Below are 57671 nucleotides of genomic sequence, written 5' to 3' on the forward strand. Positions count from 1 at the left end.
GCGATAATAAGATCAACAAGGATCAAAAAACGATAAAGGTGCCATCTATACAGCTTCCTGGTTTTAAGCGAAGCATGATGCCTTCAACCGCCAATTATACTTTTAAAAAGAACTCGCGCAGCGGGGGGCATCTAAACTTATGGGAAACCACAGCCCTAACAGGCACCGGCTTTACAGATAAGTTTAACACAATGCGTACGGCGGAGTTACCCAATAACGGTGCCTCGCCAGCGGGTAATAACACTTATTTCATGGTATCTAAAACAGCGGCGTCTGAAGGGTTGATTTTTGGTAACCCGCAGGAAATAAGGCAACGATCCACACGGCCTACCTGGCGAAAGGGAGGGCAAACCAATGTGTTTCAAGTAGATCACAAGGTAGAATTGCAAATTGGTGGTGCCGATGTAAATATCGGTAACCTCTGGCTGCTTTCAGAGTCAATAAATACATCATCAGGTGGAACTATACAAGGGGCTATCCGTACGGCAGTGCAGGCGGTTATAACCGAAAATCCCGACCAGGCTGATGGATTGGCAGCGCAAACTGCTATGGACACCTACAGTATTACCGCCGAATCGTTAACGGCTGCAGGGACCGATAATGTAAGCGATGAAGACTATTATACCATTGGTGATATTCAGTCGGGCGCACATCTTGATGGATTGCGGTTTTTAGCGCCTGGCCGGGATGATGCCCTGCTCCATTCGTATGTCGATACTTCAAAGCTTCACATATTTTTTTCTGAAAGGCGAAGTAAACTTTTTGAGTTTCCGAAAGCGGGACCTTATTTTATGCCAGGCTCACGTAACTATGGTCTTCATATAAACTCTATAGATTACAATCCCACCACTGATATTATGCAGGCCGGCGGGGCCGGCACCATGAATGTAAGCCTGTTCAGGCAAAGTAATGTGGCGCAAAGCGTTAACGAAACCTTTCCTATTAATCCAATTCCAGGTATTTACGGTGGATATATATCCCGTCAGTCAATTTTAAGTACCCTGCATCCCGAGTTGAAAAAACTTAGCCCGGTTGAATTACTGGATGCCGGTATCAATGATAATGGGGCACTTGAGGCGCGGGGAAAAGTGCATACCAATATACCTTTGATTGATAATGCTGATATCGATATCGTATTTGATTCAAATGGTATAAGTGTACGTAAGGTATTTAACGGCGGTGAGATAAAGGTTCCTCCTCCCTTCAGGATCAAGGATACGTCATTGGGTATTACCCTTGGCGATTCGGGGCTCACCATAAACGGTAACCTTAATTTTGAGATCAACAGACTTGGAAGGGGGGAAATTCACGGCCAGGCCGGGTCATCCGGCGATTTCGCACTTGGTGGTTCATTTGATTTTGATAGTAACACATTTAATCCTGCCCGGATAACCGTTAACTATACCAAACCGGGTGAAGGGCCTGGAGGGGGCGGGTTTAGTGCTACAGGGGATATTGGTATCCCCGAAGGAAAAATAAGAGGTTTAAAAACAGCTCATATCAATGTAAGCTATGCTAATAATGTATTAACAGCAACAGGTACAGCCGAGCCGGATATTAAAGGTGTTAAAAGTGCCGATATTCATATATCATATGGCGGGGATGAACTCATAATTGGTGGTGGCTTTGCACTTGACGAAAATATCCCCGGTATACAAAGCGGCAGCGGTACGGTTGAGGTTAAAAAAGGTGCCGACGAGGTGTATCATGTAAAGGCCAGCGGAACGGCTGTTCCTAAAATTCCAAAGATAAATACTTCGTTAACTATTAATTATGATGATGGGGCTTTAACTATTGAAGGTACCGCGGCCTATACTGCCGACAGGGTATCGGGCGATGTAAGGGTGGGTGCTACTAACAGGGCTATTGGTGCCGATGGTACCCCTTCCGGCCCGGGCGGCGAGCATTTTACAGCTTACGGGTCGGGCTCTTTAACTTTAAAAGTGACCGATTGGTTACAGGCAACTGCTACAGTTAGGGTAACACCCGCGGGCGAAATAGAGGTTGTTGGCCGGTTAGAGTTACCGTCTGCGGTTGACGTTTTTCCCCGCAAGTCTATCAACAAAAATCTATTCACTGCTCCAACTATTGAAATTCCGCTTTTTGCAATACCGCTTGGGCCCCGCAGCATCGGGTTGGTAGCAACAATAAACGGTGGCCTTGATTTTGAAGCAGGAGTAGGGCCGGGTCAGTTGCGTAATGTTTTTGGGCAAATAGAGTTTAACCCTTCTCATCCCGAAAATACCCGCATATCGGGAGGCGCCCAGTTTGTTATACCCGCAAACGCGGGCATAAAGTTGCATGCCGACCTTGGTATAGGGCTTAGTGTTGGCTTAGCCAGCGTAACTGGTGGTATTGAAGTACGTGGTGGTTTAGGAATTGAGGGCGAAGCGAGTGCCAGCGCCGACCTTGCGTGGTCGCCAACTACCGGTTTTGAATTTAATGCCCTTGGTGAAATCGAAGTACATCCCAAATTTACCTTTGATGTAAATGCGCTGCTTCGGGCATCGCTTGACTTGGGTATCACCAGTATCTCAAAAGAGTGGAGGCATAACCTTGCCGCGTTTAGTTTTGGGCCCGACCTCCAGGTTAAAGTTTCGCTTCCTATTCATTATAAAGATGGTGAGCCATTTGACGTGAAAACTGATGATATTCAAGTTACTTATCCAGATATCAATATCCCTGAAATAGCCGGCGGCTTGGCCGACAGGGTTAAAAATGCAATATTATGAGCAACCGAAGCCAACTGACCGAACTGATAAACCTTGGTGCTATACAGCAGCTTAACGGCAACTTTGAAGATGCCGAGGCTTATTATACAAAAGCGGCTGATTTAAATGAGCCCAATGTTACCCTGCTCAATAACCGGGGAATGTTGTTTTACCAGCAAAATAAATTTGCCGAAGCAAAGCCGCTTTTTGAACGTGCTTTAGAAATTGACAGCCAAAATGCTTCGGCGTGGCTCAACCTGGCTAATACCGAGGTTTTGATGGGGCAGTATGATAAGGCTTTAAACGCTTTCAGGCAAACTATTGCAATTAAGGCCGATCAGTTTGAAGCCTGGGAAGGATTAGCTAAATTATATATGCTGTCGGCAGATATGGAAAGCGCCGAAACATGCTGGCTAAAAGCGGTTGAGCTTAATCCCACCAATTTAAATTTATTGATGGGGCTGGCGCAGGTTTACCTCTCAACCGGCAGGTATGACGATGCCTTTGAAATGGCAGATTATGTTTTATCAGAGAACCCGCAAAATGGCCGTGCTTTACAAACCGCGGGGTTAGCCCAATTAATGATAAAAAACTATGCATTGGCCACCGGGTACCTGATCAGGTATTTGATGCTGTTTCCTGGCGACATAGCTGTTCGTAATCACCTGGCAGTTGCCTATTTGCAAAGTGGTCAGTTAAATGAAGGGGCCGCAGAATATGAGCGGGTCCTGGAATATGATCCCGAAAATGAAGAAATAAGATTAAATACCGGGGTACTTTGCCTCGGGCTTAACCGTTTTGATGATGCGTTTTTACATCTGAAGCTATTGCTTGAACAGTATCCGGAAAACAAAAAGGGAAAACTATACTTCGGTATAGCCTTGGCTAACTTAAATCAAAAAGATAAAGCCAGACAAGTTTTTGAGGAACTGTTGCAGGAGCCCGGCGAGTGGGCCGCCCATGCCAAAAAACAATTGGACCTGTTAAATAATTTAAACTAATCACCGATGAAATATGTTCACACACGCCAGCCGCTTAGTCAGAAACAGGCGGATAAAGCCGAAAAACCTTTTTTTAATGGCAGCCGGGAGAAAAGCAATCAGGATAGTGATGCCTTTTTCCAGGCGAGAAAAATTGACGGTAACCAGGACAGTGCCCTTGAACAGGAGGCCGATGCCGTAGCACATAAAGTAACTACGGCACAACAGGCAACTGCTAATTCATCGCAGCGGATGGGGCAAATGAGTGTTCAGAAAAAAGGGGCCGACGAAGAGAAAGATGCGAAAGCCGGCCAAAAGAAAGAACAAAAGGACGAGAAGGAAGGTAAGCCGCAGAAAAAAGACGAAAAGAAAGAAGAAGAAAAGCCAACCCAAAAGAAAGAGGAGGATAAGAAAGACAAGGAACCGCAGAAAAAGGAAGAGGATAAAAAGGATAAGGAAGGCATTCAGAAAAAAGAGGAAGAGAAGAAGGATAAAGAACCACAGAAGAAGGAAGAAGATAAGAAAGACAAGGAGCCACAGAAAAAAGGCGAAGAAGATAAAAAGGATGAAGGTAAGCCGCAGAAAAAAGAAAAAGGCGAAGAGAAAGATGATAAAGCTGCGGCACAAAAAAAGGAAGAAAAGGGTGGCAGCGTAGAGAAAACAGAAGGTAAGCCCGAAGCTCCCGAAGCAAAGTTCGACAGGTTACTGAACGAAAGTAAAGGTGGCGGCAGCCCTCTGCCGGCAAAAGTGCGTGCGCAGTTGGAACACCAGATGAACGCTAATTTTGAGCAGGTAAAGATCCACACCGGGCAGCAGGCTGTTGAGCTTTGCAACCTTTCAAAGGCACAGGCGTTTACACATGGTAACGATATTTATTTTAATGCCGCCAAGTTTGACCCCGAAAGCACCGCCGGTATGAACCTGCTGGCGCACGAGTTAACACATGTTGTACAGCAAAACGGTCCGCGTAAATAAAATGGATACTAATATTAAGCAATTAAAAGCGCTGATGCAGTATACAGCCGGTTGTGTTGAGGCCAGGCTGCAAACTGTATTTGGAAATGGCACAACTTATTTGCCTCCGCTGCTGCCCCAGTTGGAGCGAAATGGCAGCGTACTCGAGAAATTAATTGATGATCATGGCCTGAGCAGTAATGAGATCATTATATTGATGATGGCCCTGGCGCCGCATTTGCAGGTTGAGTTTTTTGATGAGATCATTCAGCCATACATGCGTGAATCGGGCGACTTTCAGCAGATTGGTGGCGTTAGGAGCCGCAATGGGCGCAGCTTTTTACCAACTGGCCAAACAGCAGTTTTTGTTTTGGCGGGCGATGATCTTGAAAAACGGCTGGAGATCGCAGATCTTTTCCATCATCATAGCAATTTGGCGAAACAGCATATTTTACATCTGGAGGATGTGCCCGAAGGAGAACCTGCTTTGTCCGGAAGACTGATATTGCAGTCTGAGTATGTTGAACTTTTGATCAGCGGTACCGAATCTATCCCTAAACTGAGCATGAACTTCCCTGCCCAGCACCTCGAAACTACGTATAACTGGGATGACCTGGTACTTAACGATACTACAAGAAAACAAATTGCCGAATTGGAAAACTGGGTAAACTATCAGCAAGTACTCATGACCGACTGGGGCATGGAGCGAAAACTGAAGCCCGGCTATCGCGCCTTATTCCATGGCCCGCCGGGAACCGGTAAAACGCTTACTGCATCACTACTTGGTAAGTACACCGGCAAACCGGTTTTCAGGATCGATCTGTCAATGATCGTATCCAAGTTCATCGGCGAAACGGAAAAAAATCTCTCCAAACTATTTGAAAAGGCCGATAATAAAAACTGGATCCTGTTTTTTGATGAGGCAGATGCACTTTTTGGTAAGCGTACTAATGTAAAAGATGCGCATGATAAATATGCCAACCAGGAAGCATCATACCTGCTGCAGCGTGTGGAGCAACACAACGGCCTGGTAATACTCGCTACCAATTTTAAAAATAACATTGATGAGGCCTTTATGCGCCGGTTTCAATCAGTTATAAATTTCCCGCTGCCTAATGCCGATGAACGGTATACCATCTGGCAAAAATCATTCCCACCAAAAGCTAACCTTAACGGGCATATTAACCTCGAACAAATCTCGCGTAAATATGAACTTAGCGGCTCTGGTATACTCAATGTTGTACAATTTGCCTGTTTACAGATGCTGGCCCGTAAGGAAAGCCGCATTTCATCCGAACTGATACTGGAAGGAATAGAAAGAGAATACACCAAGGAGAACCGCGTTTGGTAGCAGCCGTCCGGCACATGAAGCTCTCATTGTAAATATCGGCTATCTGTAATTTGTACAACTGAATCCATGATCCGTGCATTGATTGGTTCGATCGGGTTAAGCATTTTTATGTTGGCCTGGATCCTATTTAAACTTCAGCGATAAAGGAAATTTAGCTTCGTACTTATTCGTGCGGTTTGCATAAAATTGAATAAATTTAGCAAGTCATCGCCTATCGCAATTCCGTGACTTTCACAGGAGATGATTTTGTTATGGTTTTGTTTGTAATTATCTCTGGGGCAATAAAATACTAAGTGTATGTTTAAATATATAGCGACATGTTTTATTGTTTTAATTTTTGCCTTAAGCGCGTCAGGGCAAAAAAAGATGGACATTGCTACCATTAAGCTAAACCTCGATAATCAAAAAAACAAAGCCGACACCAATACCATAAAGCTGCAAATACAATTAGGCAACTACTATCTCAACAAACAGGGCGATCACAAAGACGTGCTGGATAGCGGAATCACCGCCTTCAATAAAGCCATACAAATGAGTGTGACTATCCATTCGGCAAAATGGCTTAATGAAGCTATGATGCTTAAGGGGGCAGCATACCTCAAGCAAGATAACCTGAAGCAGGGCAAAGCGGTTTTTATGGAAGTGGTTGATTATTACCGTAAAATGGCTGATAAATACCAGGAAGGTAAAACTTTGGCCCGTTTAAGCGATAATATATCTATAGACAATGCTGCTGCCATTCCTGATAAAATAAATAGTTATGAGCAGGCGAGGGCTTTATTTCAGCAAACAGGCCATAAACTGGATGAGGCTGACATGAACAAGAACATAGCCGACATCCATCTTAATCAAAAAAAACTTGACCTGGCCGAAACGGAACTGCTGCAGGTGCTGGCACAATACAAAGCAATAGGATATAAAAAGCTTCACTATACTTACCATTCCCTTGCCGAGTTAAGCAAACAAAAGGTTGATCTTCATAAAGAGCTTTTATATCGTCATGAGGTAATAAAAAGCATGACCGCTACGGCCGATACCGCCCTCGCCGATTTTTACTACGCCAAACTTGCATTGGTGTATGCCGACCTTAATAAATATGATCAAAGCCTTGTTTACATCCTTAAATCGGCCGAGATATTAAAGCGAAGAAAGCAGTACGAAGATTTTTACGGGTACCTGAGCCTCATTATTTATGATTTCATAACAGCTAAAAGGCCTAAAGAGGCCCTGGCCTATTTAAAACAGGCCGTAATTGACGTACCGCCAAAGATCCTTGCACAACAGGTAGATATGTATGAAGCGTTTGGCAATATCTACGTTGCCCTGAAGGATTACCCTAAAGCCGAGCAATATTATCTGAAAATGATGGAGGTATATAAAGTAACAAACTTTAGTAAAGACTTTTATACCACCAACGAGCAAATGGTTACCGATTTTGTGCATTACAACGAAACCATGGCCGGTTTTTATCTGCTAACCCGGCAATTTAAAAAAGCAGGGATCTATACCCAGCAGATCTTATCGTTACCATCAAATAAAATAAGGCCTATTACGCTTACCAAGATCCATCGCATGCAGTTTAGGGTTGATTCGGCGTCGGGTAACTATATAACTGCGATAAAACATTTCGAGATCCATAAGCGCCTTGACGACTCGCTGTTTAACGCCATTAAGAACAAGCAGATTGAAGAGCTTGAGATCAGTTATAAAACCAAGGAGAACAAACAGTCGATAAGGTTTTTGCAGGAGCAGAGCAAGAGCCAAAAAAATGAGATCCAAAAGGCAAACATGCAGCGCAATATAACCTTTGCCGGGATAGCCATGCTCATTATCATAGCTGGGCTGGCATTTAATGGTTACCGGCATAAGCAAAGGAGCAATCAGCAATTGCAGTTAAAACAAATGGAGATCAATAACCAGAATCTATCCCTGCAAAAATTACTTAACGAAAAGGATAACCTGCTTGACGAAAAGGACTGGTTATTAAAGGAGGTGCACCACAGGGTAAAAAACAACCTGCAAATTGTAATGAGCCTGCTTAATACGCAATCGGCATTTTTAAAAAATAATGCTGCGCTTGCCGCCATTCGCGAAAGTCAGAACCGGGTGCAGGCCATAGCACTTATTCATCAAAAGCTGTACAGTAATTCGGATGTATCATACATCGATATGTCGGTTTATATTAATGAACTGATCAGCTACCTGGCCGATTGTTATAATCCCGGCGACAGGGGGATCCGTTTTGAACAGATCGTACAACCTGTAAAACTTGATGTTGCCCAGGCAGTGCCGGTGGGCCTTATATTGAATGAAGCTATTACGAATGCTATTAAATACGCTTTCCCGATGCAACGGGGCGAAATTAAAATAGCCCTGCAATTGGCCGAAGAAACCATTATACTCACTATAGCAGATAACGGGATAGGCCTGCCTCTTGATTTTGATATCCAAAAAGCAAGCTCGCTGGGAATGGAAATGATGAAAGCCCTAAGTAAGCAACTGGGAGGCTATTTTAAAATGGAAAATTGCGGTGGCGCTGTGATCACGGTCGAATTTAGGGCCGAGAAGCAATTAAATAATATTGAACAAAAAACTTTTGCAGCTAATTAATTATATGAACAAAAAGATATTAATAGTTGAGGACGAATCGCTGGTAGCGTACGACCTGAAATTAATATTAACCCGTGCCGGTTATAAAGTTTGCGGCATTGCCGATTCGGTACCGGAAGCATTGGAGATCATTGAAGAGCAAAAACCGGAAATGGTACTGCTTGATATATTTTTAAAGGGAAACCAAACCGGTATTGATCTGGCCAGGATCCTTACTTCAAAAAATATTGCATTTGTATACCTGTCGGCCAATTTTCAGGAAAGCATTTTAGAACGGGCTAAGGCTACACAGCCTTATGGTTTTTTGGTAAAGCCATTTCGTGAAAAGGAGCTTTTGATAACCCTTGATGTTGCTTTTTACCGGCATCAAAACAGTATCGAATCCAAATTGCGCCAGGAGCAGGCATTGGAACAGGTATTTAAAAATATTGTTGCCGAACCTATAAACTGGAAACAGAAATTGTTGAAAATAGCAATGAGTATCCAGCCGCATGTGCCGTTTGATTATTTAACTGTTACCATGAAAAATGGTGCGGGTTTTCCCGACAATGCCATTTCATTTTTGCGTACAGGATTTGATGAATACCAGGTTATAGGCCCGGATGAATTTGTAAACATCACAAAAACTAATAAAAAACAGCTGAACCAGATGCAGGATGACAGTCCGCGGATAACCAAGGCTGATTTTTATAATGCGGCCAATTTTGTTAAGATCTGGCCGCAGTTTCCTGTTAAAAAGCTTATTGCCCAGGTTTTTAATATACAATCATTTTTGGGGGTACCTTTGCTGTCCTCAAATGGCGATATTATTAATTTTTCGTTTTACAGCCGTAAAACAGATTGTTATACCAATGATCACCTGATTTTGTTAGACCGCCTGCACAGGTCGTTATTGAGAACGATTGAAGAGGTTATCCCATTTGATGCTCCCGAGCCCACAGCAGCCAGAGTTGATAAATTAGCCCCAAATGAATTAAGCGAAAAAAATAAAGCTGCAGGCTTTAAAGATATCATAGGCAAAAGCCATCAGATGCTTACCGTACTTGACCATATTGGCATCGTAGCTCCGCTTGATACTTCTGTATTAGTGCTGGGCGAAAGTGGAACAGGGAAAGAACGGATAGCCAAAAGCATCCATTACCTGTCGCCTCGTAAAAATAAGCCATTGGTGGTAGTGAATTGTGCCTCTATGCCGGCTACCCTGATCGAGTCGGAGTTGTTTGGCCATGAAAAAGGAGCTTTTACAGGAGCTGTTGAAAAACGTACGGGCAAATTTGAGCTGGCCGATGGCGGCACCATCTTCCTGGATGAGATAGGCGAAATGCCCGCCGAGCTGCAGGTGAAACTGTTACGCGTATTACAGGAGCAGGAAATTGAACGAATAGGGGGTAAAGGCCCGGTTAAAATCAATGTACGCATAGTTGCGGCTACTAACAGGAATCTCGAGAAGGAAGTTGAAGAAGGCCGTTTCAGGCTCGATTTATATTACAGGCTATTTGTTTTTCCGATCACAATTCCTCCATTAAGGGAACGTAAAGATGATATTCCTGTATTGGCCAATTATTTTTTAGGAAGATATGCGCAAAAAACTGGTAAAACAATAACAGGTATATCGCCCGGTGTAATGAACCAATTGCTTGATTATCATTGGCCCGGTAACGTGCGCGAGCTTGAGCATTTTATTGAACGCAGCATCCTGTTAACTGATGGGCCGGTGATAAAAGATGCATATCTGCCCAAATTGCAGGGTAAAAAAGAAAGCCCTGCATTTGCTGAAATAGCAACCGACAGACTGAAAACCATTGATGAGCATGCCCGCGACCATATTTTAGAAGTACTGAAACGTTGTAATGGCAAAATAAGCGGCAAGGATGGGGCCGCATCTAAATTAGGATTGCCGCCGTCAACCCTGCACTCAAAAATGCAAAAGTTGGGGATCAAGAAGTGGGAGTAGGGTTGCTGTATTTTATGGTAACTTGCTGGTTTAGAGTGTGTTTTTTGTTGGAATGTGCTTGAGGTAAGCGCCCTTTAGTGACGGCTTTTGGGGGTTAACACTGTTTTTTGTTTAATTTGCTGGTTATCAGCGGTATGTGTGTGAATAAGACGATTTTCTGTTAACCCTGTTAACCCCCCGGTGCAGGCCTAAGTTAGCGGCATTTTATTGTGCCGGAGGTAACAATTTCTTAATAATATAGGCTTGGTCTCAATACTTTATCATTTTGATAATTTATATCTCCCAAAATGATATGGGGTAGTTGCGGGTAATGCCTGCTTTAATGCAGTGTGTGTATTTTGAGGCGTTTTATAGCCTTTTGGCATACGTTTGGTTTACTACCGGCTTTTAAATAAAGTTAAAAGCCATGGCAACATTTTATATCATACTTAAAATAACCGCTTTAATAGCAGTCATTATTGTTTCTATCACCGGCCCCAAAAAGAAAAAAGCATTAACCAAAAAGGAGATGAGCAAGCTTGCTGTAAACGCCGACGGCTATCTGGAGCATTTCGAAAACAGCCCTGAATACCATCAGCCGGTTCAATAATTATCAAAATAACTTGTTTTGAAAATAGAAGCCTTTCATTTTGATAGGCTTTTTTTATGCTGCAACCATTTGCCAAAAACTAAAATCTTCATTTACACAGCCTAAACCTATAAATGGTATATACGTGCCACAACGGGCATTCTTTTGGCATTGGGGTATGTACAGTTATTCAACAAATCCGTGCTGATAGCTGAAATAAACATATAAAATGGAAGATGAACGAATTATTGTGAGGCCGGCTATCCCGACCGATGTGGTGTTCGCCGATCAGATTATCAAAGAGATGGAGAGTTCGGCCATAACAAGGGGCTCAGGTATTTCCAAAAGATCGGCTGCCTCAGTAATAGAAAAGATTGACAGCGGAAAGGCTATAGTTGCAGTGACCGAAAATGGCGAATGGGTAGGTTTCTCCTATATCGAAACCTGGGATGACGGAAAATTTGTATCAAACAGCGGTCTTATTGTTTCGCCGCAGCACCGTAACCAAGGTGTAGCCTCCGAAATTAAGAACCGCATTTTTAACCTTTCGCGCAGTAAATACCCAACAGCAAAAATATTCAGTATCACATCCGGTTTGGCCGTTATGAAAATGAATACCCGTCTTGGTTTTGAGCCCGTAACCTATGCCGAAGTAGCACGTGAGCCACGTTTTTGGGATGCCTGCAAAAGTTGTGTAAACTATGATGTGCTGCAAAGTAAAAATCGCTGCAATTGCTTGTGTACTGCCATGTTATTCGATCCTCAACTAAATTAATTAGCTATGATAAAAACATTGAATGAGCTGCCCGCCACCTCCCTGGTGGGACATACACTGCCTTTAAATCCGCATTTCTTCAGCGAGTCTGTTGTGCTGCTGCAGCATATGATCAAAACCTCATCGCTCAGCGGCGATGAAAGTGCGGTTGCTGATATCATACAGCAACATCTGCTTGGTTATTCGGTAAAGGTGAAACGGCAGGGGAACAATATCTGGTGCTTTAATAAATACTACGATGAAACTAAACCGACAATACTGCTTAACTCTCATCTGGATACGGTTGTGCCAAACGAGGGGTACACAAAAGATCCGTTTTGCCCGGAAATAACAGATGGAAAACTTTATGGACTTGGAAGCAATGACGCAGGTGGTTGTGTGGTATCGTTAATAGCCGCTTTCCTGCATCTTTACAGCTACCACGGTTTAGGTTTTAACCTTTGTCTCGCCATTACTGCCGAAGAAGAGAACTCTGGCGAAAATGGTATCAAATCAATCCTTCCGTTGTTAGGTAACTGCGAACTGGCCATAGTTGGTGAACCTACTTTATTACAAATGGCCATTGCCGAAAAAGGCAACCTGGTTATTGATTGTATTAGTAACGGTCGCCCTGGTCATGCTGCGCGTGAGGAGGGTGATAACGCCATTCATAAATGCCTGCGTGATTTGGAATGGTTTAGCCTGTATCAGTTTCCACAACAGTTAAAAGGGATTTCACCGGTAAAAATGACGGTAACCACTATCAAAGCGGGTTCGCAACATAACATTGTGCCCGGCCGCTGCGAGTTTACTGTTGATATCAGGCATGATGATACCTTTTCACAACATGAGATTGTTGATATTATTAAACGTAATGTATCCTGCCAGGTAAACCCGCGCCCGGGTTCGCTGGGGGCTTCATCGGTATCTCCTGAGCATCCTATTGTTAAAACGGGAATTGCCGTTGGTTGCAAAACTTATATCTCGCCCACCACATCTGATCAGGCCTGGTTATCTATTCCTTCGGTAAAGATTGGTCCCGGCGATTCGGCACGTTCGCATTCGGCCGACGAATTTATCTACCTCGAAGAGATCAAGAAGGGGATCAGTTTATACGTACGGTTGCTGGAAACGCTACCGCTGATGCTCATCAATAATCCAAACAAATACAAAAATGAAATCAAGCATATTAATAATTGATGACGAGGTAAAGCTCAGCGAACTGATGGCCCGCATTCTGGTATTGGAAGGCTATCATGTGATTCAGGCTGCCAATGCAAAAGCAGGTTTGCGCCTCATTGAGCGCGAGGATATAAGGGTAGTATTAAGTGACGTAAAGCTGCCCGACGCCAACGGTGTTGAGCTGGTACAACGCATCAAACAAATAAAACCCTACATCGAAATCATTAACCTAACGGCTTTTGGTACTATCAGCGATGGGGTGTTGGCTATCAAGAACGGGGCTTTTGATTATTTAACCAAGGGAGATGATAACGACAAGATCATTCCGCTGGTAAGTAAAGCGCTTGATAAGGCCAACCTGCAATATCACATTAACGAGCTGCAAAATGAGGTTGAAACTCAACATGGTTTCCCGATAGTGCTTGGCCAATCACCGGCGATACTGGAAGCGGTTGAACTGGCAAAAAAAGTAGCCCGCACCGATGCCACCGTTTTGCTTTTGGGAGAAACAGGTACAGGTAAGGAGGTATTTGCTGAAGCCATCCATTATGAAAGTTTGCGCAAAGACAAGCCTTTTGTTGCTGTTAACTGCAGCGCTTTTAGCAAGGAGCTTTTAGAGAGCGAATTATTCGGTTATAAAGCTGGTGCATTTACCGGCGCGCTGAAGGACAAGAAAGGCTTATTTGAAGAAGCCAACGGGGGTACCATATTTTTAGATGAGCTTGGCGAAATGAGCCATGACCTGCAGGCTAAACTATTGCGGGTATTGGAAAACGGAACTTTTATTAAAATAGGAGAAACGAGGACCGTAAAGGTAAATGTACGTCTCATTGCAGCTACCAACCGCGACTTACAAAAAGAATCGGAAGAAGGCCATTTCAGGCTCGACTTGTTTTATCGCCTTTCAGGATTTTCAATTGTGCTGCCTCCGCTAAGGGACAGGATGGGGGATATCGAAGTGTTGGCAAGGCATTTTATTAAATTGTATTCGGCCAAAGTGAAGAAAAAGCAGCCCGACGTGGATGAAAACTTTTTTAAGCTACTTAACCAGCATAAATGGAACGGTAACATCCGCGAGCTTAAAAATGTAATTGAGCGGGTGATTATCCTGATGGATGAGCCGATGCTGACCCCAAAACTGTTGCCGAATGAATTTCATAACGGCGGATATTATGACCTGGTAGCACTTGACCTGGACAGTGTTGAACGCCACCACATCCGCAGGATACTGAAGTATGTTAAAGGGAATAAATCAGAGGCTGCAAGAGTTCTTGGAATTGGCTTAGCTACCCTGTACCGCAAAATTGAAGAGTACCATATTATTATGAACTGATAAAAATGAGCAATCAAAATTAACTTTTTCAGGCGCAAGTCTTGTGTAGTGGCCATGAGGGCGGTTGACTTGTGACTTTAGGAAGGCACAAGTCAGCCCTACAACATCCACCACACAAGACTTGCGCCAGAAAAAGGAGTCGCTTGCATAGTTTAGCATAAAGTCCACAAGCGAGGACGCTTGCGGTAGCGATGAGAGGTCATGGATTTTCAAACTCAGCATGAGAAAACCACCATCTCAAAATGAAAAGGATCATTCAGATATCAGCCATCAAAAAATAAAACAAAAACTAATAAACGGCTGATAATCAAAACGACAAAAAATATTGCAGCTGCTTTGGTATGGCAATTGGCAGGCGTGCCATAATTAACGCAGGCAGGAGCATTTAAAACTAAACACCGCAACACGCTCCGGCCGCGAACAAATAATCTCATACAAAAAATGAAAAAACTTCTCTTATTTATTGCTTTGGGCCTTACACTTCTTTTAGCCTATGCCCAGGCAAACGCTGCATCTTTATCTGACAGTACCATTGTAAAAGACACCGTGAAAACGAAACCCGAACCATTTGCTTTTGGCGATTTTACCTGGCTTAACGGCAACGACCGCCGTCATAAAGCTTTGCTTGATACCAAATATTTCACCGGTCGTTTCCTGCTTGATTTTAATTATACCGCATCAAACAATAACCCGATAGACCATACAGTAGTTGGTTCAACCGCTTTAGCCCGTGATCATGAGTTTGAAATTTCAACTGTTGCCTTAGGTGGCGATTTCCATTACGATAACGTTCGCGCCAGCGTACTTACCCAATTCGGTACGCGGTCGACAGTTGTACCCCGCAATGACTTTAGTGTTACCCGCGGGCAGTTTGACCTCTCAACAGCTTACCGCTATCTGAGCGAGGCCAACGCCGGTTATCACTTCAATGTATTGAACGGTATTAACGTTGATGCGGGTATATTCATGTCGTACGTAGGCTTGTTCTCGTACTATAATGCCGAGAACTGGGCTTACCAGCCATCGTTCACAAGTGATAATACGCCATGGTTTTTTAATGGTATCCGCGTTCAGATCTTCGTATCAGATAAACTGAAAATTGAGCCTTGGTTGATCAACGGCTGGCAATCATATGGTATGTTTAACAGCAGGCCGGGTATTGGTGGGCAAATCCTTTGGCGCCCAAAAGAGTGGCTGCAATTGCTAACCAACAACTACTACGGCGCCGACACCCAGGACAAGCCAGGCCGTAAACGTTTCCATACTGATAACAGCGTAGAGATGCGCTATTACAAAAACAAAAACACTTTTGTAAACAGCATGGCATTCTCGCTAACCGGCGACCTTGGCTTTGAAAAAGGCGATGGCGTTAACGGCTTTAAATCAGACCCTGTTAAAGGCCCTGCCCAATATTTTGCCAGCGCTATGTTTTACAATCGTATGGTGATGGCTAACGGTCACTTAGGCTGGACTATAGGTGGTGGCGTAATGAATAACCCGGGCCGTTACCTGGTACTTTATCCAACAGGTGATGCAAACCCAATTCCGGCGGTAGGTACCGGGGCAATCGGCACACATCCATTCTCGGCTAATCCTGGCGATAAGTTTCATGCTTATGACTATTCAACCACTGTCGACCTGATGCCTAACGATTACCTGACTTTCAGAATGGAGGTAGTTCACCGCCACGCCGATGTGCCTTATTTTGCCGGTCATGGTGGCGTTACCTCGCCCGATGGTTATAATACTACACCGCTCGGCGGTACCAATTTTACGCCCGATCTGGTGAATTCTGAAACAAGATTTATAGCTGCCTTACTGGTGCGTTTTTAAGCGCAGAGAGGCGTACAGTATAAACATACTTTAAAACCGCGATAACTTATCCCGTTTGGATTGTAAGGGTAGGTTTAGTAAAGGTTGGAGGCCGGGTTTTGCCGCCCGGCTTTTTTATGCCCTTAATTTCAAGATTAAATAGTAAACAAAATGAAAACTTCAATTAAAATGATCATCATCATGATGGTGATCGGTATACAGGCAAACCGCCTGATGGCACAAAACGAAAATGTAAAAGCGGGAATTTATCTTACAGCTCAGGATTATAAAACCGGTAAGCTGAGCTACGTACCCGAAGCGGGTAAAAAACTAAAGCTCCATGAATTTTTAGGAGGAAACCATATCAGCGTTACTTCCGGAAGTAAAAAGATCAGTTTGTTAAAGGGCAATGTTTTTGGCTACCGCGATGGAGGTAAAGATTACAGGTTTTATCAAAATGAAGCATATCAGATAATTGATACAGCCGGTTTTCCGCTTTATGCACATGTACAATTGATACCGCAAGGAAAAGGTTATTCCCGAGCCGAAACTTACTTCTACAGCACTGGTACTGCAACACCTGTTTTAAACTTAACTGTAGTAAATGTGTACAGGAGTTTCCCGGAGCAGAATGACTTCAGGTACAGCATCCGCAATTATTTTCATGGCGATGCCGATCTGATGGCTTATGATAGTATTGCCAGGGAGTACCAGATCAAATACCTGTATTTTGAGCATCAGCATGCAAAAGGCACCCAACACGCATCCTTATAAATAAATTAACTATTGATTTTCCAAACCAAACAGTAATCCCGGCGCGAGGCCGGGATTGTTTACTTTTCTAAAGCTTGCTTAATATCTGCTATTAAATAATGAGGATCTTCCAGGCCAATGTACATCCTGATCAATTGGTGATGGCCGTTATCGGTCGAGTATTCAGCCTCACTAAATGAAGCAATGGCCGGAACAGCAAGACTTTCGTGCCCTCCCCATGAAACAGCAAGGAGGATATGTTGCAGGCTGTTGCAAAATTTTTCAATCTTACTAAATGAACTGTTTTTTAAGATAAGGCTAAACAGTCCCCCGCAGCCCTGCATTTGCTGGCTAACTAAATCAGCCTGGTTAAATTGCGGGCTAAAAGGCCAGATCACCTCCTGCACCGCCGGATGGGTGGCAAGCCATTCTGTAATGATCCGGGTACTTTCAAAACTGCGTTGCAGTCGAAGTGGGAGCGTTCTTAATCCGCGCAGCAGCAGCCATGCCGAGTTTGGTGACAGTGCCGGTCCGGTATTCATAAATTCATGTTCAAAGATCTTTTTTAACAGGGCTTTACTGCCCGTAAGCACACCTGCCACAACATCTGAGTGACCGCCGATGTATTTGGTAGCCGATTGCGCCACCAGGTCAACCCCCATTGATATGGGTTGCTGATAAAGGGGACTACAGTAGCTGTTATCGATCATGGTTGTGATTCCCTTTGATTTGGCAAAGCCGGTCACTTTTCTGATGTCCTGCAATGCATAGCAAAATGTGTTAGGGCTTTCGAGGTAAATTAAGCGGGTTTGGGGTGTTGCCGCCTGTTCAAAATTTTCAAAAACTGTTCCATCAATAAACGTTGTGGTGATACCCAATTTGGGTAGAAAATCTTTAAATAACTTAATTGTCCAGCTGTACAGATTATCAACAGCGATAATATGATCGCCGGTTTTTAAGAGTGATAAAATGGGGACACTTATAGCACTGATACCGCTACTGAATAAAAGGGCATCTTCGGCCCCATCTAAAGCGGCGAGTTTTTTTCTGAGTATATTGAGTGTGGGGTTTTGCCCCCTTGAGTACAGGTTGCTTTCAAATTCATCACTCATGGCCTCCCTTAACCCGGCAACATCTTTAAAACAGAAATTGCTTGATTGCATAATGGGCGGTGAAACGGCGTTAAAGTAGTTTTCTCTCTCCTCCCCAAGTTCATTTAAAATAAATGACAAATCCATAGTTTAAAGTGTAGTAATAGGTTTTTGGCTTCGTTTTGTGATATAGTAAATAACAAGGCCTGCAATAAATGCGCTGATGCATATTAAAGCTGCCTGCGGATTTTCGATAAAAATGCTGATAGTGACAAACCAATACGTGGTAATAAATATGACAGGGATAAGCGGGTACCACTTCATAATGTATATGCCGGTATTGTTAAGCTGTTTGGTTTTGCGCCGTAAAATGAAGATTGTGATAGCAGCAGTTGAAAGGCCAACAGTATCAAAAAACATCACATAACTTAATATTGTTTGAAACGAATTAGCGAAAAACAAGATAACGAGCACTGCGCCAACAAAAAAAGTAAGACCGAATTCCTGTACCTGGGTTTGGCTGTTTACGCGTTTAAAGCGGGCAGGTAGTATGCCGTCTTCGGCCATAGCATAATAAACACGGGGATTGGCCATGATATTAACGTTTACAAAGGCCAATACGGAGACAAACATGAGCAACGATACAATTTTATAACCTGCTGCACCAAATAAAACCCCGGCAAGTGTCGCTGCGAGCGTGGTTTTGTGCTGAAGCCCGCTGATACCTAAAACCGAATAATAGGCAAAGTTGATAAGCATGTATAATGATATCACTGTTGCTATTCCAAAAAATATAGCCTTGGGGATATTGATTTTCGGGTTTATAATATCGCCTCCAAAATTTATAGTTTGCTGATAACCGCCATAGGTAAAAAATACGGCCACCAAACTTAATCCGAACGCACTTATGTTATTATTATTATTATGATAAGCAATAACTTCCTTGGTGGTAGCTATATTGCCTTTGAACACCGCGGCGCATAAAATGAGGATCATGCCTATTTTAAAAAGTGTAAGTACGTTTTGGGTGCGTGCACTCATTTTAATACCCAGGTAATTGATAATATATAGAATAAGTACTGAGGTTATGGTCATGATCTTGATGCCTGTATCGTTTTGCAAACTTTGGGGCATAATAACCGGATTAATATATTCCGCACCTATAAGCGCTACGGCAGCCACCGAGGCTGCGTTGCTTATCACCAGCACCCAATTAATCATAAAAGCAAAAGCAGGATGGAAGCAATATGAAAATACTTTGTAGAAACCACCGGTGGTAGGGTAGCGGGCGCCAATTTCGGCAAAGGTGAGCGCACCGCACAGGCTTACTGCCCCCCCAAGCAGCCAGGCGCCGAAATATAAAAGAGGTGTACTTGAGTTTTTGGCCACTTCGGCAGGGGCTGCAAAAATGCCCATGCCTATCACAAGGCTCACAACGATCATTGAAAGATCAAAACGGTTAAGTTTTGGCGTTATGCTCATGTAGTTTTAAAATGTCAATTAACCAGGGAAAACACAAAATCTAAATTTAGCATTAATTCGTTATCATTTGATAACATGAAGGCTTTTATTGAATGCGTCCTTGGTCTCACCGTAAATTATCCCCGTTTTGAGCGTTTTGTGACAAATTGTTGCGAAAAAGGTCGAAAATGGAAGTCATGCACTATATTTACCATTTCGGTTCGAAATCTTTTGATCGTGTGGACAAAATATTGGCAGTTAGTAGGATAAATTTGCCATTTTTGACCAAAAAAGAGACAGAAATCCGGGTTTTGATAGAAATTTCCCTATTTTGACTGATTATTGATTGAGCATAAAATTGACAGAATTTTTAAAACGGCGGGCGTACTAAACCTTAACCTGAATTTGAGAAACAATGATGAAAAAAAAGATATCCATTAAGGATATAGCCAAACTTACCGATACCTCAATAACCACTGTTTCATTTGTTTTAAATGGTAAAGGCCGTATTAGCAAAGAAATAAGCAAAAAAATATTAGATGTAGCACAGAAGAACGGCTATGAGCCCAATCGTATGGCTGTGGGGTTGCGTACAGGTGTTTCAAAAGTTATCGGGCTTGTGGTTGAGAGTATTGGCGGGCCTTTTTTTGGAGAGATGGCCAAAGTGATAGAAGAGGAGGCCGAAAAAAGCGGCTACCGTATTATATATTGCAGCACCAACAATAACCTGCAAAAAGGTAGGGATATGATCAGGATGCTAAGCCAGCAATTGGTTGATGGTTATATCATCACCCCAATGAAAGGCCTGGAAAAGGATATCCAGAACCTGGTTGATAATGAAAAGCCGGTGGTGTTGATTGACGGATATTTCCCCGGAACAAGTATTCCCCATGTACTGGTTGATAATTTTGCAAGCGCCTATAATGTGGTGGATTGCTTTGTACGTTCGGGCTATAAAAATATCGGGATGGTAACGGCAGATTTGGGCCTGATTCAGCTTAATGATCGGAGCCTCGGCTACAAGGCGGCGTTAAAGGATCATAAACTGAAAGACACCAGTAAGCAGGTTTTAAAGATCCCGTTTGACATGGATAAAAATGAAGGGGTAGAGGCCATTAAAGCATTTATTGAAAAGCAAAAGCAGATGGATGCCGTTTTCTTTACTACCAATTATTTGGGCACCATGGGCTTGCAAGCCATTAAAGACCTTAAGCTCCGAATCCCCGAAGACCTTGCCGTAATTAGCTTTGATGATAATGAGGTGTTTAGTCTGTATCCGCCGGGTATTACCACTATCCAGCAGCCAACTTATGACATTGCAAAATCAGCGATTGATATTTTGATGGCGCAGATCAATACCCATAGACTTGATGCTTCCAAAATCGATCTCCAGATTCCCTCTAAACTGATTGAGCGGGGATCAACGGTATCCAGGACTTCAGCGTAAAACTGAGTTTAGTATTGGTAAACAAAAAATGTTAAAACAGGTTGGTAAAACGTTTTATTTATTTACATTTGAATAATGTACTGTCCAAATCGGGTGGTAATGCAACAGGAGAGTGGGATCTCCAGTTATTCAAATGCTTCATAGTTCTTTTTTACTAATATTGTTTAATTAATAAAAGCGCCTGTTGTTTGAAGAGCAACAGGCGCTTATTTTGAATAAGCAAAGCAGAAACTATTAATAATATTACATAAGATTGTGTTTTAATGATAAAACGTTTTATCTATATTTGAACGGTTTTACCACTATCACAATCGCAAAAACCAAAACTATTCATGAAAAAAATATTTATTTTCTCACTCCTCTTAATTTCGGGTTCACTCGCCAACTTTAAAGTTAATGCACAGGAAGTTTTTAAGCAAAAGGGTTACGAGGTAACTTTTATCAATAAAGATGCAGCATTCAGCACCGGTTTGAAAGACAGGCTGATTAAAACATTTTTTGAAGTATACCCTAAACTGGCAAAGGAGTACAACAAAAAAACATCTAAAAAAGTGACCTTTGTTATTGATACTGCCTATGATGGCGTAGCGGCTACCGGTAATGATACCGTAGTATTTAGTGCAAAATATATGACCAAGCATCCCGGTGATATTGATGTGGTTACACACGAGGTAATGCACATTGTACAGGCCTATGGCAACAGCGATGGCCCGGGATGTCTTACCGAAGGGATTGCTGATTATGCACGCTTTAAATTTGGCGTTGATAACGCCGGAGCTAAATGGGCATTGCCGGCATTTAAGTCGACCCAAAACTATGATAATGCCTACCGTGTAACTGCGCGCTTTTTGGTTTGGGCAGAGAAAAATATAAAGCCTGATCTGGTGAAAATACTTGACAAGCAACTGCGTGAGCATACTTTTACCAACGATAGCTGGAAAAACCTTACCGGCAAAACAGTAGATGAATTGTGGGCTGCATATGCGGCTAACCCTACTGTTTAATTTATATATGTAACAAATACAGTTCAATCATATTGGGCGCTGTGTTTTATATAAATTAGCCAACTTATCACAAAAAAGAGCTAATGGCTGAAATAATAGTAAGGCCGGTGACGATGGATGTTTTCCTGCGCAGCCAGAAGCAATGATATACTAAAAGTACAAATGAAAAGATTTCTTACAGCATTATTAATAGGTTCGGCCGTTTACAGCCAGGCTCAAACCAAGACAGAAAAGCTGGTTGATTATGTTAACCCTATTATAGGTACTCAACGCATGGGGCATACTTATCCGGGTGCTACGGTGCCATTTGGTATGGTACAATTAAGCCCTGAAACGGATACCGCCAGTTATGAAAAAGACGGTCACTATAATCCTGATGTGTACAAATACTGCGCGGGATATCAGTATGACGACAAAACCATAGTGGGCTTTAGTCATACACACTTCAGTGGTACGGGGCACTCAGATTTGGGGGATTTTTTAATTATGCCTACAGTTGGCCGGTTGAAACTTAATCCAGGTACTGCAGACAAGTCAGGAAGCGGTTACCGTTCGGCATTTTCGCACCAAAATGAGGTAAGTGCTGCTAACTACTACAAAGTAAAGCTTGATGATAATAACATAACTGCCGAACTTACGACCACAACCAGGGTTGGTTTTCATCAGTATACTTTCCCTAAGTCTGATCAGTCGCACATTATACTTGACCTTATGGCGGGGATCTATAACTATCCCGACAAAAATATATGGACTTACCTTAAGGTAGTTAATGATTCAACCGTTGTTGGTTTCCGTCAAACCAATGGCTGGGCCCGTACCCGTACGCTATATTTCGCTATGAGTTTTTCAAAACCTTTTTATCAGCATGGCTATAAAAAGTATGATAAACGCGAGGTGTATGGCGGGTTCTGGGGTAAATTCAATCAAACCAAAAACTTCCCTGAAATTGCAGGCAGGCAGATCCGCAGCTACTTCGACTTTAAAACTGAAGAAGGGGAGAAGATCAAGATCAAATTTGCGATATCTCCTGTAAGCATGGACGGCGCTATGAATAATATGCGTACCGAAGCACCGGGCTGGGATTTTGATAAAGTAAAAAATGACGGTCAGCAGCTTTGGGAAAAAGAACTGCATAAAATTGAGATTGCCGGAAGCAAAGAAACCAAGCAAAACTTCTACACTTCTATGTACCATACCATGATCAACCCTACGTTGTATATGGATGCTGATGGCCAGTACAAAGGGCTCGACCAAAATGTACATAAGGCAGATGGCTTTACCAACTACACCACGTTTTCACTTTGGGATACTTATCGCGCATTACACCCGCTGTTCAATATCATAGAGCCAAAACGTAATGCTGATATGATCCAGTCGATGCTGGCTCACTTTGATCAAAGCCCGGAGCATATGTTGCCGGTATGGTCAAACTCGGGCAACGAAAACTGGTGTATGAGTGGCTACCACAGCGTTGCTGTAATTGCCGATGCTGTGATAAAAGGCAATGTAAACTTTGATGCTAATAAAGCGCTTGATGCCTGCGTTGCCACAGCCCGCCACCGCGATTACGAAGGTATTGGCGAGTATATGGATAAAGGCTACATTCCTGATGAAAAAAGTGGCGTATCAGTGTCTTCAACCCTGGAGTATGCTTTTGACGACTGGGCCATAGCTCAGCTTGCCAAAAAGTTAAACAGGAACGACATTTATGAAGAGTTTATCAAACGTTCGGAAAACTATAAAAATGTTTATGACCCTGCTGTTGGTTTCATGCGCCCCAAACTGGCTAACGGTAGCTTCAGAACCAAGTTTGATCCGTTGAGCACTATTAATGAGGGTTTTATTGAAGGTAACAGCTGGAACTATACGCTATTTGCGCCTCAGGATCCTGAAAGCCTGATCAAACTGATGGGTGGCAATAAGCGTTTTGTGCGTTATCTTGATTCATTATTTACCATGAACCTGCCCGATAAATATTTTGCCGAAACAGAAGATATTACACGTGATGGTATTATCGGCAACTATGTACATGGTAATGAACCATCACACCACGTAGCGTACCTGTACAACTGGACGGATAAACCGTGGAAAACGCAGGAGCGCGTACGCATGATTTTGCCGATGATGTATAAGCCAACCCCTGATGGTTTGGGCGGTAACGATGATACCGGCCAGATGAGCGCCTGGTACATTTTCACCTCGCTTGGTTTTTACCCGGTAGCGCCTGGTTCAGATCAATATTCAACCGGTAGTCCGGCTGTTGACCATGCGGTTATTAATCTGGATAACGGTAAAAAGTTTACCATCAATGTGAAAAATCAAAACGCTAAAAACGTTTATGTGCAAAAGATGGTATTAAATGGCAAACCGCTTGATAAGTTGTTCATCAGCCATGACGAGATCATGAATGGCGGCGAGATTACTTTTTATATGAGCTCGAAGCATAAATAGAGATTGATTACGGATTTCCAATTTTCGATTTCGGAGTTAAAAAGGGGCTTTCCGCATTGGAAGGTCCTTTTTGTTTGAAAATGAAAAAATTGAAGCGGTGCACATTTATCTACCTGTAATGATAAAAAATACCCCTGTCAAACGGTGTCCATACGCAGGCTGTTTGGCCGCATGATTTTAGTGCGTTATTAGCCCAGGTGTTGCAGGTATAAAACATATTGTACTTGCGTTTGGCCTCGTAAAAGGCATCATTTTTATCATAGTTGGCATTCGTTTTTATATTGATGATGTTGCCCGCGGTGTTTCTTTTAAAACTGCTATCCACAAAGGCAATCAATCGCTTATACTGTTCATTGCTGATCATTATTTTTTTGCAGTCGTTGCTTTCAGGCATGGCTTGGTAGTAAGTAGCATGGATAGCGGATGTACTTAACGCGAACGCCGCTTTCAATGCTGTGCTAAATTTCAAATCGGCCCAGTTAGGCGTACTGAGGTAGAAACCTTTATCGCCCCAACCTATGGCCAAATATTGGTTTGTTGTATCCTTGGCTATCGTGTTTTGGTAGCTGATCTCCTTACTCCAATTAGTAACAGCATTTTTTACCGGTACAACGATATCTGTATGGTCGCCATTGGTTAGGATATAAATGGCTACATCATTTGATGTTTCTGTCTCTTTTTTAACAGTCCATACAGAAAATACAAAAGCCGCAAAGATGTAAAGCAGTACAAATGCTACAAAGCCCAGTACAAGCCTTAAAATTACTTTTGCAATTTTTTTAATGGTTTTCATAATTAAGGTTTTTAGGTTTGGTTTACCTTAATTAATACCGGAATTAGCAGAAGGTGACCCTGCCGCAGATTTTGTCTGTTAAACGCGCTTGAGGCTATAAAATTCTGTTCTTATTTGCAATAAGATAGCTTCAGCTTTTTGCACGTCCGGTTTGTCGGGCAAGGTCGAGGTTCTATATAGTTCATTGATGTGCTGCATTTTTTCGTCAACCATTTTCATTAGCCCATCAAACTCAAATTCACCGTTACGGATCTTTAACAGGAAACCCCTGTCGGGCCGGTTTACAATTACCTGCCCGTATTGTGCTATCTCACCCGCCATATTAAGCAGACGAAAAGTGTGCATCATGTTTTTAGCATCATAGCTTTTACCGTGCGACAAAGTGCTTTGATAGCGTGCCTCATTTCGCTTGGCTTCCCAGTCGCGATATTCCTTGTACTCCTTGCAGTATACCGAATAGCCATCCTTATTAAAATTTATTACGGCTAAATGTTCTATCCCTTTTGGTACCGAGCTCAGTTGTATATCATCGGCATCGGCACCGGATATGATCCCCCTGAAAACCCCGCCTGTTAACTGCTTTTGATGATATAGTAAGTATACATTCCTGAAATGATCCAGATTTACCAGGCCGCACTGCTGCTGCGTGAAGTTATTTTCCTTAAGCCAATCTTTTAACGATATACTGCTGTTATTATGGATCACGTAGCAAAAATCCAATACCGACTTGCGTTCCTCATCCATCGGTCTGTTGATCTTTTTATTCAAACCACGCGCCTTTTTTATCTGCGAATGTGCGTAACCGGCAAAAGTATCCAGGCAAAGTTTTGAAAGGAAATCTTCCGGTTTTATCAAATCCATCAGCGGATGGCGGTATAATACAAATTGTCTGGGTGTACTTAACAGCTCCAGTATGTTAGGATTGTTTTTGGTAAGCAGTTCCAGAAAACGCCTGATTTCAAAATAAACCTCATCGTTAGTATTATTGGCAACCTGATCGGTTTGGGTAAAGCCATACAATTGCATTTGAGGCATGATAAATATGCCCTTCTTATCCGTGTCAGATCCCTTAACGTTGAGGTTATAAGCAGTGCTCCCGCTGATACAATCAAGCAGGAGCAGTTGCCGGTTTTGTTGCAGATGATCAAAGGTCATTATAGTATGTGTTTTCTGAACAATTGGTTCAATTCATCCGGTTGCTTTCTTTCCGAAGGAAACAATGCTATCCGCTCTTTGCAATAAGTTAGCGTATCCTGCAACCAGGTTTGTATTAACGGCAGCGGACTTATCAATTTTTTTTCATCGGCTGTTTGCTTTTGAACAAGTAAATCATCTACAGTATCCTGGAAACTCAGGTCGGTTACCAAACGTCTCAATTTACTAAACTCCATTGGCGGTACTGTTTTAAGGTCAACTATCCAAAGGCAGGCCAGTGTTGACCTCAGCGCATAAAAGTAGCGTTTCAATTTAACTTCGCTGCCCAGCAGATCATCGCGCAAGGTATTAAATACCAACGACGAATAGTGGTTGGCTGAGACCCTCGGTGAAAAATATTCCGGCATGATGTTTCTTATCTCAGCCGCAAAGTCATTGTCTTCCCTATAAACTATGGGCGATTGTATCCATTCAAACAATGATATGTTTGATTTTAGGAAAAGCTTCAGCGCTTTGCGTATGTCCCAGCCGCGTATATCCAGTACGTCATTTATAGGTAAGTCTATAAAATCGGGTCTGTCAGTTATGCCAAGATAATAATCTAACGGGCGCGCATATATAAAACGCACATCGAAATCACTATCGGGTGAGGCAAAGCCCCAGGCCCGGCTTCCCGATTCGCAGGCGTAAAGTATTTTTATGTTTTCGGTCTGCTCCAATTCAAGCAGTTTTTGTTGTATAGTTTCAGTCATTGTTTTTAATGTTAAAAGTTAAAAATGAAAGAGCAAAAGGCAGCGGGTGGCTTTCAGGATTCGAACCTGGCTACATGTATTTCTACATGTTTTCAACCATCGAAGTAACACCTGCTTACGGCATCTCTCATTATTCTTTCCCGAAAGAAAAAATGCTTAGTTTAAAAATCAGGGAATAAAGAGCAATAAGCAGCAAGTGTTGTAATTTTGCGTGACAGGCGAAGTAACGCTTACCAACGGCATCTTTATTCCTGATTGCAGCAGGTTTAGGTAAAAGAAATTTATGAACAACAGGCTAAAGGCAATGGCTAACAAGTGGTTCAGTCGTCCCATGCTCCAAACTGTCTGAGCTACCTTAGCTTGTGGCTAAGGGCCGGATTTTTACCGGCGACCCTGGGGTTAAAAAGCGAAGTAATACTTGTTTACGGCACTTTAACCTGTTGCTCATTTTTAAAAATAAGGGCAATGGTCAACAAATCTTCTGCATTATGCTCTAACCAACTGAGCTACCGTGGTTACCAGCGGGCCGGGTTTGAACCGGCGACCCTAACGTCCCAAATCGAAGTAGTACTTGTTTACGGCACCTTATTTTATTTTTAATATTTTAAAAGAAGGGTAATAGGCTATAAGTGCTTGCTTACTCTGCGTTTTAACCATCTTAACTACCCTTACGGGGCCGGACTCGAACCGACGCCTCAGTTTTGGAAATCGAAGTAACACTTAATAAACGACACCTTCTTTATAAAGAGCAACAGGCGGCAAGAGACTTAGGGGACCTGCATGGCGAGGACTCGAACCTCCATCACAGCTTACGCTACAATGCCCTCCCCCGAAATTGGCTGCGAAGTAACTCTCACCTACGGCATCTTTATTTTTTAAATGCAGGGATGTTAGCCTCCCTGCACGTTTTATAAATCTATATTATTAATGATGTTCAGTGCCGGGCTTCCGTTTTCAATTGCCGCTAACACATCAAAAACTTTATCGCTCCAGCCTGCAATTAAATACACATCGTTTTGCAATAGCTGCAATGGTGCCTGGCCATAACCTGCCAGGTCAAACAGGTACAGTTTTGCCTCTGGCGCAATGTGTTGTTTATAATAAACCCATTGCTCCTGTATGTGATTGCTACCTCCGTTACTGTTCCACAGTTGGCAATCAGTAAACAGCATTATTTTATCCATTTGCACACGGCGGGTACTCAGGTCATAGATAACCAGGTAACCGTTGGTGGAGTAACCCACTTCACCTTCGCGGCGGTAAAACTCCTGCACGTTGCCTAAAATGTTACCGCGTGGTACCGTAATGGTTTTCCAGAAGTTACCGAACATACCCACTTCCACATTTTTACAGCGCGATTGCAGCAGGATAGCCAGCATCAAACCAATATCATATAACAGCACTTTTGACTTTGCCGATATGGGCTTCTGCATTGAGCCGGATACGTCGCAGGCCAGTAACACGCGGGTATTTTCGTCAAATCCCCTAATGTTGGAGGCGCTTGCCTGTACCGCTTTTTCCAACGCATCCAGCAGCTCGCCGGTGTAGCCTTTATTGCCGGTTATGGCTGCTTTGGCTGCCCTCGCAATATTTTGTACCGCCGATGCAGGTGTTATCAACTCGCGGTAAGCCGCCAGGTACCGGAATGGGAACTGTTTGGCTTTAGCCACCTGTCCGCCATCGGCTAATGTTGCGCATACTTTTTTAAAGTGTGCATAGCTTACACCGGCATCCTGTATGTTACGCAGGTTACGCAGCAAGGCCATATAACCAACTTTATCGCTGTCAATCAATTCTTCCCATTTGGCGCGGAAAGCAATTGCTTTAGCTTCGGCGCTGTCAAAATTCAGCTGACCAAGGGCCGAGAGTTCTGTTTCCCAGGTGTAAGGCGTTTGCAGTTCATTTGCCGCTATCTTGTTAAAGATCAGCTGTTGCAAATCGTCTTTGGCACGTGGGTGCACCAGGAACAAAGCGTCGCGCATTTTGATAGCGCCGTCGCGGTTATATTTAGCAAACTGGTATTCATCAAAGCGGTTAAATGCTTGTGATAAACCTTTTTGCATTTGCTTTGATAAGCGGTTGAGCTTTTTAGCGCCCTTGCGCTGGTTTAATATTTCATAGCAAGCCAGTAACTCGGTGATCTCATCGGCGCGACCTATGACCCCGTCGGTAACCCGGGCAACCAGATTGTTGCCCGAGTGCAGCTTAGCCAATTCGGTAACCAAAACCAGCGGTACCGAACGCATATACATTTTGGTACGTGCATAAACTGCCAGTTTACCAACAAATACCGGGTTGCATTTAGCTATCAGGTTGCGCAGGCGTTCCATACGTGCCTGGTCTTTTTCGTAAAAGGTGTCGTTTAAGCTCCAGGTTACTACCGTGGTGTATAATTCCATTTCGGCACTCATGGCAAAGGCTTTTGCACCTTCATGATTTGTCGTTTTGGTTTTTACTCTGCTTAACAGGTTGAATTTCATTTTGAACCTCCTTTATTTCGTTTTGTTGATACAAAGGTTGGAGGCTACTGCGCAGTGTATTTGCGCAGTGGGAAAATATTTTATTTTTTTTTAAAATTGTTAACACGCCGGGGTAGTTGTGAATATCTCATGATCTTTAAAAAGTCGGTAGAAACGGAATATATTTTAGGTTTTGAACTTTCGGTGCGCAGGGCAGCGTTAGGGATGGCAGTGGAAAGCCCGCAGCGTGTATTGGTATAGCGAGGAGGCCAGGCGAGGACTTGGAACGTACAGCCCGGGCCGCAGGCAATGCCATTGTCCGAATCAGAATTTACAGAATCTGAGAATTGAATGAATGCTTAACCAATAGAAAACATTCCTTAATTCATTTAATTCAGTATGATATAAATCGAGAATCCCAACTCCGAAATCAATAATGGCGTTACCTGCGGCCCGCGCTATCCGCTCATACTGCACAGGCCTTAACCACGGGCCGGTATCCGCTACTATCGCTAACGCAGCCTTTGCGAAGAAAAAAAATATTTTAATAATTATTTTTTAATTTAAATATTGTTTGTATAATTGCATCATGAAAACAACAATATGTATACAGTGCCCATCACCCATACTGATTTATCAGAGGAGATAGCTATGTATATATAGTAAGTATATAACAACATTGAAAAATCCTCTTAGATAAAAACTAAGGGGATTTTTTGCTTTACAGGGTAGTATATCAATTGGTCAGATTACCACATTTGGGATGTGGAGGCTCCCGGTTCGAGTCCGGGTTACCCTACTGATTTACAGCTGGAAATATAGCTCAATGGTAAGAGCAGCACCCTTATACGGTGTTGGTTAAAGGTTCAAGTCCTTTTATTTCCACCACAAGGCCGGTTGCCCGAGTGGTTCAAGGGAGTCCTCTGCAAAAGGAATGTCCGCAAGTTCGAATCTTGTACCGGCCTCTTTTATTTATTGATGCGTAATTGCATTACGCTGCGGAGCTGATTGCCGGGTATCCTGATCCGGGATTAGGGTTTTATTGTTATTAAATACTTATTAATTTGTATTTATAATGATATTTTTATATTTTTTATTTTGTAATAGTTGTTTTGCTTGTTTGAATAATATCTTTCATTGTTGAACGATCTGCAGGCATTATTGCTAAAGTGCCAAAAAACACCGAAAAGCTTTATATCAATATATATCCTCAAATACTTAAAAGGATAGCAAGCCGACTTCATTTTTATAATTGACATTGGATTTGTACTTTTATTTTGATGACCGCAGAGGAAGTAGATTATATTATTTGGTATTTCAGTGACCTGATTAACAGCAGGGAAATGATTGCTTTAAGCCATTACAATTTTTCGGATGAATATAAGACCGGGCCAGATAGCAAAGCGAGGAGGTGGTTGATAAAAAAAGGAAAGATTACGGACGATCCTGAGATATTGAAGTTATTTGATAACGGTTATGAGCAACTGCGTTTATCAGCTGCCGAAAATGTATTGAAAAACCATCCCGGCAAGGTGTTTTTTAATTGCTGTAAAATATGTGGTAAACTTGCCCGTACACCACGTGCTAAACAATGCCGGTTCTGCGGACATGACTGGCATTAAGTTTTTACTCACTATCCTCGTTCTTTATACCTTTCAACAGTGCATAAATAGCCATAGCGTGACCATGTCGCAGTTCGAAATCGGTCTTGAGCCAATTAGTGATGTCGCCGGCTTTGGCAAGTAGTTCGCCATTTTTGGTAAAGCCCTTTCCTTCTGCCAATAATCTGAAATCGGCCGGGCCTTTGCCTGTTTTTTCCTTTATTGTTTTTAAATATCCCTGGAATGACATGTTTGATGTGCTTTTTTTGGTAAAATCAAATGTATTAAAATTAAATCCCTTTTTTGCCCTTCACAAAATTCAGAATCTTTTGGGTTTCTTCGGGATAGATGCCAATGTAGTGGCTCCTAACCATATAGGGTACCTTCATTTTGCTTTGCGCCGATTCAAGCCTGATTATATTTGACGCTTTGTTGGGCATGTGGCAATCGATGCAGTATGTGTTAATAGCATTGCCCATTTGAGGGGCCAGTTTGCAGAAGTTGTGCTTGGTTTCGCTGTGGCAGCTCAGGCATTTTTGTGTATAGGTTGCCATGCTTTGGGGCAGGCTTACATGCGGATTATGGCAGTTGCCGCAATCCATTTTACTCATGGTGTAGCATTTACTGGCAATGAGCAGGTCGTATTGGTTGCCATGAACATCGGGCATATTGCTGCCGGGCGTAACGCGTGGTTGCGTGCGGTCTTTGAGTAGGGTATCGCCCATTTCAAACTCAAATGACGAACGCTGGGGAATGTTTTTATTGCCTGAATGACAAACTGCACAGGCGTCCATTTTTTTCGTACGTGACAGGGATGCATAAGTAGCAATGTATTTGGCCTTTTTATCGTCCGGGTTATCGGTGTGGTAATTAACGTGATTGGCAGCAGGGCCATGGCAGCGCTCACAGTCGATACCATAAATAAGTGACGCTTTTTCAAAGCCGAAATCGCCGGACTGCGGAGGGACTTCCTTTACGTACGAGCTATGGCACTCCAAACACCTGCGTAAAATAGGGCGACCAAAATTCATATGATCGGGCAGATAACCGGGGCTGTTGGCCCAGTTATGGATAGCTGCAAAGTAGGATACCGGCAGTTCGTACAACATTTTGCCTTTCCAGTACATATAAGTTTGCGCTTTTCCGTTACCTATGGCAACATCAAACGGCTCGGCCTCAGTTTCCTTGCCATCAATATAACCCACCTGGTACAGGCTGTCATTCCGTTTTTCCATTTTTATTTTCTGGCCCATACCAAACTCAAAAGTATTTGAGTCATTGGCAAAACTGCCCCTGATATTATGGATGTTGGCTAATTGCGATGTTTGAAAATGCGCGGTATGCAGAAATGAGTTGTAAACATCACTGTGGCATTTTTTACAACTTTCGGATCCGGCATAAATCTCGCCACGAGGATCAGCTGAAGTTGATGTATAGCACTGGGTTAAAATGAAGCTAAAAGGTACAAGAGCGATAAGAACTAAAAAAAGATATCTTTTTTTGAGCATTGTTTACGGTTATATGGCTGGTTATAAACTGGTTTTGAATTTGGGTTAACCCCGAAAAATCCAAATCCAATTTAAACCAATAATTATATAAAACAAATGCCAAAACAGGCAGTAGAGGTAATGTAGGGGATAGGGGATTTCGGAATTGGGAATTTTGATTTCGGTTTGATGGATCAGGGTGCACAAAGACTTACGAAGTTTTAAAAACTTCGTAAGTCTGGGAAGAATGATCAAATCTGAGAGTATATTGTAGGCGCCAGCATGGTTGATGTTATTTTACTAACCAACAAAGCATCTGCGTATTCGGGCACAGCGCTGATCTTTTTCCATTCCGGGTCGCTGCCGAAAGCTTTCCAATGGGCGCTTTTGGCCTCAAGATCATCAAAGGTGATCATGTAAGTTAGATTAGGCCTTTGCGGGCCGATCACCGTTTCGCCCCAAAAAACAGGTTTGAAGCCAAGGCGTTTAAATACATCTATTTCGCCTTCATCATTAAACATTTCTATTTTCTTTTTGCCCGCCGCTTCGGTGGCGCTTTGATATTGCCTCAACTCAAAAATCCGCGTTTTGTTTTCGGGTGCTTCGAGGTGTGGCATATGTACAAATGCTTTTAACAATGAGCTTTCAATGCGTTCATAAGCCGGTGCAGCGGCAGGGGCGTTAAGATAGGCAGCTCCTTTTGTCTGCAATTTAGTATCGCTGTCAAAACTTTCGGTCACCGTGCTGAAATGGTTAAGGCTGTTAAACTGTATTAACACAAAAAGCCTGGTTTGGGCATCGGGCTTAAATTCGTTAAATACGCCCACATGTTTTACACCCAAGTTATTAAGTGCTGGTATAGCTATATCTCTCCAATAATCCTCAACTATCTTTTGCTGTTCAACGTTTTTAAGGCTATATACCCTTAGTTCATAGTATTCAGCGGTTTTGGGGGCGGGTTCGGTAGCTTTGCTCATAGCAGGTAAAACAGTTGCGGTAACGCCGGTTAACAGAGTTGATTTAACAAAGGAGCGCCTTTTCATAGTAGGTTTGATTGTTTGGCTAAGATAAGTTTTTAGTTAAGAATGCGATAACCTGTTTATGGTTTTCGGATACAGGTGCATCATTTGAATGTAATACAACTGCAACTGATTTTGGCCGGGTTGCAAATTTCTCTAATTTGGCCATCATGCTTTTTGCAGATCACCTTTTACTATGAGCCAGCTATTATTATCAGCCTCCTGCTTTGACTTTATGAGGCAACTTAAACAAAACAATAACCGGGAGTGGTTTGCACAAAATAAAGAAACATATCAGCAACAGCTTGAACTGGTGGAAGTATTCGCTGGCGGGTTATTGAATTTGATGAATACGCATGATGTTATTGAAACGCCGAGTGCAAAAAAGGCTTTACACCGCATTTACCGCGATATCCGTTTCTCGAAGGATAAAACGCCTTTTAAAACTAACTGGAGCGGTAATTTTAAACGGGCGGGCAAGCATCGTCGTGGCGGTTATTATTTTCATCTGGAACCGGGTAATACCTTTATAGGAGGCGGCTTTTGGGCACCCAACAACCCGGATCTGAAGCGTATTCGTGACGATATTGCTTTTGATGCTTCTCCCTTACAAAAAATCATAAGCAGCACGGAGTTTAAAACAACTTTTGGTGTTTTGGAAGGTGAGCAGCTAAAAACTGCACCAAAGGGCTACGCTGCAGATCATGAAGCGATAGAACTGCTACGCTATAAGCAGTTTTTAGTGAGGAGACGTTTTACAGATGCTGAAGCTTTAAAGCCGGATTTCCTGAACCGGGCTTCTGATACGTTTAATGCTATGCGTCCGTTTTTTGATTATATGAGCGATGTGCTCACTGCAAATGTAAACGGCGAGGAAGATTGATTAAATATTTTTTTGGTTGATTTATTCATGCCCGGTTGAACCATCATTAGCCTCGGTGATTTTGCTGAGATTGTAATACATCTGCCCGTTATGTTCCTCGCCTTTAAGTAAGCCCTTGTTGTATAAATTAGCCAGCGTTGCTTTAACCAGCGCAGCAACCTGCTCATCAACAATGCCAGGTTGCAATATTTTCATTTCTTTTAATATATTATCTACAGAGCCTTGCCCAATTTGTGCCAGGGCATAAATGGCTTTGTTTTGCTGGGTATCCTGAGGATCAAAATGTGATGGGATGTGCAGTGGTTTGTATTCTTCCCTAAATTCTTCGTCGCTTAATGTCATCGTAATACATCTTATTGTGTATTAAACAAACATTATTACAGTTTGTGTGATGTGTTTAGTTAAATCCTTAAACAATAAACGCGGACTATCGGTCCGCGTTTATTGTTCGTTATAAAATGATTTTTAAACTGTTGATGGGTTTCTGATAACACCCAGTAAAAATGAAATTACGGCTATTACCAGTAAAGCATGTATTAAACCTGTTGCCGAATAAGCAAACACACTGATCGCCCATCCTATTATCAGGATAACTGCGATGATATACAATAGTGATCTCATAGTTTGATGTATTTAGTTTGTTATATAAATCACTTTAAAAATCATGCCATAAATCAATCGTTATTGAAAAATATTATTTATACCGATATTTAATTAATTTTATCGAAAAAGTGTTTGTGGCATTGCGCTTGTTATATTTTGCAATTACAAATGCAGATATGAAACCATTCTTTATTACTACAGCTAAAAACTTAACACTGATAATTATGCCCGAAAGTGATGCTCATATGGACGGGCATCCGGTGTTAACTTACTCATACAGTATTTACCGGCGCGATGCTTACACATTAAGCCAGCTTAATCAACCCGACAAACTTTTGCAGCTCAGCAAAAAAAATAATCCTGATTACCTGGGTTACATCACATTTGAGCAGCCCGGTAAAGTATTTAATTACGTTGCCGATGGCGAAGATGCGCTATCGGCAGATGAAGTAGTGGAGGTAATTGAGGAGATAAATCATTTTAGAAATACGCCGCAATTGTGGACCCTGTAAATGCATTGTGCACACAAAAGGCGCGGAACTGCTAAGGAAAATCCTTGCGGCTTCGCGCCTTTTGTCTGAAAAGTATGGTCGATACAGCCTACTTGGTTGGCGGTATCAACTGCATAAACGTTACAATGCTGCTGGCCTCGTACGATTGAATATCGCCGGTTGGGGTACTTACCGCATAATTGCGGTAAGTGAGGTTACGGCCGTCGCGATTTTTCCACCCGGTGTTAACGTTGGTTTGGATCCAGCTGAGGTACTGACTTTGGCCCCCATCGTTGATCAGTTGTACTATATACTGTGCAAAAATAGCCTTTAATACGCCTTGCTCATTAAAATCACCTTCGGCAGGGAGGATGCCGTTGGTGCACAAGTTGTTTTTTACGTAGTCGGCATATAGTTTGGCATCATTGAGATAAGCTACATCGTTTGTTTGCTTATAAAGCGCCATCGCTGCGCCGATAGCTGTGCCTGAATTATAAGTATAATCCTGACCGCCCGGAGGGTTGTTACCAATTTTATTGTCGTTCACTTTGCCCGAGGCATCAACCAAATTAGTTTTTGACCATGAATAGATGGATTTTGCTTTGTCAAGATAAGACGCATCTTTGGTGATGTTGTATAGCTTCATAGCGGCTATAACTGTAGGGAAGTTGATACATGAGTTTTTACCGCTGTGCTGAAAATCCCAGAACATGCCGCCGTCTACGGGGTCGTATGAGCCGTTCCAAACCCTGTCGAACCCTGCTTTGGCTTTTTCAAGATAAGTGGCATTGCCTGTAAGCTGGTTAGCGCGTGCCAGGGCAATAACCCACCACATCATATCATCATAAATAAACCAAACGGTAGTGTTGTTCCAGTTGTAACCGTCATAATGATTGTAATTGCCCTGGTATATGTCGGCTATTTTGGTAAGCTGAGCAGGGGCTTTGGTGCGTTCATACACATTCATGGCCATGTCCCAGTAAATGGCCTGTGTCCAGATAGCGGCTACCCCGTCTTTTTTTGTAGTGCTGAAATATAGTTTGTTGTTTGGATCGTAAAAGGCATTGTTGAAGGCGGTATAAGCAAGGTCGGCATCGGCGCTGCTAAAGCCTGTACTATTATCGGCTGGAGCAGTAGTATTCGTGTCGGGCTTTGATGTAGCGGGTGTAACTTCTTTGCCCTTGCTACAGCTTACAATAGTTATAAATAAACTAAGGGCTAAAAAGCAGATCGGTTTTTTCATAATTATGGATGTTGGTTGGAAATTGGCCTGGTTTTGATTGGTGGTGTAATAAGGTTATTTAATTATTGGTTAATTAATCACCGGTGGGGCAATTATAGGCTAAAAACGCGCGCTAACTGAGGTTTTAACCAACAAAAAATCGTTAACCCAATTTTTAACCGTGATTTTAACCGGGAGCTCTTGTGCTATCTTATGTTTAGCGAATGTTTTTCTCGCAAAGGCGCGAAGACGCAGTGTTTTTTAGCATCAAGCGTATGTATTACTGTAGACAACTAATGCAAAGCTTTAACCCTGTGCGGGTTTACGCTTTGCAGCATGTACTTTACTTTCTTTTTTCTCTGGCGAAGGTGCTGAGGCTGGCGTTGCCGGGTGCTGTGGCTTATGCCCGTGCACCAGTCGTTCATGCATAAAGTGTGTAAGCTTATGATGAAAAGGTACCAGTACCGAGGCCAGGCATACCAGGATCACCAGTTCAAGTACGGGTAAATGATTACTAATGCGCTGCACAAAAGGATGAATAAACAGGGTAAGAAACTCGAAGGCCAGCAAAAGGGCCAAAACGCTCATGAACTCAATTACTTTGCGATGGGTGCGGCTCTTGCTTAATAATAATACAATCAGGAAAAAAGTGGGTATAAACACAGCGATGCCAACCATTTGCAGGTTAACTATCCGTGCTTCTTCTTCGCGGTGCTTTTCTTCGGCAATTTCTTCCTGCCGGGCGGCTTCGTTAAAGCTCAGGGTTTGGATCTGTTTTATTTTTTCGGCATTGAACATGCTGTCTTTTGCAGCGATAGAAGTTTTCAGATATTGCAGTTCGAAATGATCGTTTTTGCCCCGATAAGCCTCGGTGAGCAGGTTGCTGGCATGAAAAATTCCTTCGGGATACATGGCAGCTCTTGCGGCATCAAGGGCAAGTGTTGCATAATAGATACACGAATCTGGTACGCCGGTTTGTTTGTAAAGCTGGGCTATGCTGTTATAGCTATCTGCAAGGCTGTTTTTGTCGTTTATTTTGGTGGCATAGTTTACACTAACACGGTAGTAATCAAGCGCCAGTGCGTTGTGTCCCATTTTGTAGTTAATATCGCCTAAAATGGAGAGTGTATTGGGCATGGTGGCCGTATCTTTCAGGGTTTGCTTTATGGCGTAAGCCTGCATTTCATAGTTTAAAGCAGAATCTACTTTATTAAGCTTAATATAACAGTTGCCGATATTGGCCAGAATAATACCAAGGCGTGCGGTTTCATGCAGTTCTTCGGCTACGGCTTTAGCCTTAAAATGATAGGATAGGGCTTTTACATTATCCAGTTGGTCGGAATAAACAATACCTATATCGCTCAGGCTTTTTAAGATGCCAAGACGATCATTAATTTCCTCGCGTATTTTTAGCGAATTGAGTAAAAAAGAAAGCGCCTGGTCATATTTGCCGTTTTTCCATAAAACCACACCCAGCCGGTTCATGCAATCGGCTTCACCCTTTTTGAACGAAAATTTACGGGCCAGCTCAAGTCCCTGTTGGGCATATATTAGTGCGCTATCAGGCCAGGTAGCCTGTAATTGTAAGCTTAGCCGGCGTAAAGGTTCAACGCCCGCAGTATCATTTTTATGCCGGGCGGCCTGTGCCCTTAATTCGTTTAGTGTGTTTTTTTGAGCATAGGTATCCGCTGCGATGCCGGTTAAAAGGCATACGCAAACCATTCCCTTTAGTATGTGGTTTAGCATAATTATAAAATAAAACAAAGCCCCATTTCATAGCGGGGACAGATATACAGGGTAATGGTACCGGCAAGGTAAAACAGTTACTAACTATCCGTCGACGGTTCTTCAGTTGTATCATCCGGGTCGGGCGAAGCTACAAACCCATCTGCAGCTTCGATTTCCGGCTCAAGGCCTGTAGTTTCACTATCAGCGAATCCCATTGAGGTATTTTTGTCCCTAAAACCCATAGAGGTGTTTTTGTCGAATGCTTTGGTTGATGTACTCATGGCTTTAATGTTTAAAATCAGTTTGAGTTCAATTAATTGCTAAGCGGGCAGCTATATAAATATACAGTTATATTTTATTGATAGTCAAAATTTTACGAATTATGTGAAATGGTGTGAGGCTTTTAGATCCGTATTTACACTTTTAGCAGAATGTATACTGATATGGGGCCGAAAAACGGAAAAATCAGCGCAGGGATTGAAGAAATAAACAAAAGATAACCGAGCGTGAGTTAGGTTATATCTGCGGTTTCCCTATTTTTTATGGAGTAATGCGGCTTGTACATATTGGCCATGATTTTTATGCCAATCGGTTATCTCAGCAGGGTCAGCAAACTTAATTTCAAGGCTTTCTATAGATGTTTCGATATTACCGCTGATGTATTTGCATAAATACAGTACTACTACCGAACTGTGTGGCTGTCCGAATTGTCCGGCTGGCACGGAGAAAAATTTAATGATCTCGATAGGTTCAACAACCAGCCGGGCTTCTTCCCAAAATTCGCGTTTCATGGCTGTTTCCGGATCTTCGCCAACATCAACCCAGCCGCCAGGAAGTCCCCATAAAAAATCATCGCTGCGGTGCTCAACCAGCAAGCGCCCCTGCTCATCAAACAAAATGCCGTTAACACCTACTTTTGGCGTTGCGTATCCCAGGTCTTTATTAAACCGTTCTTTTAAAACTTCGGTTTCCAGGCCGGTAAATTCGCTGTACTCCTGTGTGGCTATATCAAGCAGCTTTTGATAGCGCTCCATGTCGAAAGGGCTTTTGGTATACCTGATCCCGGTTTGCGCCAGGGCATAGATGTTTTCGAGCAGATCGATATAGTTCTTTTTCATATGGTAGCTGCAATATAGGTAACAGCTGATATAACCGACGTAAAGAAATTATAAAATCATTGTTTAAGTGTTTTGCGGATGGAGGGGATTTGTTACTTTTTGTACCTCGTCAACGAAATCGTAACAGCTTCCGGTGGAAAAATTATCCTAAAAAGCGAATTGGGTAAAGGAGCAGAATTCCAGGTTTATTTATCGGATATCAAAAAGCCGGCCTCAAATACAGAGAAGCCGGCTTGACGCTTGTGTAGCGGAGACCCGAAAGTTCCTTTTAGGGCAAAATCAAATTAGTGTTAACGCCTTATGCGGGCCGAATTAAATGCAACTAAATATTCGTACAATGGCTCAGGCGCGAAGCGGTCCAGAATTACTGCACTCTGAATCTTAACCACCTGGTTCAATCGGGCCTTAACCAACGCAAAAGTTTCGTTCAATAGTTCAGGTAATACCCTTGTTGCTACCGTTGGATAATACTGTTTCTCAAACGCCTTTTTCTCAGCGGCAGTAGCTATTTGTACGTCCCAATGCTCCTCGGGTTTAAATCCATTTTCCAGTGCTGTATTACCCAGGTCATAAATATATTCACTGGCTTTGTAGTTTGCGGTTTGTTTATCGTTAGTCATAGTTAATCTTTCCATTTTCTTCTAATTATACCAGGCTCCCATCATCGAGGCGCTCAAAGCAAAACAATCGTAGTTCAGCGTAGGTAATTCTATTTACGGCCTTCGTTCTTAATTGGCTACTCCCTATTCATAATTAATTAGCTTTCGTGACTTTGACGGCGGTAGGCCCTTTTTGTCCGGCTTCTACCTCAAAGGTAACTTTATCATTTTCTTTGATTGCGAATGCTAATGAATTGACATGCACAAAGATGCTTTCCTGGGTTTGAAGGTCTTTGATAAAACCGAAGCCTTTGGATTCATTGAAGAAAGTGACCGTCCCTTTCCTTATAACCTCCACTTCGATATCTTCCTGTTTTGGTGTACCTATCCGGATATCCTCTACGGATACTTTTTGCCGGTTACCAAGCTCCTGCGGCACTGAAGTAATATTGCCGTTAGCGTCAACATACGCCATCATATCTGCTAAGCCCAAGCCTTTTACCGAATTTGTTTTACGATCTTCGGACTTTTCTTTCTTACCCTGTTGTTTTTTGAGCTTTTTCTTTTCACGCTCTTTTTTATTGAATGTTTCGGTGGATCTACCCATGCTTTTGATTAAGTGTAACAAAAAAAGCATCCCCGAATAGAGGATGCTTTTACAATGATGATATAGTGTATTAAGCTATTTTTACATTTACTGCGTTAGGACCTTTACGGCCTTCCTCTACGTCATAACTAACCACGCTGTTCTCACGAATGTTGTCAATCAGACCTGTAGAATGAACGAAGATCTCGCTGCCACCGCTATTAGGTGTGATAAATCCGAAACCTTTTGTTTCATTAAAAAATTTTACTGTTCCTTGTTGCATTATATTTTATTTAATAAGTCTGCAAGGTAAGTATAAAAATTGATATATTTTCCTTTTGGTAAAAAAATTTAACAATAATTATCAAATGCTATATTTGAAGTGTTTTTAATAATTGTTCATAACAGAATGAATTGGCTTATTCATTTCTCATTCCTATAAGGCTGAGATGTAAATTTTGCGGTTAATTCTGCAGAGAAAGGAGTTGTTAAAAGGTGGTTTTAAAGTATAGGTTGCCATCTATAAGCTCTCGTCTTTCAGTTTTCTATTTTATATTTTTTTTCCGTCGCAATCATCCTATTATTTGTCGCATATACACCGCAGGCATTATCGTTCTGTTATGGAGATTTGTGTTATTATAAAAGCAATAACTTAAACATTAAATTAAAATCTTATGAGAAAGATAATCGTTTTAACATTCATGACATTAGATGGCGTAATGCAGGCAACCGGTGGCCCGGAAGAGGATCAATCAGGTGGTTTTAAATATGGTGGCTGGTCGGCACCTTTTATGGATGAAGTTTCGGGCAAGATGATGCAAAAACAAATGGAAGCGACAGATATTCTGCTGGGCCGCAAAACGTTCGACATTTTTGAGGAGTATTGGCCTAAGCATGCAGATTTTTGGCCTGGCATTAACGAGGTAACCAAATATGTGCTATCCAATACAAGAGATAAATCCGACTGGAACAACAGCGTTTTCCTTACAAGCATAGCAGATATTAAAAAGCTTAAAGATTCGGAAGGTGCGGATATTAAAGTTTGGGGTAGCGGAGAGCTTGTACAGTTATTGCTAAAACATGATTTGGTTGATGAGCTCTGGCTCAAAATATACCCGGTACTGCTTGGTAAAGGGAAAACCATATTCAGCCAGGACACCGTACCAACAACATTGGAGTTAACGGAAAGCACCGTTACGCCAAGCGGAGTGATCTTTGTTAATTACAAACGGGGCGGAGAGGTTAAAACAGGTAATATGGGGGCTTAAAACGGCATGACTGCTTTTGCAGCAGGAAACCAATTTATGTACATCGGAAGTCGTTTTTGAATTATAGGCGAAAAATTTTCACACGAATTTTTGCGTATTGATCGAATTACACGAATTTTAATTGGAGCCAAATTGGAGATTCGTGTAATTCGATTAATTGTGGCAGGTTTGAAAAGCATTCGTGTAGAAATTTCAGAAATAGGTTTTACTCATACCGGATTATTTTAGAAACACTCATTCTCCAAAAAGAATCCTGGTCATTTCGGCATGGTTATTCAGGAAATGTCTGGTAACCATGTAGTGTTCTGTTTCTTCGTAGCGCACTTGTTTGATGCCCGAATCGTCCAGCTGGTAAATGGTTGCGCCCGGATAGGCTAATAAAATAGGGGAGTGCGTGGCAATAATGAATTGTGAGTTTTCATTCACCAATGTATTGATCAGCGAGAGTGCTGCCATTTGCCGGTTGGGCGAAAGCGCGGCCTCGGGCTCATCAAATATATAAAGACCGTTGCCGGTAAGCCTGTTGGTGAGCGTAGCCATAAACGATTCGCCATGCGAGCATTCATGCAACGACCTTACACCATATTGCCTTTCAAACGTGCCTTTATCATTTTCATAAACATCTTCCATATAAGTAGCCAGGTTGTAGTAACTTTCGGCGCGCAGAAAGAAATAATCGGTTGGCTTTTTAAAGCTTTTGATGCTTGTTAAATAATTGAAAAGCTGCGATGAATTATTATGCGTTTGAAACTGTGCATTTTTTGAGCCGCCCTCGGTGCTAAAACCCATATGCAAAGCAATAGCCTCTATCAGTGTAGATTTGCCAGAGCCGTTTTCGCCGATGATAAAAGTAACATCGGGATGGAATTTTAATGATGACAAGCCCCTGATAGATGGGATGTGAAACGGATAGGTATCAAAAGATGGTACCATCTCGCGTTTCAGCTGGATCTCTTTGAGGAAAGGTTTGGCTTGCATAGTAGGGTAAAGGTACGGATTGGGATGGAGAAAGATTATATTCGAAATAACTTAGCCAGTGCGCGATATATTACCCATACAATTGGATAGCACATCGCGATTGCAAATAGTATTAATGATATGGCATAGAGGTCCTTATTGAATTTATATCTTAAATCAGGCTTTGATAATATTACTATTTCGGCTCCAAATATCAACATATACAATGCCATTTTTATGGTGAACAGGTGTATAAAATTGATATGGTTTTGCGCCTGCCTGAAAGTCTCGTTCTCCTCAATTCTCTGTTGTGTTATATTAAAAATGAGCGTCTCAATTTGTTCATTTATAGAAGGCCACATATAGTAATTATCCAATGTGAAATCTTTATAAGTTGATAAAAATTCTAATATTTCAATACGTAGATAGTCATAATGTTCCGGGCGGAATGCTTCCTGCAGCTCATCGCTAAACTGGTATAGTAAACCCGCTTCACCACCAGCCATAATGTCATTTAATGCGATGCGGTCCATGATATCACATGCTTTTTGTAACTCAATATTATCGCTGCTGAGTTTATGATAAATTAGGCCAAGCAATACATTGCCTATTATAGGTGCATTGCTTACGTTTATATTATCTTTGATGAGCACCTTTGTTTCTGTAATGCTCTTGCTCATTGAAAGTTCAATGAAAAAATAATTTGGAATCTCTTCTGTAGTAATGATAATATCATCAGCCCATTTTACAACTTCGGCTTTTGTAATTAGTTCCCATTGTAACCCGGAATAAAATACTTCAAGCAAGAGGTTATATGGTTGCGGTAATATAGGCATTAGTGATTCGGTTTTAATTGTGTTGGCCTGTCGACACAGACTACAAGTATATTAATCCGTAGTTGGAGACTACCGATAGGAAGATTGATTATAGATAAGCCCCAGCATGAGTTTTTAAAGTAAACCATAGCCATTGTTCATAGCATCGAAATAATTTTTATGATAATACTCCTTGTACTTTGTGTGGAATTTGATAAAATTATCAGTGCGTGGATCGGGATGTTGAAAAGCAAACTCGCAATCAAATATACCTGTACAATTATCCATAATTAATTTAAACTTTTTTAAGTGTTCAGATGCTTCTTGAATTTCATCATCAGAGAAACTGTGAAAAGAAAAAGGGTCGGAATAATTTGAATCAGCATGTGCGAATTTTTTATCTCTGTCACCTTTAAGTTTAACAAAAAAGTCCGAGGCTCTGATCTCGGATAAAAAATCTAAGTTAAGTTCGTGCTTTTGTTTAAAGTTATCCCCTTGATTTTTGAAAATTGTAATTGATAGCTTCTCTAAGCTTGCATAGTGATTTTTAGGATATTGTTCTTTATTCACCTCCATCAGTTTAATATATTCCATTGTGAACATATAATGCAATGAAACTCGATAAAAATCAAATGGCGCCCATTGACTAATTCGATCTCTTTAGGAAGGCGTGCTTTATTTATAAAAGAAATTTCTGACAATGATTTAAATGACCAATGTAAACTTGCTTCAACAAAATAAAAATTTTCGATTTCTTGTTTCATGATTCCTTGTAAACTAATTCGTTATATAAATAATTTCAATTTGAGACTTAATCCCTGCCCTTAGCCGCCTTGATCATCCCCGGCTCCCGCAAACATCTTCTCTTGTGCCCTACATGCTAAGTGGCAAGATTTGCCTTTCAAACGAATAGCCTAAACGCGGGCCACAAGCGAGGACGCTTGCGGCAGCGTTTAAATTAAAATACAAACTCCCCCTTTAGGGGGCCGGGGGGCTTAATCCTCCGGCTTTTCCTTAGCATCCGCCATCCTCACAATCCTCGGCTGAAAGCTTGCCAATACATCAACCAGATCATGCTGGGCGGCCATTACGGCATGGATGTCTTTATAAACCATCGGTGCTTCGTCCAGGTCGCTGCCCATCAGGGTGATACGTTTATCTACGAGATTAGCAGCCACCGCTTTTGGATCGATAGTTTTAAAGGCGGCGCTTCGGCTCATTAAACGGCCTGCACCATGCGATGCCGAATTGATGGAAGTCGCGTTACCCTTACCACGCACTACAAAGCCCGGTGTGCTCATGCTACCAGGGATGATCCCTAATACACCTTCACCGGCCGGGGTGGCGCCTTTCCGGTGCACCATTACTTCGGTACCATCGGCAAGCTGCTCTTTCCAGGCAAAGTTGTGATGGTTCTCGATCATCATTACCGGTTTAAGGTTGAGGGCACGGGCAATCTTGTTGTGGATTTCGTGGTGATTGGCGCTGGCGTAATCGCCGGCCAGGTTCATGGCAATCCAGTATTCCTGTCCCTCATCGTTATCTAAATTTAACCATGCCAAATGTTTGGCTTCCTGCGGAAGTTTGGTTTTGCTCATGGCTATTTTTGAGTAATGATCGGCAATGCTCCCCCCAAATCCTCGCGAACCAGAGTGCGATAACAACGCCAAATAACTACCCGCCGGGATCCCTTTAAGTGCGCCTTCGGTAACGGTAAGCTCGCCCCATTCAACAAAATGGTTACCAGTTCCTGATGTACCTAACTGAGCATAAGCTTTATCCTTCAGGTTTCGGATCGCTTTGGTTTCGCTCCAGGTAGGGCGGTCGAACAGCGAGGTATCAAAATGCGTTTTGGTAACTCCGCCAATGCCAAAGTTGGTATGATCAAGCAAAAGCCCTTTAAGCATGTCGGTTTCGGTATCAACCACACCTGCAGGCAAATCAAAAATGCTCAAACACATACGGCAGGCAATATCTACCCCAACTGCAAAAGGAATGATGGTATTGGCAGTTGTAGCCAGTACGCCGCCGATAGGCAGGCCGTAACCCTGATGTGCATCGGGCATTAAAGCTCCTGCCACGGCTATCGGTAATTTAATCGCGGTTTTCATCTGCGCAAGCGCACCTACCTCAATATGCTCAAGACCGTAAACAGGGAAATCGGCAATCTCCTGTTTCAGGGCAAAAGTAGTTCGCGGTTGTTTCAGGAATTTTCCTTCTTTACGCAAATCGATAACCGCTTCGGCCAGGTTTTTAAATTTACCGCCTTTTTTAAGGGCATAAGGCATAGGGTCGTCAATAAGGGCTTCCAAATTAGCCAGGATCTGTTCCTTATCCATTACGCCATGTTTTAACAGGCCATTGGCCACACGGCTAAAGTTCTCTAATATTTTTACGTCGTTAATACCTAATGCGGTTAATTCGTTGTTGCTTATTTTTATCTTTTCCATTGCGCTTCAGAACCTCCGCCAATTGGCGGAGGGGTTTCTTAATTAGCTGCTTTTGTTATTTAACGATACAAAGTAAAATTGCAACTGCGCAATGTATTTGCGTAGTGAAAAATAATTTAATAATATTATAAAAAAAATGCTCATTGTTTATCCGTCATTGAGAGTAAACATCAGGGGAGTCCTGAAAAAAACGAGATGACGTATAAAATATATTTTAGCGATGGAGCATGGGGCGCGTTAGTGATAGGAGCGGATACCGGCCAACGAGCATAATGCCTGCAGGCGTATGAGCGGATAGCACGGGCCGCAGGCAACGCCCTTATTTTAAAAACGTATTTAATCAATACCTTACAATTACGTCATTATAAGGAACGAAGCAATCCTCCATAAACAGAGCCGCTATGCAGGCGTGTCTGTACAATTCGCGATTGCTTCGTTCCTCGCAATGACGGGTGATAAATATCCCAAATCAAAATATGCCTGTAAACCGCAACGCCCTTATCCGTTACCGAACCATTGACAGTTGCCTGCAAAACCGCCGCAAACAATGGACGCTTGACGACCTGATTGAAGCCTGCTCCGAAGCTTTGTATGAGTACCAGGGGATTGACAGTGGTGTAAGCCGCCGTACGGTACAGGCCGATATTGAAATGATGCGCAGTAATAAGCTTGGTTACGAAGCGCCCATTGTAGTGATCGATAAAAAATACTATACCTATTCGGATAAAAATTACAGTATCAACAACATTCCGCTTAACAACCAGGATATGCAGGTGCTCAGTGAGGTTGCCGGTTTGCTGGGCCAATTTAAAGGCCTCGGCCACTTTGCTGATCTTAACGAAATGGTTACCAAACTGGAAGACAAGATCTACAGCCAGAAAACACATAGCGTACCGGTGGTAGATTTTGAAAAAAATGATAACCTGAAAGGGTTGGAATGGATAGAGATTATCCGTAAGGCAATTGTGGCTAAAAATACAGTTTGTATTACCTATCAGTCGTTTAAGGCCAGGGAAGCCAGCACATTTTGTTTCAGCGCTTATTTGCTGAAGGAGTACCGTAACCGCTGGTTTGTGCTGGGCGTAAAGAATTTAGGGAATAAACAATTGCTTACGCTGGCACTCGACAGGATCCAGACTGTTGAAGTACACACAGATGAATATATTGAAAATACACAGGTTAACCTCGCTACGTATTACAATGATGTGTTGGGTGTAACTAAGTCGGCAGGACAGCGCGATGTTGAGGTAACTTTTTGGGTAGATGATAAAAATGCCCCGTATGTTATTACCAAACCGTTGCATCACACGCAAAAAATATTAAAGGTTACAGTGGACGGGACAATATTCAGTATAAAAGTGGTCATGAATTTTGAACTGGAACGCGAGCTGCTTGGTTTTGGGCCTAAACTAAAAGTGCTTGGTCCGCGGATATTGGTTAAGCAAATGAAAGACCTGTACCGGAGATCACTGGAGCATTACACAGGCGATAGCCCGGTTCTGCAGGGAAAGAATTTGAGTGGTTTGTTGAATTCATGATATAAAATTTATCTTAGTACTATTATGATAAGTGAAAAAGAAACTACCTCCCTAAGTAAATTTTTAAGTCTTGTATTGCGTCATCAGCCCGAAACAATTGATATCAAACTTGATGAACAAGGTTGGGTAACAGTTGATGAGCTGCTACGAAAAGCGCAGGCACATGGTAAAAATATATCCCCGGATGTACTGAACCATATAGTTGAAACTAATGCAAAAAAACGTTTCGCGTTTGATGATACCGGGAAGAAGATCCGTGCCAACCAGGGACATTCGGTTGAAGTGGAGCTTGGTTATGAGCCGCAAACGCCCCCTGATATATTGTATCATGGAACCGGGAGACAGTCGGTCGAATCTATTTTGAAAACAGGGCTCGAAAAACGAAGCCGGCAACATGTGCATCTGAGCAGCGATATTGATACAGCTGTTAAAGTTGGGCAGCGTCATGGCAAACCTGTTATATTAACCGTTGCGGCAGGAACAATGCATTTGCAAGGTCACAAATTCTATCTGTCAGAAAACAAAGTGTGGCTTACTGATTTTGTACCAACAGATTTTATCGGAAAACATTCCTCTTAAGCTTAAATAAATCCGAAATCGAACATCCGAATTCCGAAATCAAAATTGACTTTTGTACCAAATTAGTCGAAACTTTATTTTTCAAAACACTTGCAGTACATGTACCAAACCCGTTACATTTAGGAAAATTATAAACTGAAATGCCAAAACACATCCTGATTATTTACGTATTGGTTGCCTGCTGTATCATGGGCATTATGATCAACTCATTTGTAAAATGCTGGTTAAGCAAAAAGGCCGAACAAAGGCGGATACTGAAGCAAGTTAACCGCTCCTGAAGTTTTACCGTTAACATGGCAGGTCTTGTAATCAAAGCGGGGCCTGCTGCAAAACACTCCCCGGTTTTGGCTATCCTTCGGTGATGTTTACAAGGCTTATCACCCTAACACCGAAAATATCTGCAATTAATATCAGCCGTTCAAGCGTTAAGGCTGTATAACCAAGCTCAAGTTTACTGTAGGTGTTTTGAGAAATATGAAGCCTGGCCGCCATATATTCCTGTGAGTAATTCCTGCTTTCCCGTAGTTCTCTGATGTTGCCCGTTATCAGTTTTAGCCTATCCTTAATCTCCGCATGTGGAACGCTGATTTTCCTCATTGTTTCGTAATATTATAAATAATATTTAATTACGAAATTTTTATAATGCTGGATTTATTTTACGTCATAAATGCCCTGCTATAAAACTGTAACGTTGGTGACCTTAAAAAACATGAAGCTGTGCCATAAATAAAATTTACACCCCGGTGTTGTGTTAACTATGAATTTAAATTTAGCCGATAATATGTAAAAAAGGGGGTTAACACATTTTTGCCATAAAATCGAGTTAATTATTTGATTATAAGTATTTTAATAAAATGTTAACCCTGAATTGTGTTAACCCTGTTAACCCCCTTTTTGAAATAAAGTTAATTCAACAGAAACTATATCTCGTTTAAGTCTGAAAACAAAAATAAGGCTGATCATTCGATACAGCATGAAAACCGCTTTTAAAATAGTAAATGAGGTTTGCTTGGAACCTAAGCCTCACCCCAGCCCTCTCCAAAGGAGAGGGAACTCTTTTTTTAAAAAAGTCCTCTCCTTTGGAGAGGATTTAGGTGAGGCTATAAGGTATAACGGAACTACGTTCTAAAAACCATCAAAAACAAAGGTTTCGTTTACAAGTGGCTTCCTTGGCAGCATTTCGGGGCGGATACTGGCCTGGTACACGAACGAGGCCACGATGATGGCAGCTTGTTTCAGATCGTCGATCATCAGGTGGTCGTAATCGTCCATATTACTGTGGTGGGTGCGGGTTTCATAATCAATTGGGTCCTGCACAAACTGAAAGCCCGGTATGCCCGCCCAATCAAATGAAAGGTGATCGGTTGAGCCGGTATTAGCCATGGTTACTGCCGTTGCACCCAGGTCATTAAACGGTTTTAACCATTGCTCAAAAATCGGCTTCACTTTTTCGTTGCTTTGTGCATAAATCCCCCTGATTTTGCCGGTGCCGTTATCGAGGTTAAAATAGGCCGATACTTTAGCCTGTTCCGGTTTTACTGTGAATTTAACACCATCCCGGTAATGGTTTTTAACATAGCCGAATGAGCCCAGCAAACCCTGCTCTTCGCCGCTCCAAAGGGCAATGCGGATAGTGCGTTTAGGTTTTAACCCAAGCGAATCGAGTAAGCGCACGGCCTCCAGCATTACAATACAGCCTGCAGCATTATCAGTTGCACCGGTGGCTGCCTGCCATGAATCGAGGTGTCCGCCAAGCATCACCAGTTGTGATTTCAGTTTAGGATCAGTGCCGGGGATTTCGCCTACAACATTATAACCGTTTGTATCGTCTGTTGAGGTTTTGCCTGTAAAGCTCATAGCCAGTTCAACTTTCTGGCCCGACTGCAGCAGGCGTTTTATTTTTTGGCCGTCTTCCAAAGCCATACTTGCCTGTGGTATAGTTTCAGGATCGGTTAACTTGTAGCCGTAGTACCCTTGTACAAACACGGTTCCATTAATGTTGTTGCGGCCCGCGGTTATGAAAGCCAGGGCCCCGGCTTTTTTCAGGATCAAATCTGCCGCTTTAAAGATCTTCATGTAATTGGTATACATGGTGATCATTGACCGGGGCTCCATATAAGTGTCTTTGAGATTAGCTAATGCTGTGTCGGCAAGTCTTTCGGCTGATGGCTCAAAGTTCTTTTTATGGTCTGCTGCACTTCCTGTAACCAGTACAAATTTGCCTTTAAAATCGGCAGCGTGGTTGTTCAGATAGGTAGTGTCCATTGCCTGGCCCGGTGTAATTACAACAACCCCGCCTTGCAGCAAGCCTTTGCTGTCCGGGCTCCAGGGGTTTGGGTAGGCCCTGATCTGTGCATTATATGGTGCGCGCATCATGATGCTGAAATCCTGCACTTCCCATTGTTTACCAAAATCACCCCAACGTTCGGTAGCAGCATTGGCCATTCCCCATTTTTTCATAGTGGCAACCGCCCAATTGGCTGCACGGGCATAACCCGGTGAGTTGGTTAAGCGGGCGCCGGATACATCGGTTAAATAATGTGCTATCTGCGGAATTTGAGAGCTGCTCAGCTCCGCTTTGCGGATACGGCTGAAAGTTGCCGTATCAACAACTTCCTGCTGGGCATAACTACTGGCATAGGCAAGCAACAATGCGCCTAAAATAAAAGTGCGTTTTAAATATGTCATAGTGAAGGTTTTAAATTTCAAGATAAGATTTTTAGTTTGAAAATTGCCAAAAGGGAAAACGAAAACGAGTTGTAAACCATAGCGTTAGTCCGATAAAAGCGAGTAGGCGGCTCCTGCACCGTTAAATAACGTAAAACCCGCATTTCGAAAGCGTATAAACACGGTGCCAACCGGGGATTTTTATCCTCAATTTTATCTTCTCTAATTAAAACCGGCTGGCCGTAACATCAATTTGCGGTTTTCTTAACCGATGAGATGGCTTGTTGCTGAATATCTGTGCGAACTAATCAACATCAAATTATATAAACCTTAAATTACAACCTATGTCTTTTTTATCAAACCTTTGGGACCATGTAAAATCCCTGTTCCACAACGCTTCTGGCGCTGTGCATGAAATTATCACTGTGGCCGATAATGTTGCCAATACCCTCAAAAACCTTGAAGCAAGTCAGGCTGGTCAATTCCTGGAATCAACACTTGAAACCCTGGTGCCGGCATCTGCCGTGATTGTAAATGGTATTAAATTATGGCTGCCTAAAGTGGTTACAGACTTGAATTGGGCTGTGCAGGAAGACGGCAAAACCGATGAACAAAAGATAGCCGATGCTGTGGCTTATCTGGCAAAACTGAAAGGCGTCAATCCAGATGCTTACGCAGGTCAGCTAAATACCTTGAATGCCCTCATCCAAAAATGGATGTCGGATCAGCAGGGTGCCGGGCTCAATATTCAGCAGGCCCTCACCATAAGTCAGGTAAACCACAATCCAGATCTGGTTTCGGCCTGATGATGCAATGAACACTTACGAAGTTTGAAAAACTTCGTAAGTGTTCACCTTTCACCAGTTTTTTATTATTATCTCAATATTTATAAGGCGGTCATTTTGCTGATGATTGGGGGGCACACAGTACAATGCAGAGATGCTGTATGGCGAAAAATAAGGCATAGGATGTAGTACCGTTTTTGTTTAAAATACTAAATAAACGCACATGCCGTACGGGCTATGAGGGCACTATGTAACAATATGATGTAATGTTTAATTAAATTTTGCTATGAATGCTCATAATGAGATATTTAAGGCGTTGGGTTGTTCCTTTTTTTTTCTGTTTGCCTGACATTTAATGCTTTTTTCAATCCTGAAAAATTATGAAAAGGATACTCATATTAGCTTTTATTCTTATAGGTAGTGTTTTTATTAAAGAAGCATCGGCCCAGCAAATCGGGAATAAGCTTCCCCGTTTATTGATCAGGCTGGATGATATCGGTATGAACCACTCGGTAAATATGGCTTTGCTCAAGGCAGCACAAACCGGTATGCCGCTTTCGGCTTCGGTGCAGTTTGCATGTCCATGGTACCAGGAGGCGGTTGAAATATTGAAGAAATATCCTAATGTTACGGTAGGGGTTCATCTTACACTTACATCCGAATGGAAAAATTATCGCTGGGGACCGGTAACAGGTCGCACCGCTGTTCCAAGCCTGGTTGATTCAAACGGGTATTTTCCGCAATCAACGCGGGCGTTTGCTAAAAGCGGCTATAAACTTAACGAAATTGAAACCGAGTTGTCTGCTCAGATTGAAAGGGCGCAGGCGTCGGGGTTAAAAATAACTTATATTGATCCGCATATGGGTATAGCACTTTCAACACCCGAATTGCGCGCCCTTACCGAAAAACTGGCCCATAAATACAAACTGGCCATATCAACCTTAAGCAGTATAACTTATTTCGGCGAAACCTATAAAGAAATGTGGGGTGAACCCATCGCCACAAAAAAGGAAGCGTTTTTGGCTTATGTAAGCAATCTGAATCTCAACAAACCTAACATGATGGTGCTGCACACTGCAACCCCAAGCCCCGAAATGGATGTGCTGGTTGATATGAACAGCAATATGATGAATTCGAAAGAAGGTAAACCGCTTACCAGTTTGCACCGTCAAACGGAACTTAACGCCTTGTTGTCACCGGAATTTGCGGCCATGATCGGTAAAAAGTTTCAACTCATTAATTATCAGCAGTTACTTGCAGGTACAGATATTAGCATCCTTAAACCGGTGGATAACAAATAAGCCGGCTATTTTTTGGATGTAGCAACGATAATAATACCTCCTATAACCAGCAACCCACCAAGATAAGGTGGCCAGTTAACAGTTTTTTCCCTGGCGGCCGATACCTGTATTGGGCCGGCATCAATGATCTTTTCTTTTTTGGTGTAAGTAAAGCCAGTCCAGATGAGCATGGCGGCACCGACGATGATAAGCAGGATTCCTATAGTTTTGTTCATGGTTTTATGATTGGGTTATTTACATGAATAACTTTTGCAGCTATTTGTTTTCGTTTGTTGCTCCCGTTGGTATATAAAGTTTTTTAGCGTTCAACTTTTTTTTAGATTAGAAGCTTGAATCCCGAACTGTATGTCTTTCACTAACCCCCTGAAAATCAATTACCGTAGATGCAAGATGATTTGATACTGGAAACCATATCGGTTACCAAAAACTTTTTTGGAGATAAGTCTTCGGGGGTTAATAACGTTACTATTTTTATTCCGAAGGGAAAGGTAACTGCCATAGTTGGTGAAAGCGGTAGCGGGAAAACAACATTGCTAAATCTGCTGTACGGTACTTTGGAGCCCGATCATGGCGAAGTGTTTTTTAAGGAAGAACAGGTATTAAGCAGGCAAAGAGGATTACAACATGCCCATAAAGTTATGCGAATGGTAACGCAGCATGATAATGAGCTCGATCCGCGTATTTCCGTATGGGACACAATATACGAGGGGCTGCCTGTCGAAGATCAAAGCCAGGCGATACACCAGGTTACTGAAGCATTAAACCTTTTAAATATCTATCCACTCAGGGAAATGCCTTTTGGCAAATTAAGCGGCGGAGAAAAGCAACGGGTAACAATTGCCAAGGCGCTGATCAGCCGTCCTGAAGTTTTACTGCTTGATGAACCTTTTAACCAGGTGGATGCTACCTACCGCGAAGGCTTACAGCACGATATCAGGTATATTGTAAAGGAGTGGGGAGTTACTGTTGTACTGGTATCGCATGACCCTGCCGAAATCCTTTCTATGGCCGATGAGTTGATAGTACTTAAAGAAGGTGAAATAGTGGAAAACGGCAGCCCCGAACAGTTATACCATTCGCCTAAATTAATGTACACAGCGCAAATATTGGCCAGTTGTACCCGGCTAACATCGGCCCAGGCAAAAGTTTGTGGCATAAAAAGTAAACGCAGCGTGGTTGTTGTTTACGCCGAAAATATTAAAATAAGTAGTTTAGGTAACAAGTGGCTGGTGAAAATGGTGCTGTTTAAAGGTTTTTTTGAGGAACTCATAGTTGAAAAAGATGACCTGACATTACGGGTGCTTAATTACGACAGGCACAAATACCCTGTTGGGAGTAAGGTAGGGATCAGCATCAGCAAATATTTTGAGTTTGGGAAGTGGGAGAGTTGAGATTAAAGATGTACTTATATCTAAAATGGACTTATATTTATAGGGACTATGGAAACCTTTATTGTTAAGCCCCAAACGGAAGAGCAGCTAATTGCTTTAAAGACTTTTTTAAAGTTAATGAAGATTGGTTATAAAATAGAAGCAAACTATAGCAAGAGATTTGTTTCAAAAATACTTCAAGGGCGAGAAGATATCAAAACTGGTAAAGGCACATCCATAAATATGAAGAGTTTATGGATATGACCTCATCAAATTAGTCGTCACTTCGCCACTGCTAATTCTCCTGTTTTCGCTTTCCTGTATTTTGACAAATTGATCAGCAAAACACTGCTCAATATTACAACCAGCCCTAAAACCTGAATTAAATTCACGTGTTCACCCGCAAAAATTACCCCAAGCAAAACTGCAATTACCGGGTTAACATAGGCATAGGTGCCAACCTGTGTGGCCGGTCTCACCTGCAACAGCCAAACATATGCACTAAATGCAGCTATCGAACCAAATACGATAAGATATGCCAAAGCATACCAACTATGTAACGGTATAGTGCCCCAGTTAACTCTCTCCATCTCGTTATTTAAAAAGCTCGAAGGCAGGAAGAACATACCCGCTGCAAGCATTTGCCAGGCCGTATTTACCGACACCGAACCTTTGGTGTTATAATGTTTTGAATATAATGATCCCGAAGCCCAGCCCAGCGTACCGAATAAGAGCAATAACATTCCCGGTAACTTTGACGGCCCGGCTGATGATCCAAATACATCTGCGATCTGATCACGGAATAATAGAATTACACCTATAAAGCCGATGACAAGGCCTGCAATGGTGCTTTTGCTTTTAAAGTTGGTGCCCCAGTTTGGTTTATCAAGCAGTACAAACCATATTGGCGGCGAGGTTACCATGATTGCTACCATGGCGCTGGGCAAAGTTTGTTCGGCCCAGATCACGGCGCCGTTACCTATTACCAGTAGCAGGAACCCGCTTACCGCCGCATGTAATATGTTTTGTTTTACAAAAATCTTTTCACCCTTAATTGCACACCACACCATTAACAGTAAACCGGCCGTAAAAAAACGCAATGCACCTAATAATAGCGGGGGGAAACCTGCCACCGCCATTTTTATGAAAAAGTAGGTAGAGCCCCATACAATGTAAACGGTAGCAAATGCAATAACAACTAATAAAGGTGAAGCTGGTTTTGTGGTTGTGGGTGTCATGGTGTATTTATTTTTCGGGTATAACCAATTGTTGTTGTTCTTTTTTGGTTTCGAGCACTATCGTTGTACGGGTACTCAAAATATTGGGGATCTTGCTGAAATGGGTGCGCATTAAATTCATCAGCGATGCTGAATCGTACGTGCGTACTTTTATTAAATAGCAGTCGTCGCCGGCTATGTGGTGTACTTCCTGCACTTCGGGTATTTTAGCCAGTTCGCTTGATGTGGCATCGCTTCCAGGGCCGTCGGCGGCCTTCATAAAAATAAAAGCCAGCATTTTTTGCTGCAACGCTGCCGGGTTAATGCGGGTGGTATACTGTTGGATCACGTTTTTTTGCTCCAGTTTTTTTACACGCTCCAGTATGCCCGATGGCGCCATGCCAAGCTCACGGGCGAGGTCGGCATTGGAGATACGGGCATTTTCCTGCATTAATCTCAGAATCTGCAGGTCGGTTTTATCTAAAATAATTTCCGGTTCGTTAATCATACAGTAATGTTCGCTATTAATTGAATAAAATTCAAGTATTTTAAATTAAAATGAATTTAATTCGACAAAAGTGTATTTATGGTGTTTGAACATCATTTTATAAATTCAATAGTTTAGCCGGATAAGGGCCGTTTTAGCTGTTTGGAACGGCTTTTTAGTATCGGATAGAAATTTTTGAAAAAAAATTAAAATGTTTTTAAATCACAATCGTCTTTATCTTTAAAAAGGATAAAGAAATTGACAACAGCGATAATGCCCCAGGACAAAAACAGCCACATCATACAAACAATTGCTTCGTATGGTAAAAGCCTGTTGGGATTTATTCGCCGGAGGGTAAAAAACGATGCCGATGCCGAGGATATACTCCAGGATGTTTGGTACCAGTTTAGCGCTGTTATTAATTCTGAACCGATTGAACAAACCAGCGCCTGGCTATACCGGGTGGCCCGGAACAAAATAACTGACAAGCATAAAAAAAAGACGGAAACCCTGCTTGATGATATGCTGGCCGATGATGAGGATTATGACGATGAGGCACCGGACTTTAAAGCCATACTCCTTACCGAAGCTACCACTCCCGAAACCGAGTATTTGCGCAACCTTTTTTGGGAGCAGTTATTTTTTGCGCTGGATGAATTGCCCGAAGAACAAAAACAGGTATTTGTTTGGCATGAGCTTGAAGATATCCCCTTTGAGGAAATTGCCAAACGTACCGGGCTAAATACCAACACGCTGGTTTCAAGAAAACGTTATGCGGTATTACATTTACGCAAACGCCTTGCCCAGCTTTACCAGGAAATTACTGAATATTAAAAATTAAGACATTATATAACATGAAACCATTTTTTTATAAAAGGCGATTTTTCTTCATCCCACTTGGGGTGATCGCTTGCCTGGCTGTCATTAGCTTTGTTGTGATGCAGCTGTGGAATAATTTACTACCCGATATTTTACACGTAACAACCATTACTTACTGGCAGGCCGTAGGCATATTTATTTTATGCAAAATACTGTTTGGCTTTGGTAAAGGCGGGCCTAAAGGAGGCGGAGGCGCGCCATGGATGCGCGGACGTATGGCCGAGCGTTTTAAAAATATGAGCCCCGAAGACCGGGACAAATTCCGCGCGCAATGGGAAGACCGTATGTGCGGATGGAAAAGCCGCGGGCATGGCAGGTTCGGCCGTGACTGGGACGATTTTAATACCACTATAAACGAAGAAAAGAAAGCTGAATAAATAGCATTAACAATTTGGGTATCAGCTTTAAGCTTTGTGCATTCTGCTTTCAGCTTTTAATAAATATTT

The 57671-nt window shown here is 42.3% G+C and carries 55 protein-coding genes and 3 tRNA genes (1 of these 58 cut by a window edge); 31 read left to right on the top strand and 27 right to left on the bottom strand.

Going from position 1 to position 57671, the window contains the following annotated elements:
• The 12 genes from ACEN9X_RS21540 to ACEN9X_RS21595 form a co-directional block, all read left to right on the top strand.
• On the top strand, nt 1–2732 hold the 3' portion of the coding sequence (locus ACEN9X_RS21540) for a DUF4157 domain-containing protein (protein ID WP_413667097.1). Its footprint begins 826 nt before the window's first position; 2732 of the gene's 3558 nt are visible here — the last part of the coding sequence; the start codon falls outside the window, past its left edge; it ends in the stop codon at nt 2730–2732.
• Nucleotides 2729–3712, top strand: coding sequence for a tetratricopeptide repeat protein (locus tag ACEN9X_RS21545; protein ID WP_413667098.1), 984 nt, complete (start codon nt 2729–2731; stop codon nt 3710–3712). Before ACEN9X_RS21540 ends, ACEN9X_RS21545 begins: the two co-directional genes overlap by 4 nt.
• 6 nt (nt 3713–3718) lie before the next feature.
• Nucleotides 3719–4666: a DUF4157 domain-containing protein gene (locus ACEN9X_RS21550; RefSeq protein ID WP_413667099.1), complete on the top strand. Its 948-nt coding sequence runs from the start codon at nt 3719–3721 to the stop codon at nt 4664–4666.
• 1 nt (nt 4667) lies between these two features.
• The gene (locus ACEN9X_RS21555) at nt 4668–5996 is read left to right on the top strand and encodes an ATP-binding protein (RefSeq protein WP_413667100.1); all 1329 of its coding nucleotides are present in this window, start codon (nt 4668–4670) and stop codon (nt 5994–5996) included.
• 297 nt (nt 5997–6293) lie between these two features.
• Complete coding sequence (locus ACEN9X_RS21560; RefSeq protein ID WP_413667101.1) at nt 6294–8606, top strand: histidine kinase dimerization/phosphoacceptor domain -containing protein; 2313 nt, start codon at nt 6294–6296, stop codon at nt 8604–8606.
• Between the two features lie 4 nt (nt 8607–8610).
• On the top strand, nt 8611–10560 hold the full coding sequence (locus ACEN9X_RS21565) for a sigma 54-interacting transcriptional regulator (protein ID WP_413667102.1): 1950 nt from the start codon (nt 8611–8613) through the stop codon (nt 10558–10560).
• A 406-nt stretch (nt 10561–10966) separates the two neighbouring features.
• Complete coding sequence (locus ACEN9X_RS21570; protein WP_413667103.1) at nt 10967–11149, top strand: hypothetical protein; 183 nt, start codon at nt 10967–10969, stop codon at nt 11147–11149.
• Nucleotides 11150–11357: 208 nt separating this feature from the next.
• Nucleotides 11358–11903, top strand: a complete 546-nt coding sequence (locus ACEN9X_RS21575; RefSeq protein WP_413667104.1) for a GNAT family N-acetyltransferase — start codon at nt 11358–11360, stop codon at nt 11901–11903.
• Between the two features lie 6 nt (nt 11904–11909).
• Entirely contained in the window at nt 11910–13082 is a 1173-nt protein-coding gene (locus tag ACEN9X_RS21580) for a M20/M25/M40 family metallo-hydrolase (protein ID WP_413667105.1), read from the top strand.
• Nucleotides 13057–14397 carry a sigma-54-dependent transcriptional regulator gene (locus ACEN9X_RS21585; RefSeq protein ID WP_413667106.1) on the top strand — a complete coding sequence of 447 codons (1341 nt, stop codon included), beginning with the start codon at nt 13057–13059 and terminating at the stop codon, nt 14395–14397. The genes ACEN9X_RS21580 and ACEN9X_RS21585 overlap by 26 nt, the downstream gene beginning before the upstream one ends.
• A gap of 441 nt (nt 14398–14838) precedes the next feature.
• A complete protein-coding gene (locus ACEN9X_RS21590; RefSeq protein WP_413667107.1) occupies nt 14839–16230 on the top strand; it encodes an outer membrane beta-barrel protein in 1392 nt (463 codons plus the stop codon).
• 150 nt (nt 16231–16380) lie between these two features.
• Entirely contained in the window at nt 16381–16983 is a 603-nt protein-coding gene (locus ACEN9X_RS21595) for a hypothetical protein (protein ID WP_413667108.1), read from the top strand.
• Nucleotides 16984–17042: 59 nt separating this feature from the next.
• On the opposite strand, the gene ACEN9X_RS21600 is transcribed toward ACEN9X_RS21595, so the two are convergent.
• Entirely contained in the window at nt 17043–18200 is a 1158-nt protein-coding gene (locus ACEN9X_RS21600; RefSeq protein ID WP_413667109.1) for a trans-sulfuration enzyme family protein, read from the bottom strand.
• Nucleotides 18201–18203: 3 nt separating this feature from the next.
• Entirely contained in the window at nt 18204–19535 is a 1332-nt protein-coding gene (locus tag ACEN9X_RS21605) for an APC family permease (RefSeq protein WP_413667110.1), read from the bottom strand.
• Nucleotides 19536–19932: 397 nt separating this feature from the next.
• Between ACEN9X_RS21605 and ACEN9X_RS21610 the strand changes: the two genes are divergently transcribed.
• The 3 genes from ACEN9X_RS21610 to ACEN9X_RS21620 all read left to right on the top strand — a co-directional run bounded on the left by ACEN9X_RS21610 (nt 19933) and on the right by ACEN9X_RS21620 (nt 24416).
• Complete coding sequence (locus ACEN9X_RS21610; RefSeq protein ID WP_413667111.1) at nt 19933–20961, top strand: LacI family DNA-binding transcriptional regulator; 1029 nt, start codon at nt 19933–19935, stop codon at nt 20959–20961.
• 332 nt (nt 20962–21293) lie between these two features.
• A complete protein-coding gene (locus ACEN9X_RS21615; protein WP_413667112.1) occupies nt 21294–21965 on the top strand; it encodes a basic secretory protein-like protein in 672 nt (223 codons plus the stop codon).
• 162 nt (nt 21966–22127) lie between these two features.
• On the top strand, nt 22128–24416 hold the full coding sequence (locus tag ACEN9X_RS21620) for a GH92 family glycosyl hydrolase (protein ID WP_413667113.1): 2289 nt from the start codon (nt 22128–22130) through the stop codon (nt 24414–24416).
• Between the two features lie 109 nt (nt 24417–24525).
• Here the strand turns inward: ACEN9X_RS21620 and ACEN9X_RS21625 are convergent, their stop codons facing one another.
• From ACEN9X_RS21625 to ACEN9X_RS21640, 4 genes are all read right to left on the bottom strand, one after another.
• Nucleotides 24526–25209: a TIGR02117 family protein gene (locus tag ACEN9X_RS21625; RefSeq protein WP_413667114.1), complete on the bottom strand. Its 684-nt coding sequence runs from the start codon at nt 25207–25209 to the stop codon at nt 24526–24528.
• Nucleotides 25210–25287: 78 nt separating this feature from the next.
• Nucleotides 25288–26364 carry a DNA polymerase beta superfamily protein gene (locus ACEN9X_RS21630; protein ID WP_413667115.1) on the bottom strand — a complete coding sequence of 359 codons (1077 nt, stop codon included), beginning with the start codon at nt 26362–26364 and terminating at the stop codon, nt 25288–25290.
• Complete coding sequence (locus tag ACEN9X_RS21635; RefSeq protein ID WP_413667116.1) at nt 26364–27116, bottom strand: DNA polymerase beta superfamily protein; 753 nt, start codon at nt 27114–27116, stop codon at nt 26364–26366. Before ACEN9X_RS21635 ends, ACEN9X_RS21630 begins: the two co-directional genes overlap by 1 nt.
• A 908-nt stretch (nt 27117–28024) precedes the next feature.
• Nucleotides 28025–29596, bottom strand: a complete 1572-nt coding sequence (locus ACEN9X_RS21640; RefSeq protein WP_413667117.1) for a TROVE domain-containing protein — start codon at nt 29594–29596, stop codon at nt 28025–28027.
• A 704-nt stretch (nt 29597–30300) separates the two neighbouring features.
• Between ACEN9X_RS21640 and ACEN9X_RS21645 the strand changes: the two genes are divergently transcribed.
• The 4 genes from ACEN9X_RS21645 (at nt 30301) to ACEN9X_RS21660 (ending at nt 31197) form a co-directional block, all read left to right on the top strand.
• Nucleotides 30301–30374 (top strand) — tRNA-Pro (locus ACEN9X_RS21645).
• A 13-nt stretch (nt 30375–30387) separates the two neighbouring features.
• Nucleotides 30388–30463 (top strand) — tRNA-Ile (locus ACEN9X_RS21650).
• A gap of 3 nt (nt 30464–30466) precedes the next feature.
• Nucleotides 30467–30540: transfer RNA gene (locus ACEN9X_RS21655), tRNA-Cys, on the top strand.
• Nucleotides 30541–30855: 315 nt separating this feature from the next.
• Complete coding sequence (locus tag ACEN9X_RS21660; RefSeq protein WP_413667118.1) at nt 30856–31197, top strand: hypothetical protein; 342 nt, start codon at nt 30856–30858, stop codon at nt 31195–31197.
• Between the two features lie 4 nt (nt 31198–31201).
• On the opposite strand, the gene ACEN9X_RS21665 is transcribed toward ACEN9X_RS21660, so the two are convergent.
• From ACEN9X_RS21665 to ACEN9X_RS21675, 3 genes are all read right to left on the bottom strand, one after another.
• On the bottom strand, nt 31202–31426 hold the full coding sequence (locus tag ACEN9X_RS21665) for a DUF4287 domain-containing protein (protein ID WP_413667119.1): 225 nt from the start codon (nt 31424–31426) through the stop codon (nt 31202–31204).
• A gap of 40 nt (nt 31427–31466) precedes the next feature.
• On the bottom strand, nt 31467–32684 hold the full coding sequence (locus ACEN9X_RS21670; protein WP_413667120.1) for a multiheme c-type cytochrome: 1218 nt from the start codon (nt 32682–32684) through the stop codon (nt 31467–31469).
• 230 nt (nt 32685–32914) lie between these two features.
• Nucleotides 32915–33706, bottom strand: coding sequence for an NIPSNAP family protein (locus tag ACEN9X_RS21675; protein ID WP_413667121.1), 792 nt, complete (start codon nt 33704–33706; stop codon nt 32915–32917).
• A gap of 172 nt (nt 33707–33878) precedes the next feature.
• Between ACEN9X_RS21675 and ACEN9X_RS21680 the strand changes: the two genes are divergently transcribed.
• Entirely contained in the window at nt 33879–34565 is a 687-nt protein-coding gene (locus ACEN9X_RS21680) for a DUF2461 domain-containing protein (RefSeq protein WP_413667122.1), read from the top strand.
• A 21-nt stretch (nt 34566–34586) separates the two neighbouring features.
• Here the strand turns inward: ACEN9X_RS21680 and ACEN9X_RS21685 are convergent, their stop codons facing one another.
• Together ACEN9X_RS21685 and ACEN9X_RS21690 are read right to left on the bottom strand one after the other, a co-directional pair.
• The gene (locus tag ACEN9X_RS21685) at nt 34587–34907 is read right to left on the bottom strand and encodes a hypothetical protein (RefSeq protein ID WP_413667123.1); all 321 of its coding nucleotides are present in this window, start codon (nt 34905–34907) and stop codon (nt 34587–34589) included.
• A 123-nt stretch (nt 34908–35030) separates the two neighbouring features.
• On the bottom strand, nt 35031–35186 hold the full coding sequence (locus tag ACEN9X_RS21690) for a lmo0937 family membrane protein (protein WP_112573716.1): 156 nt from the start codon (nt 35184–35186) through the stop codon (nt 35031–35033).
• 158 nt (nt 35187–35344) lie between these two features.
• On the opposite strand from ACEN9X_RS21690, the gene ACEN9X_RS21695 reads away from it, so the two are divergent.
• Nucleotides 35345–35680, top strand: coding sequence for a hypothetical protein (locus ACEN9X_RS21695; RefSeq protein ID WP_413667124.1), 336 nt, complete (start codon nt 35345–35347; stop codon nt 35678–35680).
• An 88-nt stretch (nt 35681–35768) separates the two neighbouring features.
• Here the strand turns inward: ACEN9X_RS21695 and ACEN9X_RS21700 are convergent, their stop codons facing one another.
• The 7 genes from ACEN9X_RS21700 to ACEN9X_RS21730 form a co-directional block, all read right to left on the bottom strand.
• Nucleotides 35769–36902, bottom strand: a complete 1134-nt coding sequence (locus tag ACEN9X_RS21700) for a glycoside hydrolase family 76 protein (protein WP_413667125.1) — start codon at nt 36900–36902, stop codon at nt 35769–35771.
• Nucleotides 36903–37187: 285 nt separating this feature from the next.
• On the bottom strand, nt 37188–38627 hold the full coding sequence (locus ACEN9X_RS21705) for a tetratricopeptide repeat protein (protein ID WP_413667126.1): 1440 nt from the start codon (nt 38625–38627) through the stop codon (nt 37188–37190).
• An 80-nt stretch (nt 38628–38707) separates the two neighbouring features.
• Nucleotides 38708–38890 carry a hypothetical protein gene (locus ACEN9X_RS21710; RefSeq protein WP_413667127.1) on the bottom strand — a complete coding sequence of 61 codons (183 nt, stop codon included), beginning with the start codon at nt 38888–38890 and terminating at the stop codon, nt 38708–38710.
• 252 nt (nt 38891–39142) lie between these two features.
• The gene (locus ACEN9X_RS21715) at nt 39143–39727 is read right to left on the bottom strand and encodes an NUDIX hydrolase N-terminal domain-containing protein (protein ID WP_413667128.1); all 585 of its coding nucleotides are present in this window, start codon (nt 39725–39727) and stop codon (nt 39143–39145) included.
• A gap of 290 nt (nt 39728–40017) precedes the next feature.
• Nucleotides 40018–40362: a hypothetical protein gene (locus ACEN9X_RS21720; RefSeq protein ID WP_413667129.1), complete on the bottom strand. Its 345-nt coding sequence runs from the start codon at nt 40360–40362 to the stop codon at nt 40018–40020.
• A gap of 118 nt (nt 40363–40480) precedes the next feature.
• Entirely contained in the window at nt 40481–40933 is a 453-nt protein-coding gene (locus ACEN9X_RS21725) for a cold-shock protein (RefSeq protein ID WP_413667130.1), read from the bottom strand.
• Nucleotides 40934–41003: 70 nt separating this feature from the next.
• Nucleotides 41004–41195: a cold-shock protein gene (locus ACEN9X_RS21730; RefSeq protein ID WP_413667131.1), complete on the bottom strand. Its 192-nt coding sequence runs from the start codon at nt 41193–41195 to the stop codon at nt 41004–41006.
• Nucleotides 41196–41586: 391 nt separating this feature from the next.
• Here ACEN9X_RS21730 and ACEN9X_RS21735 point away from each other — a divergent pair, with 391 nt between their 5' ends.
• Complete coding sequence (locus ACEN9X_RS21735; RefSeq protein ID WP_413667132.1) at nt 41587–42180, top strand: dihydrofolate reductase family protein; 594 nt, start codon at nt 41587–41589, stop codon at nt 42178–42180.
• Between the two features lie 234 nt (nt 42181–42414).
• Here ACEN9X_RS21735 and ACEN9X_RS21740 read toward each other — a convergent pair whose 3' ends face one another.
• The 4 genes from ACEN9X_RS21740 to ACEN9X_RS21755 form a co-directional block, all read right to left on the bottom strand.
• Complete coding sequence (locus ACEN9X_RS21740) at nt 42415–43158, bottom strand: AAA family ATPase (RefSeq protein ID WP_413667133.1); 744 nt, start codon at nt 43156–43158, stop codon at nt 42415–42417.
• A gap of 35 nt (nt 43159–43193) precedes the next feature.
• Nucleotides 43194–43973, bottom strand: a complete 780-nt coding sequence (locus tag ACEN9X_RS21745; RefSeq protein WP_413667134.1) for a hypothetical protein — start codon at nt 43971–43973, stop codon at nt 43194–43196.
• Between the two features lie 114 nt (nt 43974–44087).
• Nucleotides 44088–44522 (bottom strand): hypothetical protein, encoded by a 435-nt coding sequence (locus ACEN9X_RS21750; protein WP_413667135.1) that lies wholly within the window; start codon nt 44520–44522, stop codon nt 44088–44090.
• A 425-nt stretch (nt 44523–44947) separates the two neighbouring features.
• Nucleotides 44948–46402, bottom strand: a complete 1455-nt coding sequence (locus ACEN9X_RS21755; protein WP_413667136.1) for an RtcB family protein — start codon at nt 46400–46402, stop codon at nt 44948–44950.
• 476 nt (nt 46403–46878) lie between these two features.
• On the opposite strand from ACEN9X_RS21755, the gene ACEN9X_RS21760 reads away from it, so the two are divergent.
• The 3 genes from ACEN9X_RS21760 (at nt 46879) to ACEN9X_RS21770 (ending at nt 48797) form a co-directional block, all read left to right on the top strand.
• The gene (locus tag ACEN9X_RS21760) at nt 46879–47940 is read left to right on the top strand and encodes a helix-turn-helix transcriptional regulator (protein ID WP_413667137.1); all 1062 of its coding nucleotides are present in this window, start codon (nt 46879–46881) and stop codon (nt 47938–47940) included.
• A gap of 24 nt (nt 47941–47964) precedes the next feature.
• Complete coding sequence (locus tag ACEN9X_RS21765) at nt 47965–48519, top strand: RNA 2'-phosphotransferase (RefSeq protein ID WP_413667138.1); 555 nt, start codon at nt 47965–47967, stop codon at nt 48517–48519.
• A 140-nt stretch (nt 48520–48659) separates the two neighbouring features.
• Entirely contained in the window at nt 48660–48797 is a 138-nt protein-coding gene (locus ACEN9X_RS21770; RefSeq protein ID WP_413667139.1) for a hypothetical protein, read from the top strand.
• A gap of 70 nt (nt 48798–48867) precedes the next feature.
• Here the strand turns inward: ACEN9X_RS21770 and ACEN9X_RS21775 are convergent, their stop codons facing one another.
• Nucleotides 48868–49116, bottom strand: coding sequence for a helix-turn-helix domain-containing protein (locus ACEN9X_RS21775; RefSeq protein WP_413667140.1), 249 nt, complete (start codon nt 49114–49116; stop codon nt 48868–48870).
• A 528-nt stretch (nt 49117–49644) separates the two neighbouring features.
• Nucleotides 49645–51207: a M20/M25/M40 family metallo-hydrolase gene (locus ACEN9X_RS21780; RefSeq protein ID WP_413667141.1), complete on the bottom strand. Its 1563-nt coding sequence runs from the start codon at nt 51205–51207 to the stop codon at nt 49645–49647.
• A gap of 323 nt (nt 51208–51530) precedes the next feature.
• On the opposite strand from ACEN9X_RS21780, the gene ACEN9X_RS21785 reads away from it, so the two are divergent.
• Together ACEN9X_RS21785 and ACEN9X_RS21790 are read left to right on the top strand one after the other, a co-directional pair.
• Nucleotides 51531–51992, top strand: a complete 462-nt coding sequence (locus tag ACEN9X_RS21785; protein ID WP_413667142.1) for a hypothetical protein — start codon at nt 51531–51533, stop codon at nt 51990–51992.
• Nucleotides 51993–52351: 359 nt separating this feature from the next.
• On the top strand, nt 52352–53272 hold the full coding sequence (locus ACEN9X_RS21790) for a ChbG/HpnK family deacetylase (protein WP_413667143.1): 921 nt from the start codon (nt 52352–52354) through the stop codon (nt 53270–53272).
• A gap of 5 nt (nt 53273–53277) precedes the next feature.
• On the opposite strand, the gene ACEN9X_RS21795 is transcribed toward ACEN9X_RS21790, so the two are convergent.
• Nucleotides 53278–53487 (bottom strand): hypothetical protein, encoded by a 210-nt coding sequence (locus ACEN9X_RS21795; protein ID WP_413667144.1) that lies wholly within the window; start codon nt 53485–53487, stop codon nt 53278–53280.
• Between the two features lie 168 nt (nt 53488–53655).
• On the opposite strand from ACEN9X_RS21795, the gene ACEN9X_RS21800 reads away from it, so the two are divergent.
• Entirely contained in the window at nt 53656–54663 is a 1008-nt protein-coding gene (locus tag ACEN9X_RS21800; RefSeq protein ID WP_413667145.1) for an ABC transporter ATP-binding protein, read from the top strand.
• A gap of 48 nt (nt 54664–54711) precedes the next feature.
• Nucleotides 54712–54906: a DUF2683 family protein gene (locus tag ACEN9X_RS21805; protein ID WP_413667146.1), complete on the top strand. Its 195-nt coding sequence runs from the start codon at nt 54712–54714 to the stop codon at nt 54904–54906.
• Nucleotides 54907–54923: 17 nt separating this feature from the next.
• Here the strand turns inward: ACEN9X_RS21805 and ACEN9X_RS21810 are convergent, their stop codons facing one another.
• Together ACEN9X_RS21810 and ACEN9X_RS21815 are read right to left on the bottom strand one after the other, a co-directional pair.
• Nucleotides 54924–55880: an EamA family transporter gene (locus ACEN9X_RS21810; protein ID WP_413667147.1), complete on the bottom strand. Its 957-nt coding sequence runs from the start codon at nt 55878–55880 to the stop codon at nt 54924–54926.
• A gap of 7 nt (nt 55881–55887) precedes the next feature.
• A complete protein-coding gene (locus ACEN9X_RS21815; RefSeq protein WP_112573694.1) occupies nt 55888–56367 on the bottom strand; it encodes an Lrp/AsnC family transcriptional regulator in 480 nt (159 codons plus the stop codon).
• A gap of 252 nt (nt 56368–56619) precedes the next feature.
• Between ACEN9X_RS21815 and ACEN9X_RS21820 the strand changes: the two genes are divergently transcribed.
• Entirely contained in the window at nt 56620–57180 is a 561-nt protein-coding gene (locus ACEN9X_RS21820; protein ID WP_091211257.1) for an RNA polymerase sigma factor, read from the top strand.
• 20 nt (nt 57181–57200) lie between these two features.
• Nucleotides 57201–57602, top strand: a complete 402-nt coding sequence (locus tag ACEN9X_RS21825) for a hypothetical protein (RefSeq protein ID WP_413667148.1) — start codon at nt 57201–57203, stop codon at nt 57600–57602.
• Nucleotides 57603–57671: the final 69 nt, after the last annotated feature.

The sequence above is a fragment of the Mucilaginibacter sp. Mucisp86 genome (genome assembly GCF_047324315.1).
Classification (GTDB): Bacteria; Bacteroidota; Bacteroidia; order Sphingobacteriales; family Sphingobacteriaceae; genus Mucilaginibacter.

Coding starts and splice junctions, on each gene's coding strand:
- ACEN9X_RS21545 (WP_413667098.1), top strand. CDS start 2,729: ATGAGCAACCGAAGCCAACTGACCGAACTGATAAACCTTGGTGCTATA.
- ACEN9X_RS21550 (WP_413667099.1), top strand. CDS start 3,719: ATGAAATATGTTCACACACGCCAGCCGCTTAGTCAGAAACAGGCGGAT.
- ACEN9X_RS21555 (WP_413667100.1), top strand. CDS start 4,668: ATGGATACTAATATTAAGCAATTAAAAGCGCTGATGCAGTATACAGCC.
- ACEN9X_RS21560 (WP_413667101.1), top strand. CDS start 6,294: ATGTTTAAATATATAGCGACATGTTTTATTGTTTTAATTTTTGCCTTA.
- ACEN9X_RS21565 (WP_413667102.1), top strand. CDS start 8,611: ATGAACAAAAAGATATTAATAGTTGAGGACGAATCGCTGGTAGCGTAC.
- ACEN9X_RS21570 (WP_413667103.1), top strand. CDS start 10,967: ATGGCAACATTTTATATCATACTTAAAATAACCGCTTTAATAGCAGTC.
- ACEN9X_RS21575 (WP_413667104.1), top strand. CDS start 11,358: ATGGAAGATGAACGAATTATTGTGAGGCCGGCTATCCCGACCGATGTG.
- ACEN9X_RS21580 (WP_413667105.1), top strand. CDS start 11,910: ATGATAAAAACATTGAATGAGCTGCCCGCCACCTCCCTGGTGGGACAT.
- ACEN9X_RS21585 (WP_413667106.1), top strand. CDS start 13,057: ATGAAATCAAGCATATTAATAATTGATGACGAGGTAAAGCTCAGCGAA.
- ACEN9X_RS21590 (WP_413667107.1), top strand. CDS start 14,839: ATGAAAAAACTTCTCTTATTTATTGCTTTGGGCCTTACACTTCTTTTA.
- ACEN9X_RS21595 (WP_413667108.1), top strand. CDS start 16,381: ATGAAAACTTCAATTAAAATGATCATCATCATGATGGTGATCGGTATA.
- ACEN9X_RS21600 (WP_413667109.1), bottom strand. CDS start 18,200: ATGGATTTGTCATTTATTTTAAATGAACTTGGGGAGGAGAGAGAAAAC.
- ACEN9X_RS21605 (WP_413667110.1), bottom strand. CDS start 19,535: ATGAGCATAACGCCAAAACTTAACCGTTTTGATCTTTCAATGATCGTT.
- ACEN9X_RS21610 (WP_413667111.1), top strand. CDS start 19,933: ATGAAAAAAAAGATATCCATTAAGGATATAGCCAAACTTACCGATACC.
- ACEN9X_RS21615 (WP_413667112.1), top strand. CDS start 21,294: ATGAAAAAAATATTTATTTTCTCACTCCTCTTAATTTCGGGTTCACTC.
- ACEN9X_RS21620 (WP_413667113.1), top strand. CDS start 22,128: ATGAAAAGATTTCTTACAGCATTATTAATAGGTTCGGCCGTTTACAGC.
- ACEN9X_RS21625 (WP_413667114.1), bottom strand. CDS start 25,209: ATGAAAACCATTAAAAAAATTGCAAAAGTAATTTTAAGGCTTGTACTG.
- ACEN9X_RS21630 (WP_413667115.1), bottom strand. CDS start 26,364: ATGACCTTTGATCATCTGCAACAAAACCGGCAACTGCTCCTGCTTGAT.
- ACEN9X_RS21635 (WP_413667116.1), bottom strand. CDS start 27,116: ATGACTGAAACTATACAACAAAAACTGCTTGAATTGGAGCAGACCGAA.
- ACEN9X_RS21640 (WP_413667117.1), bottom strand. CDS start 29,596: ATGAAATTCAACCTGTTAAGCAGAGTAAAAACCAAAACGACAAATCAT.
- ACEN9X_RS21660 (WP_413667118.1), top strand. CDS start 30,856: ATGACCGCAGAGGAAGTAGATTATATTATTTGGTATTTCAGTGACCTG.
- ACEN9X_RS21665 (WP_413667119.1), bottom strand. CDS start 31,426: ATGTCATTCCAGGGATATTTAAAAACAATAAAGGAAAAAACAGGCAAA.
- ACEN9X_RS21670 (WP_413667120.1), bottom strand. CDS start 32,684: ATGCTCAAAAAAAGATATCTTTTTTTAGTTCTTATCGCTCTTGTACCT.
- ACEN9X_RS21675 (WP_413667121.1), bottom strand. CDS start 33,706: ATGAAAAGGCGCTCCTTTGTTAAATCAACTCTGTTAACCGGCGTTACC.
- ACEN9X_RS21680 (WP_413667122.1), top strand. CDS start 33,879: ATGAGCCAGCTATTATTATCAGCCTCCTGCTTTGACTTTATGAGGCAA.
- ACEN9X_RS21685 (WP_413667123.1), bottom strand. CDS start 34,907: ATGACATTAAGCGACGAAGAATTTAGGGAAGAATACAAACCACTGCAC.
- ACEN9X_RS21690 (WP_112573716.1), bottom strand. CDS start 35,186: ATGAGATCACTATTGTATATCATCGCAGTTATCCTGATAATAGGATGG.
- ACEN9X_RS21695 (WP_413667124.1), top strand. CDS start 35,345: ATGAAACCATTCTTTATTACTACAGCTAAAAACTTAACACTGATAATT.
- ACEN9X_RS21700 (WP_413667125.1), bottom strand. CDS start 36,902: ATGAAAAAACCGATCTGCTTTTTAGCCCTTAGTTTATTTATAACTATT.
- ACEN9X_RS21705 (WP_413667126.1), bottom strand. CDS start 38,627: ATGCTAAACCACATACTAAAGGGAATGGTTTGCGTATGCCTTTTAACC.
- ACEN9X_RS21710 (WP_413667127.1), bottom strand. CDS start 38,890: ATGAGTACATCAACCAAAGCATTCGACAAAAACACCTCTATGGGTTTT.
- ACEN9X_RS21715 (WP_413667128.1), bottom strand. CDS start 39,727: ATGAAAAAGAACTATATCGATCTGCTCGAAAACATCTATGCCCTGGCG.
- ACEN9X_RS21720 (WP_413667129.1), bottom strand. CDS start 40,362: ATGGAAAGATTAACTATGACTAACGATAAACAAACCGCAAACTACAAA.
- ACEN9X_RS21725 (WP_413667130.1), bottom strand. CDS start 40,933: ATGGGTAGATCCACCGAAACATTCAATAAAAAAGAGCGTGAAAAGAAA.
- ACEN9X_RS21730 (WP_413667131.1), bottom strand. CDS start 41,195: ATGCAACAAGGAACAGTAAAATTTTTTAATGAAACAAAAGGTTTCGGA.
- ACEN9X_RS21735 (WP_413667132.1), top strand. CDS start 41,587: ATGAGAAAGATAATCGTTTTAACATTCATGACATTAGATGGCGTAATG.
- ACEN9X_RS21740 (WP_413667133.1), bottom strand. CDS start 43,158: ATGCAAGCCAAACCTTTCCTCAAAGAGATCCAGCTGAAACGCGAGATG.
- ACEN9X_RS21745 (WP_413667134.1), bottom strand. CDS start 43,973: ATGCCTATATTACCGCAACCATATAACCTCTTGCTTGAAGTATTTTAT.
- ACEN9X_RS21755 (WP_413667136.1), bottom strand. CDS start 46,402: ATGGAAAAGATAAAAATAAGCAACAACGAATTAACCGCATTAGGTATT.
- ACEN9X_RS21760 (WP_413667137.1), top strand. CDS start 46,879: ATGCCTGTAAACCGCAACGCCCTTATCCGTTACCGAACCATTGACAGT.
- ACEN9X_RS21765 (WP_413667138.1), top strand. CDS start 47,965: ATGATAAGTGAAAAAGAAACTACCTCCCTAAGTAAATTTTTAAGTCTT.
- ACEN9X_RS21770 (WP_413667139.1), top strand. CDS start 48,660: ATGCCAAAACACATCCTGATTATTTACGTATTGGTTGCCTGCTGTATC.
- ACEN9X_RS21775 (WP_413667140.1), bottom strand. CDS start 49,116: ATGAGGAAAATCAGCGTTCCACATGCGGAGATTAAGGATAGGCTAAAA.
- ACEN9X_RS21780 (WP_413667141.1), bottom strand. CDS start 51,207: ATGACATATTTAAAACGCACTTTTATTTTAGGCGCATTGTTGCTTGCC.
- ACEN9X_RS21785 (WP_413667142.1), top strand. CDS start 51,531: ATGTCTTTTTTATCAAACCTTTGGGACCATGTAAAATCCCTGTTCCAC.
- ACEN9X_RS21790 (WP_413667143.1), top strand. CDS start 52,352: ATGAAAAGGATACTCATATTAGCTTTTATTCTTATAGGTAGTGTTTTT.
- ACEN9X_RS21795 (WP_413667144.1), bottom strand. CDS start 53,487: ATGAACAAAACTATAGGAATCCTGCTTATCATCGTCGGTGCCGCCATG.
- ACEN9X_RS21800 (WP_413667145.1), top strand. CDS start 53,656: ATGCAAGATGATTTGATACTGGAAACCATATCGGTTACCAAAAACTTT.
- ACEN9X_RS21805 (WP_413667146.1), top strand. CDS start 54,712: ATGGAAACCTTTATTGTTAAGCCCCAAACGGAAGAGCAGCTAATTGCT.
- ACEN9X_RS21810 (WP_413667147.1), bottom strand. CDS start 55,880: ATGACACCCACAACCACAAAACCAGCTTCACCTTTATTAGTTGTTATT.
- ACEN9X_RS21815 (WP_112573694.1), bottom strand. CDS start 56,367: ATGATTAACGAACCGGAAATTATTTTAGATAAAACCGACCTGCAGATT.
- ACEN9X_RS21820 (WP_091211257.1), top strand. CDS start 56,620: ATGCCCCAGGACAAAAACAGCCACATCATACAAACAATTGCTTCGTAT.
- ACEN9X_RS21825 (WP_413667148.1), top strand. CDS start 57,201: ATGAAACCATTTTTTTATAAAAGGCGATTTTTCTTCATCCCACTTGGG.